The organism is Caballeronia sp. LZ065, from assembly GCF_031450975.1.
In the GTDB taxonomy this organism is placed as follows: domain Bacteria; phylum Pseudomonadota; class Gammaproteobacteria; order Burkholderiales; family Burkholderiaceae; genus Caballeronia.
Map to the genome: position 1 here is coordinate 1091193 of NZ_JARUXV010000003.1, position 57671 is coordinate 1148863.

Consider the following 57671-nt stretch of genomic DNA (forward strand, 5'->3'; position numbering starts at 1 on the left):
CCTGCGACGACTGGCTGAGCGTCGCGTGGTCCTGGCGAAGCGCATCGCGTTCCTGCGCGATGCGCGTCAATTCCTCGTCCTTGCCGGAGAGGAGCGCTTGCAGGTCGGCGTGATTCTGACCGATGCGCGCGAGTTCCTCGTCCTTGCCCGACATCAGCGCTTGCAGGCTCGCATGCTCCTGACCGATGCGCTCGAGTTCCTCGTCCTTGCCCGACATCAGCGCTTGAAGGCTCGCGTGCTCCTGACCGATGCGCGCGACTTCCTCATCCTTGCCCGACATCGACGCTTGCAAATCTGCATGCTCCCGACCGATGCGCGCGACTTCCTCATCCTTGCCCGACATCAGCGCTTGCAGGCTCGCATGCTCCTGGCCGATAAGCGCGAGTTCCTCATCCTTGCCCGACATCAGCGCTTGCAGACTCGCATGCTCCTGGCCGATACGCGCGATTTCCTCATCCTTGCCTGCAAGCATCCCGCTGAGTGTCTCGTTCGCGCGGCGCTGTTCTTCGAGCGATTCCTTCACGGCCTGCAATTGCGACTGCTCCATCGACGCACGCGCCTCGATCGCCTGCAAACGCGCGCTGGCCTGCGAGAACTCTTCCTTCAGCCGCGCCGCCGCTTCCTCCGCAGCACGCAGACGGCCGTTGGCTTCCTCGGCTTCCCGTCGATAGCTCGCGGCTTCGTCGCCGGATTTCTGAATTTCGGCGAGCGCCTCGTCGCGGTCCGAGAGCGCCGTCGCGAGCCGCTGGCTCACCACGCTCAGATGCTGCCCGGACAGGCGTTCGGTTTCGTCGCGCGAGACCGTCCACAGCCGCCGCGCCACGTTGACGAGCGTTTCGGCGAGGTCGTCGGGGAGGCCGCTCGGGGCCTGCTGCGGCGGCACTTCCGGCTGACGCGCCTCGCGCCAGCGTTGCAGGCCGGCCGCGACCGCGACGATCGACGTCCCGGGCAGCTCCGCCCGGACCGTCAGCGGGGAAACCTTGCGGCCTTCTTCGGTGAGTCGAGCGGCGATGGACGCGATCTGCTCGTCGGTGATGGTGTCTACGTCGTTGGGCATATGCGCCTCGAAAATCAGTGGCGTCGCACGCAAACAGTCTGCGATGCGTTGTTACATTTGGCGATTTCGCCGCCGGAGGACATGGATGATACCGATTTTCCGTGAAGCCCTTGCAGTGCGGAACCGGTTCGGCGGTGCGCGACGCTGCTTTTTACCGGTCCCGACATGCATCAAGCCCGAACGGCATAGGCCGTCCGGGCTTGATGAAAACCGCTGCGATAGCGCCCAGGCGCTTACGGTCTGGCGTACACCGAGCCGAGGCCGATGACGGCCGTGTCGCCCGAAGAGACGTTGGCGCGCGCGCCCGATACCGCGCCGGTATCCGCCACCGCGCCGTATGCCGAGTTGCCTTTCGCGGCGCGAAGACGGGCTTCGGCCGCCTGGATGTTCTGCGGATATTGCGTCTGGTCGCTCGCCGGATCGTAGCCGGCCTGTTGCAGTTCGACCAGTTGCGCGCGGACTTCGGCGCGCGTCAGCGGCTGGTTCGACTGTGCGAACGAAAGAGCGGGAAGCGCGACAGCGGCAGCGACGATCAGCGACGAGATGAGTTTCATGACTTACCTCCAAAAGATGTGTTGGAAAGAGCCTGGTTGTGATCCGCTGTGTGTTTCGGATCGCTTGGGCCTGGAGGTATTTGAACTGCGGGACGTATCTGGCGTGTTTCGCTGACAGGCGGTTGTGAATCGACGTGTATCGTCGCGTTGGACGGATACAGTGAGATACAAAAGGACGGCGGTCATTCAACCGCTCATTGCGTCGCCACCCACCAGGTCGTGCCGGCGGCGTCGCGGAAGCCGCCGCGGAAATCATCGTCGGCACGCTTGCGGGCGGGCGCCTGCACGCTTTCCGCGCCATGCCGCAGCGCGCGCTCGTAGACCGCCTGCGCATCGCGCACGTACACGTGAACATGCGTTCCCGCCGACACCTGCCCGGCCGCCCCGCCGCCGATCATCACGATGCTGTCGTCGATGCGCACTTCCGCGTGCATCAGCGAGCCATCGTCGCGGTCGAAGCGGCGCATCAGCGTTGCCTCGAAAACCTGTTCGAGAAAGCCGATGATGTTCTCCGCATGCTCGCACACCAGATACGGGCTTACGGACGGATACGCCGCCGGTTTCCATTCGCTCATGACCGCTCCTCGCTCGCGTGAAGAAGAGACCTCAGCGTAACGCAAAGGCCGCCCTCACAAGCCGAGAAAAGCCAGCGCGTTATTACAGCGCCAGTCCTCGCGCACTTCGTCGGCCATCTCCAGCGCATCGAACTCTTCGAGCGCGCGTTCGACCGGCATCATCGGGAAGGCGGAGCCAAAAATCATGCGCCGCTTCAGCACGGTTCTCCCGTATTGCAGCAAGGCTTCGTAGCCCGAATGCGCGGTGGCCAGCAGCTTCGGGCGCACCGCCACCGTGCCGATCCACACGTTCGGATGGCGCCACGCCACCGCCAGCAGTTCCTGCACCCATGGCCAGCCCGGCGGCGACGCGCACACGCGCAAGCCCGGATACGTCATCATCACCCGGTCGAGCGCGGCCGGATGACCGTACATCATCGACGTATGGGTGGAAAAGTTCGCGCCGCAGTGAATGTTCACCGGCACGTCGAGTTCCACGCACTTCGCGTACAGCGGAAACAGCAACGGGTCGTCGATAGCCAGCCGGTGTTCGAAGCCCTGCACGTTCAGACCGCGCAAGCCGAGTTCGCGCACGGCGGTCTCGAACTCCGCGACGGCCGTCGCGCCCGCATGCGGATCGACCCCCGCAAAGCCGATATAGCGCTCGCCATGCGTGCGGCAGAACGCGGCCACATCCTCGTTCGATATCTTCACGCCAAACGTGCTGCTCAGGTCGCGCGCCTTGAGCACGACATGCCGCGCCCGGAGCCGCTCGTAGATCGCGAGGTAATCGGCAAGCGGATCGTGACAGACCGTGCTCGCCGCCTGCGTCTCCGTGCCCTGATACACGCGCCGGTAGTTCGACAGGTGGTCCGCAGGCCCGTTGAACTGCAACACGGGCGGACGACTCGAAAAGTCCACGAACATGAGAGACTCCTGCACAAATCAGGTCACCGCCAGCGCGCTTCCTGGCGGTCGTAGGTGTTCACGAAAGGATCGGCCGTCTCGGCAATCAGCCGCTTCTTGGCGATCTTCCTCGAAGGCGTGCGCGGAAAATCGCCTTCCATGTACTGGAGATAACGCGGCACCTTGAACGGCGCGAGATGCCGCGCGCAATGCTCGAACACGGCGGCAGGCGTCACCTCCGCCCACGTAAGTCCCTCGCGCAGCTTCAGATACGCCTTCACTTCCTCGCGGCGCAGCGGATCGGGCACGGGCACGACTGCAGCTTCGTCGATGGCGTCCATGCTGCGCAGCACGGTCTCCACTTCCGTCGCCGAGACGTTCTCGCCCGCGCGCTTGATCATCTCCTTGATGCGGCCGACGATGTAATAGAAGCCGTCGGCATCGCGCCGGAACAGGTCGCCGGTGCGGAACCAGTCGCCGTCGAAACTTTCGGCGTTGGCCTCGGGCCGCTTGTAGTAGCCCCACAGGATGCCGCGCCCGCGTATCCACAACTCGCCGACTTCATCGACAGGGGCAGGGCTGCCGTCTTCACGGCGAACCTGCAACTCACGAAACGGCGCGGGCAGGCCACAGGTGCGTTCCAGCGCCTTTTCGCCGGCCCATGCCGGCACGAGCGCGCCCGTTCCCACTTCGGTCATGCCGAAGCCTTCACGCGCGATCACGCCGAAGCGCGCCTGCACTTCCTCGCGCGCCGGCCGGGTCCAGCCGTAGATGCTGATGTACTTCAGGCACACGCCGGCATCGCCCGGGCCGCGCGGATGCTGGCTCAACGCCGGCTCCGGAAAGATGCAGTAGTGAATGCGATAGTCGATCAGCCAGGACATGAAGCGCGTCAGGCTCATGCGCTCCGCAATATAAGCGGTGCCGCCGAGCTTCAATGTCATCAGGAACTGCCACAACGGGTCCATGTAGAAGAACGGCGCCCAGATCAGCACGTTCTCGATACCCGCGTCCGCCCCCCTGCGATGCCGCGCCGCGCCGTGGCAGTGGATCATCCAGTAGTCGTGGCTCAGCATGCAGCCCTTCGGGAACCCCGTGGTGCCGGAGGTGTACTGGAGGTTCAGCAGATCGTCGCGGGAAACATGCGTCGGCGCCGCGAAGTCCGCGCGACCCGAGGCCAGCAGCGTTTGCCATTGCAACAGATCGGCGCGCGCGTCGTATGCTCCGCTGACGATCACGCGTTCCCATGCCAGCAGTCCGGGCAGTGCATCGAAGCCTTCCAGGCGCGCGACGTATTCTTCATCGATCACGAGATACTGGACATCGGCGTCATCGAGCACGAAGCGCATTTCATCGCGCGTATAGGCGGTATTGACCGGCACCATCACCGCGCCGATGCGACCGAGCGCGATCCACGTCACCGGGAACTCGGGCGCGTTCTTCAACATCAGCGCCACGTGACAGCCCTTGCGCACGCCGCGCTTGACGAGCGCGTCGGCAAGCTGCGACGCCGCGCGATCGAGTTCGGCGTAGGTCATGCTGACCCCGCGTTCGAACCACACGGCCGCGGTCTTGCCGCCGTAGAGCGCGGCCTGCTCGCGCACGAACTGCCCGAGCGACTCGGGCAACGCGAGCTGTTCCTGCCGTTTTCGACGGACGAGTTCGTCCTCCACGGTCGGCGACTGTGTTGTCATCGTGTTCTCCTGAAACCCATCCTCGTAGCGCGGCGCACTGCACGCCGCGGGTCTGGCTCTGGCTGACGCTAGTCCTGCGCGATCACCTGGCAATCCTCCGGCGCCCAGTCGAGCATCACCGGCGCGCCCCGCGCATGGGCCGCGCCGTGCCTGCCGCCCTGCTGCTGCACGACGATCTGCATGTCGCCCGGCAGACGCACGTGATGGCGCACCACGCTGCCGAACGTGATCGAATCTTCGAGTGTGCCGGCGTGACGCGACTCCTGTTGCGGCTCCTCGCCGGATGCAACCGGCCGCATGTGCACGCTCTCCGGCCGCACCAGCACCTTGACGGCCGCGCCACGCGACACGCCGTTCACCCCGCGCGCCGCGCGCAGCATGCCGAGCGCGGTCGACACCACGATGTGCTCGCCGCCGCTCTCCTGCACCGTGCCCGCAATCAGGTTCGCCGTGCCGATGAAGCTCGCCGCGAACGCCGTGCGCGGCGCGCGATACAGCTCGTCGGGCGTCGCGATCTGCTCGACGCGTCCTTCGTTCATCAGCACGATGCGGTCGGACATCGAGAGCGCCTCGTCCTGATCGTGCGTGACGTTCAGCATCGTGATGCCGAGCCGCGCATGCAGCCGGCGAATCTCGAACTGCATCTGTTCGCGCAGCTTCTTGTCCAGTGCGCCGAGCGGTTCGTCGAGCAGGATCAGCGCCGGGTTATAGACAATGCAGCGCGCCAGCGACACGCGCTGCTGCTGTCCGCCCGATAGTTCCTTCGGCTTGCGCGCGGCCAGGTCCGGCAGGCGCACCATGTCGAGCACTTCGGTGACGCGGCGGCGGATCTCCTCCTTCGGCAGCTTGCGCACGCGCAGCGGAAACGCGATGTTGTCGAATACGGTCATATGCGGCATCAGCGCATAGTTCTGGAACACCATGCCGAGGCCGCGCGCACTCGGCGGCGCGTTCGTGATGTCCACGCCGCGCACGAAGATCTGTCCCGACGAAGGCTTCACCATGCCCGCGATCAGATTGAGCAGCGTTGTCTTGCCCGAGCCGCTCGGTCCGAGCAGCGTGACGAATTCGCCCTGCTTCACGCTGAAGTCCAGCGGCGCGAGCGCCTGCACGTCGCCGTAGCGCCGCGAGACCTGCTTCAGTTCGATCATGTTCATCGTCGGAATCCGCTGTTCGTTGCTTCGTTGCTCAATGCCGCTCGCAGCGCAGCACGACCTGCGCCGCGTTGTGCCCCGGCACGCCCGTCACGCCGCCGCCGGGATGCACCGACGCGCCGCACTGATAAAGCCCTTTGACAGGCGTCCGATAGTCCGCCGCGCCGCGCACCGGGCGGCGGAAGAAAATCTGGTCGGCGCTGAGTTCGCCGTGATGCACATGGCCGCCCGGCAGCGCGAAGATGCGTTCGAGATCGGCCGGCGACAGGACCTGCGCCGCGTCGATGCATTCGCGAATGTCAGGCGCGTACTGCGCCAGCGTATCCAGCACGATCTCATACAGCCGCTCGCGCTGCGTGTCCCACGAACCCTCACGCAAGGCGTAGGGCGCGTGCTGGCCGAAGATGCTCATCAGGTGCTTGCCCTCGGGTGCGACACTCGGATCCAGCGCGCTCGGACTCATCACCACGAGCGGCGGATGCGGCGAGATCTCGCCATACTTGGCGGCATCCCACGCGCGTTCCAGATACTCGACCGAAGGTCCGATGCGCACCTGCGCCGGATAATCGAAGCCGGCCGCGCGTGCGTCGAAGTCCTTGAACACGGGCAGGCGGTTCAGCGCGAGATTGACCTTGAACGCAGTGGAACGGTCGCGGATCTGCGCGACGCGTGTGCGAAACTCAGACGGCACATGCTCCGCGCCGACCAGTTGCTGAAACAGCACCTTGGTCGCGACGTTCGAGATCACGCAGCCGGCCTCGATCAGTTCGCCCGATGCAAGCCGCACGCCGGTCGCGCGCTCGCCCTTCACTTCCACCGCGGCCACCGGCGCGTCGCAGCGCACTTCCATGCCGTGCGCCCTGCCCGACGCGGCAATCGCCTCCGAGATCGACCCCATGCCGCCGCGCACGAAACCGGCAGGCCCGGCGGGCGTCGTGTGGTCGCGGATGAAGCCGCGCAGCAGCACATACGCCGATCCCGGCGAGCAGATGCCGGTAGCCGCGCCGCCGCAGGACGCGTAGAAGCCCATTGCCGTGATCATCTCGTCGGATTCGAACCAGCGCGCGAGGTAGTCGCGCGCGGAAAGCGTCAGCACGTCGTAGAGATCGTAGAAGCGCTCGCCCATGTCCCGGAAGCGCCACGCAAAGCCGAGCAGACGGCTTCGAGCGGAGAGTGCGCCATCGGCGGGATCGGGCGGGATTTCCCACAGCATGTCCGCCACCAGCTTGCCGAGCTTCGTCATGTGCGCGCGATACTTGCTGTAGGCGTCGGCGTCCTTCGCGCTGAAACGCGCGATATCCTCGAACAGAGATGGGCCTTCCGCACGCACGATCAGGCTGCGTCCGTTGCCATACAGATGCATCATCGGCGGCGGCACGATGATCTCGTAGCCATGCTTCGCCAGCTCCAGTTCCTCGATGATGCGCGGTTGCAGCAGCGCCATCGTGTACGACGCCACCGAGACGCGATACCCCGGCCACACGGCTTCGCTCACCGCCGCGCCGCCGGCAAGGCCACGGCGCTCCAGCAGGCACACCTTGAAGCCCTTGCGCGCGAGATACGCGCCGCACACCAGGCCGTTGTGGCCTGTACCGATGATCACCGCGTCGTACTGGTTCGCCATGATGGTTGTCAGAGAGATTATTCGGCGGGCGCGTCGCGCCGTTGCAGGGCCATGATGCCGAGGCACACGGCGAGCGAGACGAGTGTCAGCAGCGTCGATACGGCCGCCAGCACCGGCGACACCTCCCAGCGGAGCGCGCTGTACATCTTGACCGGCAAGGTGGTCGTCTGCGGGCCGGAGATGAAGTACGCGACCACGACTTCATCGAAGGACAGCAGGAACGCGAACAGCACGCTCACGGCCACCGACGCGCGGATCTGCGGCAGCACCACCTGGAAGAAGATGCGCACGCGGCTCGCGCCCATCAGCATGGCGACCGCTTCGAGCGCCGGGTCTGCGTGCTTCAGCCCCGAACCCACCGCGATCACGACGAACGGCACCACCAGCACCGCATGCGCGAGCGCGATGCCCCATACCGTATTGACCAGCGCCAGCATGGAAAACTGCTTGTAGATGCCGAGACCCAGGACCACGACGGGAATCAGCATCGGCGTGATCGCGAGGGTTTCCAGCACGCGGCGGCCCGGAAAACGGCCGCGCGCCAGTGCATACGCGCCCGGCACGCCTACCGCCACGGAGATCGCCGAGGCCAGCAGCGCGACCATCACGCTCGTGAGCGCCGAACCCCACCACGCGGGATCGGTCAGGAAGCGGTGGAACAGTTCAAGCGAGAAGGTCTTCGGCGGAAAGCTCAGTTCGCTGCCGCCGCCGAACGACACCGGCACGACCACGAGACTAGGCAGCAGCAGAAACAGATAGCCGCACCAGCCGCCGAGCGTGCCGAGCACGCGCCACACGCCGCGCCAGTCGCGGCGGCGCGCTTCCGGCACGGTGAAGTCCTTGCTGGCACGGGCAGCGGTGGACGTCATGCGAAGGCCTCCTGGCCGCGCTGCACGCGTCCGAGCAGCGCGATCAGCACGCCGGACAGCACGAGCAGCATCATCGCGATGGACGCGGCGAGCGTCCAGTCGAGCGTCTGGCGCGTGTAGAAGTCGATCAGATTGGCGAGCATCATGTCGCGCGGTCCGCCGAGCAGCGCGGGCGTGATGTACATGCCCATCGAGAGCGTCAGGCACATCAGCACGCCCGCGATCACGCCGGGCATCGAAAGCGGCAGCGTGATGCGCGCGAAGATCAGCCACTGGCCCGCGCCCATCATCTCCGCCGCGAACTTGAGGTTGCGATTCTGCGCGGTGAGGCTCGTCAGGATGGGCAGCACCATGAAGGGCAACAGATAGTTGCTCATGCCGATCACCACGCCCGTGCGGTTGAACATCAGGTCCGGATGCCACGCGTCGCCACTGATCCATCCCGCCAGCTTCGCGACGATCCCCGCGCTGCCCAGCACCACCGTGAACGCATAGCTCTTGACGAGTATGCTGGTCCAGAACGGCAGCATCACCATCACGAGATAGGGCGTGCGCTTCGACGCGGGCAGCCGCGCCAGATGCAGCGCGACGATATAGCCGAGCACGAGGCTCGCCACGGTCGCGGTCACGCTGATGACGAGCGTATTGACGAGCACGCGATGAATCAGCGGATTGCTCAGCACCTGCGCATAGCCGCGCGCGGTGAAGCCGTTCTCCCAGATGCTCGACCAGCCCACCAGGCCGAGCGGCCAGAGAAAGAACACCGCGAGCAGCCCGTAGAGCGGCAGCAACATGACGACCACGGACTTGAGGTTCAGCGAGTAGTTCATCGCGCGCGCCGGGGGCTCAGGTCAGCATCCAGGTGGTGAAGCGGTTCTGCAGCGCATCGTAGTGATCGCCCCACCATTGGTCGTTGATGACGATGCTGTTCGCATCGTGCATGTCCGGCATGCGCGCCTTCGCGGCGGCGGAGACGAGCGGCATCGCCGCGGCGGTGTTCGGCGCGAATTCGACCATCTCGCAGAACGCCGCCTGCCGGTCTGGTCGCAGACAGAACGCCACGTACTGCATCGCGGCCTGCGTGTTCTTGCCGTACTTGGGTACCGCGAGATATTCGAGGCTGTTGAGCGTCTGTTTCATCGACATCTGAATGGACGTGCCCGCGCGCTGCGCCGGCAGCACGCGGCTCAGATACGTGTAGGTAAAGTCCAGTTCATTGCTGGCGATGAGCGTCACGGTTTCCGGCGTGGTCTCGATCCACTTGCGCACCGCCGGCTTGATGCGGTCCATCGCCTTGAAGGCGCGTTCGACGTCGAGTGGATAGAGCTTGTCGGGCGCGACGCCATCGGCGAGCAAGGCCATCTCCAGATTCTCGCTGACGCGCGGACGCAAGCCGCGCCGCCCCGGATAGGTCTTCACGTCCCAGAACTCGGCATAGGTTGTCGGCGGCTTGCCGCTGCGCTTCGGATCGAAGCCGATGCCGCCCGCATACGAATATGTGCCGACGAAATCCGCCCCTGTCTTCGTGATGAGCCCGTCGGTCTTGACGATGGCCGGATCGAGCTTTTCCCACATGCCCTGGCGCGAACCGGTGACGATCTGCGGCCCGATGCTGTCGAACACGTCCCACGAGACGTTCTTCGACTCCACCTGCACCTTCATGCGCGCGAGGTCCGCACTGTTGACGAGCGTCACCGCGATGCCGGTTTCTTTCGTGAAGGGCTCGGCAAACGCGCCGCGTATCGCGGCTTCGTAGGCGCCGCCCCAGCAGGTCACGGCGATGCTCTTCGACTGCGCGCGCACGATGGCCGGCGCGCCGAGCAGCGCGGCCCCGGCGAGCGCACCCGCCTGTTGCAGGAAAACGCGGCGCGCGGGCGCGGGGGCGTCGGCTTCAGGTTGCTGCGGGACTTGCGCTTTCATGTCGGTCTCCCTGAGTGGTCGGGTCGGGGCGATGCTTTATCCGGCGATCCAGATGGCCTTCCAGTCCATGTACTTGTCGAAGGCGTGCATCGACTTGTCGCGGCCGAAGCCGGATTGCTTGAAGCCGCCGAACGGCGACGACATCGTGCCGCGGTCGAAGCAGTTGACCCACACGACGCCCGCCTTCAGCTGACGCGACACCTGCTGCGCGCGCGTGATGTTCGAGGTCCAGACGGCGGCGGCGAGGCCGTAGACGGTGTCGTTGGCAATGCGCACCGCTTCTTCGGGTGACTCGACGGTGATCGCCGCCAGCACCGGCCCGAAAATCTCCTCACGCGCGATGCGCATGGTGTTGCTGACCTGGTCGAAGACGGTCGGTTCGATGAAGAAGCCGCCCGATTCCGTCCGCGCCGCGCGGCCGCCCGCGATGACCTGCGCGCCATCGGCCCGGCCGGCGTCGATATACGACATCACCGACTCGTGCTGCACCTGGCTTACGATCGCGCCCATCTTCGTAGCCGGATCGAGCGGGTCGCCGGGCACGAGATCGCGCGCGATGGCCGTGACCTTCCCCAGCAGTTCATCGCGCACGGCGGCGTGGACGATCAAACGCGAGCCCGCGTTGCACACCTGCCCACTGTTGCCGAAGATGCCGGCCGCGACGGCGCGCGCGGCGGCGTCGAGGTCGGGGCAGTCGTCGAGCACGATGTGCGGGCTCTTGCCGCCGCATTCGAGCCCGACGCGCTTGATGTTCGACTGCCCGGAATACTGCATGAACAGCTTGCCGACCGCCGTGGAACCGGTGAAGCCGACGGCATCGACATCCATGTGCAGGCCGAGCGCGCGCCCCGCCGTCTCGCCGTAGCCCGGCAAGACGTTGAGCACACCGGGCGGCAGACCGGCTTCGGCCGCGAGCGCGGCGATGCGGATGGCGCTGAGCGGCGACTGCTCGGCGGGCTTCAGGATCACCGAATTACCCGCAGCCAGCGCCGGGCCGAGCTTCCAGCTCGCCATGGACAGCGGATAGTTCCACGGCACCACCGCCGCCACCACGCCGAGCGGCTCGCGCACGATCATCGTGGTCATGTCGGGCGCGGCGGGCGCGGTTTCGCCATAGAGCTTGTCGATGGCCTCGCCGTACCACTGGATGCAGGTCGCGGAACTGACGATGTCGCCGTTATAGGCATTCGCGATGGGCTTGCCGACATCGAGCGATTCGAGCAGCGCCAGTTCCTCGCGATGCTCCATCATCAACTGCGCGAAGCGCAGCATCACGGCCTTGCGCTCGGCGGGCGCGCGGCGCGACCAGACGCCGGATTCGAACGCGCGCCGCGCACTGGCGACCGCCACGTCCACGTCCTCGCTGCCGCACTCGGCAATCTCCGCGATGACCCGGCCCGTGGCGGGATTCACGGTGGCGAAGGTCTTGCCGGAGAGCGCGGACACGTATTGTCCGTCGATGAACGCCCGCCCCTCGGGCCGGAGTGCCTCGGCGCGTGCGCGCCACACCGTTGCGTCGGGAATGCTCACAGCAAGGCTCCTTGAATGTCAGTTCGATTGGCTCATGCGTTCATGCGACTGAAATCAGTGTACGGTTTCAAAAGTATGAAAACCAATACATTCTGCTAAGCTTGTTCCTGCCGAAAAGTTATACCCTTTCCTGGTGTCCGCCATGCTCAAAGTGCGTCATCTCGAGATCTTCCGTGCGGTCGTGAAGGCCGGCAGCGTGTCGGCGGCCGCGCGGCTGCTGTATGTGTCGCAGCCCGCCGTGACCAAGACGCTGCGCATGCTGGAGGAAGAAATCGGGCTCACGCTTTTTCTGCGCGTGAAAGGCCGGCTCGTCTGCACGCCCGAGGCCGAGGCTATCCTGCCGGAGATCGAACGGCTGTTCGGCAGCGTGCAGTCGATTGCGGAAACGGCGCGCGAGATCCAGCAAGGACAGCGCGGCTCCATTCGCGTGTCCACCGTGTCCATGCTCGCCACCACCATCGTGGCGCGGGCGGTCGGCGAGTTCCGGGAGACGCATCCGTCTGTCGAATTCGATATCCGCGCGCTGCCCACGCGGCATGTCGTCGAATACGTGAACAACAATCAGGCGGACTTCGGCATTCTCGACGTGGCCGCGCCGTCAGGCACGCTCGAAGTGGAAGAGTTCTGCAGCGCGGAGCTGCGTTGCGTGATGCGCGCCGGGCATCCGCTGGCGGACCGCAAGACCGTGACGCCGCGTCTGCTGGACGCCGAAATGCTCGCCACCTTCGGCGAGGACACGCTGACCGGCTGGCGGCTGCGCGAGGCGTTTCGCGCGCAGGGCAGGGTTTTTTCGAGCGCGTTCGTTTCGAACAGCACGCCGGTGCTATGCGCGCTGGTACGGGAAGCCAATGCGGTCGCGCTGGTCGATCCGTTCGCGCTGATGGGCCGCTCGTTCCCCGATCTCGTCTCGCGGCGCTTCTCGCCGGCGGTGCCCGTCGAGCCGCGTTTCCTGTTCGCGCCCGGCAGGCCGAGATCGGTGATCGTCAATCAGTTCGTCGCTCAGTTGAAGGAAACCGCCGCGCGGATGGCGGCGGGTTGAGGCGCGCGTTCCGGATGTTCAGGCGTCGGCCGGAACGTCGTCTTCCAGCGGCTTCGACACCGCTTTCAGCGGCTCGGCCACGGCTTGCGGCGCGGCCTCGAAGCGATGCACGTCGTGGGTGACGAAACCCAGGTCGTGACTCGGAATCTCGAACCATTCCGGGTACCCGAACGACCGGCGGATGTCTTCCAGGCCGCTCGCCCAGTGCTCGTCCATCGTGTCGTTGCTGAACTCGTAGTCCTTGTAGTGGCCTTCGAAGAACTTGTTCTTGTAGATCAGATGCACGACGTTCACCGCGCCGCCGTCCGCCACCTTCTGCGCCTCGCGCAGCAGCGGATGCGAACGCCGCACCTGCTCCGGCACGTGTTCGAGCAGTTCCTTGATGAGCCGCGCATGCTTCTGGTTGTGCGAGACGAAATCGGTAATGGCGCGGGTGCGGCTCGAATACTGAATGTCCTTGGTGCGCTCGCTCACGTCGAGGAAATCGCCCGGCAAGGTGCCGCGCGCGCTCCACAGATCCACCTGGAACACGAGCGTGTCCTTGTGCTGGCTCTCGCGGATGATCTCCGTCAACGGCGTGTTCGAGACCAGCCCGCCATCCCAGTAAAACTCGCCGTCTATCTCCACCGCCGGAAAGCCCGGCGGCAACGCACCCGACGCCATGAAGTGCTCGGGCGCGAGGCGCATCTTCGTGTTGTCGAAGTACACGAGATTGCCGGTGCGCACGTTCACCGCGCCGACAGACACGCGCATGTTGCCGTCGTTGATGCGGTCGAAGTCGGCGAATTGCAGCAACGTCGCGCGCAAGGCCGAGGTGTCGTAATAGCTGACATTGCTCGGAAGCTTCGCCTGCGCGTCCGGAACAAGCGCCGGCACCTGCACGCGCGGCGAGAAGAAACCGCGCTGACCTTCGGTCAGGGCGCGCGCCGCCGCCCACATGCTCGAAAACGTCCGGCCCATGTTGGCAAAGCCGAACGCGGCGGGCACGAACGCGCCCACGTGCCCGATCAGGTCCGCCGGCTGGCAGATCGTGTTCCAGAAACCGCGCAGCGCCGCCACGCGGTGTTCAGGCGCATTGCCCGCGACGATCGCCGTATTCAGCGCGCCGATGGAAATGCCCGACGTCCAGCTCGGCTCGACGCCCACTTCGGCCAGTCCCTCGAATACGCCCGCCTGGTAGGAACCCAGCGCGCCGCCGCCTTGCAGCACGAGACAGACCTCGTCGTAGTCCGGCAGCGCGACGTGGTTCGCCTGCGTGAGTGAATTGCGTTGACTGCGGCGCATGGATTCTCCTTGTCGTTGTGCTTGTTGTTACTGCATGAACCAGCCGTGACTCACGACCACTGACTGCCCCGTCAGCGCATTCGATTCGAAGCCCGCGAGGAAGGCGACCGTGTTCGCGACATCGGCGACGGTGGTGAACTCGCCATCGACGGTTTCCTTCAGCATGACGTTCTTCACGACTTCTTCCTCGGAGATGCCGAGCGCCTTCGCCTGTTCGGGAATCTGCTTCTCGACGAGCGGCGTGCGCACGAATCCAGGGCACACCACGTTGGCGCGCACGCCGCGCGGGCCGCCTTCCTTCGCGACGACGCGCGCCAGACCCAGCAGGCCGTGCTTCGCCGTGACATAGGCGGACTTCAGCTTCGACGCTTCATGCGAGTGCACCGAACCCATGTAGATGATCGAGCCGCCCTTGCCCGACGCGTACATGTGCTGGATGGCGGCCTTGGTCGTGAGGAATGCGCCGTCGAGGTGAATGGCGAGCATCTTCTTCCAGTCCGAATACGCGTACTCTTCGATGGGCGCGACGATCTGGATGCCCGCATTCGACACCAGCACGTCGATGCCGCCGAGCTTGGCCACCGTGTCCGCGATGCCCGCGTTCACCGCTTCCTCGCTGGTGACGTCCATGGCGACGGCGATCGCCTTGCCGCCCTCCGCGACGATGCTGTCCGCCACGTTCTGCGCGTTGGCCAGATTCAGGTCGGCGATGACGACGGCCGCGCCGTCGGCGGCGAGCTTGCGCGCCGTCTGTTCGCCGATGCCGCTCGCAGCGCCCGTGACGAGCGCGACTTTTCCTTGCAGTGCCATGTGCCTGCTCCTTGTCCGTTAAAAGTTATTGATTGACCGCGAGCTTCAGTTCGCCGGGGGCGAGATAGTCGTAAGCGACTTCACCGATATCCAGCGTCAGGTTGGCGATCACGTGCCGCGCGCCGACCACCTTGCGCACCGGCAGATCCGCGACCGGCGCGAGCGCGTGCGCGTGCAGTTCGAGCGCGGCCGGGCCTTCCCATGCGCCGAGCACGCTGACGTCGCGCAGGAAGAAACGTACCAGTTCGCACACGCGCGCCGTGCCGTCCACGTGCGGCAGCACTTTCAGCAGATAGTTGGGCGTGTCGGCGAGCTTTTTGCGTTCGGCTTCGAGATCGAGCGGACGATACTTGTAGCCCATCGTTCCGGTGGCAATGCGCTGCGTGCCGTAGTCGAGCGTGCCGAGCAGCGTGTCCTTGCCATCCACCGAAAGACGCGGCGACGCCAGCTTCTTCGGAAAGCCCCAGATTTCCCGACCGCCCGCGATCGGGCCTTCGTCGTCGAGATACATCGCGTGGGTGTAGCTGGCCGGGTTGCCGTCCGGATCGATCACCGAGATGACCTGGCCGCTCTCGGTGTAATCGCCGAAGCCGGATGAATCCGGCATGCGAATGAATTCGTAATGCACGAGGGCGCTGTCGACTTCGAGCGGCTCCGGCACCACGGCACGCAAGGCATCGAGGTCCGTCTCATACGAGATGATGAAGTACTCGCGATTGAGGAAGCGGAACGGCGGACGCGGATACGCCGGGTTGTGCACCGGCATGGCGAAGGCGTTTCTGCGGATGTCGTCTTCTTTCACTGGATCGTCCCTGAGTTGAGAGCAGGCACGATAGTAGATGCAGAAGATGACATTTGTCGCGGACCAAAGGCAGCTTGATGACACTCAGACCAGCAGTGCGAACAGACAAAAGCTTCGTTGCGTCAAGAGCTTATGGATACCTACTGGATAATTGCATTTTTTTGTGCAATATACTGTTGCCGGAGCGCGCTGCTTTCCACAGGCGCTGCTCGATCAAGAGCCGGATTTTGTGATTGCGGTATAGCTGTGGTCTTGTATTTTCGGAACGCAACGCGGCGGGCCATGCGTTGCTTGCAGGTTCAGGCCATCTCCTAAAAAGCGAGTCTCCGATGAAAACGTCTTTGAAGAAGTCCCTCGTGCTCCTGGTGCTGGCGGCTTTTGCGGCGCCTACTCTGACTTACGCTGCTGCGGATTACCCGGACAACAAGCCGCGTCCCGCGTATCACAAGAAGGGACAGAAGCATAAGCACCCCAAGAAGTCGACGCCGCCCGCCGCGCCGGCGCAGTAACGCTTCATTTTTCTACGCGAAGCACGCACGTCCGTATAGGGACGCGCGTGCTTTTTCGTTTCTGCCGGATTCAATCGTTCGACCCGAGCCGTGCGCGCATCGCGTCGAGCCGCGCGACGTCGATGCCACCGCGCGCCGCCATGACCTCCAGCGCCTGCAACGCCAGCGACGCGCCGTGGATCGAAGCCGCTTTCGCGTCGGCATCGAGTTCGAGCGCCGTGCAGCGTCTCGCGGCATGCGTGCGCCAGATTCTCCGCGCTGCGAACAAGGCCAGCACCACGCCGATGCCCGGCGCGCTCACGCGCCACCACTCTTCCTCGGGCGAGGCCGCGAACAGCAGGCACGGCACCGACATCAGCGCCGCCACCAGCAACATGGCCCGTGCGAGGTCGAAGAGCATGCTCCTGCGCTGCGTTGCATGCCCGACTTCATGCGCGATCACCACGTTCAGCAGCGGCTCGGGCAAGGCGAGCGTGGCGGCATCGATCTCGATGCGGTTGAACAGCGCCTCGTAGCACGGCCCGCCCGCGCGCGTCACGAAGCACACGCGCGGCGGCGCGACGTGCAGCACGGCGGCGTCGGCGGCGATCAGCGCGCGGACGTGGGCATGGGCTTCGGGCGGGTTCATCGGCGGGTTCATCGGCGGGTGCTTCAGCCCGGGTTGTCGGTCCAGGCGCTGCGGTCGTGCCATGTGTCGATCTCGGCGGCGAGACGCGCGAGCTTGGCGCGCACGAGTTCGAGACCCGGACCGCCGAGCACCAGATGTCCGGGCGGCTCGGGCGCGGTCACCGCCTCGATGATCACCTGCGCCGCGCGCGCCGGATCGCCCGGCTGGCTGCCGCTGCGTTCCGCGATCGCCGCGCGCCGCGTGCCCGCGCCGGCTGCGTAGTCGTCGATGGGCTGACGCGTCTGCCTGAGCGAGCGCCCCGCCCAGTCGGTGCGGAACGGGCCGGGCTCGACCGCCGTCACCTTGATGCCGAGGGTCTCTGTCTCGCGCGCCAGCGCCTCGCCGAGACCTTCGAGCGCGAACTTGGTCGCCGCGTAATAACCGCTGCCCGGATTGCCGACCAGCCCGCCCACCGATGTAATGTTGACGATGTGTCCCGAGCGGCGCTCGCGCATGTGCGGCAGCACGGCGCGGATCATCGCCGCCGCGCCGAAGAAGTTCGCTTCGAACATCGCGCGCACTTCGTCCTCCTCGCCTTCTTCCACCGCCGCGAGATAGCCGAAACCAGCGTTGTTGACGAGCACGTCGATCCGGCCGAACGCTTCATGAGCCTGCGCGACGGCGGACTGGATCTCGTCGGCGCGTGTGACGTCGAGGCGCACCGCGACGGCGCGCTCCTTCGCGCGCGCGACGAGATCGGCGACGCTGTCCGGATTGCGTGCCGCGATCACCGCGCGCCAGCCTTTCTCCATGACCGCGGCGGCCAGTTCGCGGCCGAAGCCGGTCGAGCAGCCGGTGATGAACCAGACAGGGGTATCGCTCGTCGATGCGGACATTGCGCGTTCTCCATTGAGGTGCGCTGCATATCGGTCAATCGGCCGATGCTTCGATCCCGCCGATACCGACGCGCACATGAGGTTGACCAGCGGAATCAGACAGGAAGCCGCCTGGACACTATGTTGAAGCAAATAGCGCAAGCGTGCTGCGCGTGGCTTCGTTGTCCGTTGGGCGCCGGCCTGTGATTACGTGACATTGGATTACCTCGAATGTCACGCTTTATCTAATTCGACAACGCATTTTTGCAAGCGTCGGCGTTATAATCAGCCTCCTTCCGATTCATTCTTCGCTGTTCCCGTTTCAATCTTCCGGGCAGGAGTTTCCCTTGAAGCAGCTGGGCTTTACTGCCGCTGTGGCGTTGCTGCGCTTCTTTTCCCTTCTTCCCTACGGCCTGGTTGCACGGCTTGGCAGCGCGCTCGGCGCGTTGTTGTACAGGTTGCCGAGTTCGCGCAAACATATCGTGCACGTGAACCTGCGTCTGTGCTTTCCGGGCCGGGAAGCGCGCGAATACGAACAGCTTGCGAGAGATCATTTTCGCCACGTCATTCGAAGTTATTTCGAACGCGGCATTCAATGGTTCGGCAGCGCGAAGTCGATACAGAAGCTCGTTCAAGTGGAAAGCCACATCGATCTGCACAGCCATCAGGCCGTGCCGACCATTTTTCTGGGCTTCCATTTCGTGAGCATCGAGGTCGGCTGCATTCTCTATTCAACGCGCTTTCCGGCGGCTTCTCTCTACACCCGCATGTCGGACGCGCGAATCTGCGCGCTCGCAAGACGGCAACGCGGCAGATTCGGCGCCGAGATGATCGAACGTTCAACCAGCGCGAAAGCCATCGTCAGGCTGCTTCGCGCGGGCACGCCGGTCATGCTCGCCGCGGACATGGATCACGGCCCGGACAACTCGGTCTTCGTGCCGTTCTTCGGCGTGCCCACGTGCACGCTGACCTCGGTGTCACGGCTCGCACGGCTTTGTGGCGCGCAGGTCGTGCCCTTCGTCACCGAAGTGCTGCCGGACTATCGCGGCTACAAGCTCACCATCTTCGAACCCTTCGACAACTTCCCTTCCGCAAGTGACACGCTCGATGCCGAACGCATCAACGCGTTTCTCGAAACCCAGGTGCGCAGGCTTCCGGAGCAATACTACTGGGTGCATCGGCGCTTCAAGACGCGTCCGCCGGGCGTGCCGGGCGTGTATTAAGGGTGTATTGAGCGCGGCGCTTCAGCCCGCATCGCCCGCGCTGATGACCGTCTGCATGCTCTTCAACAGCTTCGTCAGGTAGCGCAGCAAACCCACCGTATCGCCGAACTCGATGAAGCCGGGCCTCACGCCATCGCTGAACAGCAGCGTGCCGTCGAGCGTCGCATCGACGATCAGGCCGGCATAGGCGGCGTGCGGCATGTACGTGTCGGCGATGACGAAGGTGTTGCCGTTCACGGCCGCGTCGCGCACCCGCATCAGGAACTGCACCTCGGGCGCGCGCGACGCCGACAGCCGATGCACATCGAAATACTCGGCCACCGCGAGAAGCGCGTTCGTACACGGCACGATCATCGCGAACGCCATGCGCTGGTCCGGGGTATCGAATGACGGCCAAGCAAGGTCATCGTCGGGGGGCGGCGCTTTCATCGGCGTGCCGGCCTCGCTATGCGTATGCGCCTCGGGATCCGAGCGCCGGCGCGCCATCAGTGTGTCCGCTTTTCTGAAATCGGGTGGCGGCGCGCCACGCTCGATCCACTCCGACAACAACGCGGCGTAAGCTTGAAGCATCGTCACTTGCCCTTCGATGAACGCAACGCCGATCCGGCATGCGTCCGGGTGGCTGTGCTCTGACATATCGTCTCCTCCTGAAAGCGGCTGACACAAAGCAGGCTATTACTGTTGCAACAAGCGCGCCTGTTTAAAGGCGCAATAAAAATCGACAGTTAGTTGCCGGATGACTTCGGAATAAACCTATCTTGATGACAGCCATGTGGAAGAAAGACTACAAACTGCATAGGCGATATTTACCGAACGCTGACGATCCGCTATATTCCGTTCGCTACAGCGTCAGTCATCGGCGGCAAGGCGCCAGGGCAACGCAGTCCGCCCGCTTGTATTGAAAGCGGGACATCAACCCATTCGTTTGACGACCATCTTTTTCTCATAGCACTCGACCTTCGCATGCTTGTCTTGCGAAGCCGGGAAGATCGCGTTCGCGTGCCGAAAGCGCCGCGTCGTGCGCTGCCCACACCGTGTCGAGCGGACAACCTCAAGGAAAACAACAATGAAGAAGCACATCGTAGCGGCCGCCGCGCTCGGCATGTTCGCCCTGTTCAGCAACGTGGCGCAGGCGCAAAGCAGCGTCACGCTGTACGGCATCATCGATGCCGGCATCACCTACGCCAACAAGGTCGCGACCACGCGCGGTCATGACAGCGTGGTCAAGTACGGCGACGGCGTAGCGCAAGGCAGCCGTTGGGGCCTGCGCGGCGCGGAAGACCTGGGCGGCGGTCTGAAGGCGATCTTCGTGCTCGAAAGCGGCTTCAACAGCGGTGACGGCACGCTCGGCCAGGGCGGCGCGGAATTCGGCCGTCAGGCCTATGTCGGCATCTCGAAGAACGACATCGGTTCGGTGACGTTCGGCCGTCAGTACTCGTTCTCCACCGACTACCTCGGCGGCAACTACACGATGGGCAGCCAGACGCCCGCCGGCAACTACGCGTATCACATCAACGACCTGGACCAGCTGACTGCAAGCCGCATCAACAACGCGGTCAAGTTCAGCAGCGCCGATTTCCACGGCCTCACGTTCGGCGCGATGTACGGCTTCTCCAACTCGACCAACTTCGCCGGCTCGCCCACGACGGGCACCGGCGCAACCGCCGTGCAAGGTTCGTCGAGCGCCTATAGCTTCGGCCTGAACTACAAGCAGGGTCCGCTCGGCATCGGCGCGGCGTACACCAACATCCGCTTCCCGAACGGCGCGACGCCTGCGTTCAGCGTGAGCATCGCGAACGTCAACACGACCGGCCTGCGCGATCTGGAAACCTTTGGCGTCGGCGCGCGCTACACCATCGCGGACGCACTGATCTGGGCGAACTGGACGCACACGAAGTTCGAGCCGATCACGGCGGGTTCCTCGACGCTGAACAACTATGAAATCGGCGGCAAGTACGCGTTCACGCCGGCTTTGAGCGCGGGCCTCGGCTACACGTTCTCGGACCTCGACGGCAACTTCGACGGCCGCTGGCACCAGGTCAATGGCGTCGTGGACTACGTGCTGTCGAAGCGTACCGACGTCTATGTGACCGGCGCGTTCCAGAAGGCATCGGGCAGCAATCGCGGGGTTCCGGTGCAGGCGGAAATCGGTTCGGCGGCGTCGTTTGTCGGCAGTGCGGGCGCGAATACGCAGCTCGTGACGCGCGTGGGTCTGCGTCACCGCTTCTGATCGAAGTCCGGCTCACCAAGGCGCGATGCTCGCAAGGGCATCGCGCTTTTTTTATTTGTCGGACGCCGCGCGCGCATAACGCGCGAGGAACATGTCGGCGGCGGCTTCGGCGACCTTCTTCTGCTCGTGCTTCGTCAGCGTGGGCTGGCCCATCGCCACTTGCGGCCAGAAGGCAAAGCCCTTCACGATGCCATGCAATTGCTGCCCGGCGAAGACGGGGTCGGTGACGCTGAGACGGCCATCGGCGGCGGCTTTCCTGATCCATACGGTCAGGTCTTCTTCCCGTTCGCCAATTCGCGCGACGATATCGCGCGCCCGTTCCGGCGAGTGAATGCCCGCCGATATCGCCATGCGCGCCACCGACAGGAACGACTCGTCGTTCATCAGCCGCAGCTTGCGCGCGAGCAAGGCCAGCAACTGCGCGCGCAAAGGCTCGCTGCTGCTGTAGGCGGGAGCGTCGCCGGCATCGCTCTCATCCCAGAGACGCAGCAGAATGGCCGCGAACAAGGCTTCCTTGCTCGGGAAATGGTTGTACACCGTGCGCTTTGAAACGTCCGCGCGCGCGGCGATGCGGTCCATGCTGGTGGCGTCGTAGCCGGCCGCAATGAACTCCTCGACCGCCGCGTTCATGATGGCAGCGCGCTTGCGATCCGTCAGGCGCTGGGGAATGTCGTTCGAACTCATCCGTTTATTTTACACCGCACGGTTTACTTTTTTGATGAGATTAAACTACACTGTACAGTGTACATTTGCGTCGGATGCCATTCTCATGAGTTCTTTTGCTGATCGCATCAACCGTGCCCTCGGACTGGCCGCTGCCCGGCGCGGCCGGGGACTGTCGACCGCGTCGCCGCAGCATGACGGCACGCGCTTTCGCAATGTGAAGCCTCGTCCGTCGGAAGGATTCGGCAAGACCTTGCGGATCATGTGGAACATGCTGTTCAACAAGCCGCGTAACTCGGTGCCTGCGCAGGCGCCTGTCGTCGATACGCTCACGCGCGAGCAACTGGACGCCGCCCCGGATCGCAGCCTGTATCGGCTGGGTCATTCCACCTTGCTGTTCAAACTGCGCGGCGCGTACTGGCTGACGGATCCGGTTTTTGGCGAGCGCGCGTCGCCGTTCAAGCGCGTCGGTCCGAAGCGGTTTCATGCGCCGCCCATCGCGCTGGAAGAGTTGCCGCCTTTGCGCGGCGTGATCCTCTCGCACGATCACTACGATCACCTGGACCGCGACACCGTGCTCGCGCTTGCCGCGACCACCGAAGTGTTCCTGACACCGCTCGGCGTCGGCGATCGTCTGATCGAGTGGGGCATCGATGCCGCGAAAGTCCGCCAGCTCGACTGGTGGCAGAGCGCGCAGATCGATGGCCTGACCTTGACCGCCACGCCCGCACAGCATTTCTCGGGGCGCAGCCTCTTCGACAGCAACAGCACGCTGTGGGCTTCGTGGGTCATCGTCGATGACGCCCTGCGCGTGTTCTTCAGCGGCGACACGGGTTACTTCGAAGGGTTCCGCGCCATCGGCGAGAAGCTGGGTCCGTTCGATGTCACGTTCGTCGAGACCGGCGCCTACGATGCGCAATGGCCCTACGTGCACATGCAGCCGGAACACACGGTGCAGGCGCATATCGACTTGCGCGGACGCTGGCTCGTGCCGATCCACAACGGCACCTTCGACCTCGCGATGCACCCGTGGCAAGAGCCTTTCGAACGCGTGACCGGGCTCGCATTGGCGCGCGGCGTCGCGGTGTCTACGCCGCGCATGGGCGAGCGGCTCGATCTCGAAGCGCCGCATCGCGGCGAGCGTTGGTGGCGCGAAACAGCGGTCGATGAACACGGCGCACCTGCATGGCGGATGTGCGCGTCGCGCACGCAAGACGCCAAGTAAGTCAGTTCCTGCGGCGCGCGGCCGCCTCCACGCCGAGCAACGCCAGCACCGGCCGCAGCGCGCCTTCGAGCAGCTTGCGCTGCGGATTGACCCGCGCCAGCACGCGCAGCCCCATCAAAGCAGCGAGCAGGGTTTTCGCGATGTCGCCGGCGTCGAGATCGCGCGGAATCGATCCGTCTTTCTGACCCGCGAGCACACACCGCAGAAAGAACCCTTCCATGTCCTTCAGCACGCCGCTCAACGCGCGATGAAACAAATCGTCGTGCGGCGCGAGTTCCAGCGCCGAGTTGACGACCATGCAACCCCGGCGATGCGGATCGTTCACCGAGAGCCGGATGATCTCGTCGAAGAACATCGCGATGGCATCGCGCGGCGGCACGCGGTGTTCCAGACGCTGCACCCGCGCGCGAAAGCCGCGTTCCACATAGCGTTCGAGCACGCGTTCATAGAGCGTGCGCTTGTCGCCGAACGCGTTGTAGAGACTCGCCGACGTCAGGCCCATGGCCGTGGCGAGATCGCGCACCGAACTCGCTTCATAGCCGCGCGACCAGAATTGCGTCATGGCCGCATCGAGGGCGGCATCCTCATCGAACTCACGCGGACGCGGCATACGCTGGCTTCCTCTCAGGCCGTCTTCGGAAAGTTCGACGGAAACAGCGAGCGCTTCGTCTCGTCGTCGTTGACGCTCTTGAACGCGTGCGTCTTGTTGACGGCGCGCGCACGGGCCACGGCGGGACGCGCGTCGATGTGCGCGAACCAGCGCTTCAGTTCCGGATAGGGACCGAGCGGATCCTCGCTGTTCTTGAGCACACGCGACGCACGATCCAGCCAGCCCCACGCCGACATGTCGGCAATCGTATAAGCATTCCCGACGATGAACTCGCGCCCCTTCAAGTGATCTTCGAGCACCTGATAATGCCGGTCCACCTCGCGACGATAACGGTTCACCGCGTAGTCGAGGCCTTCGGGCGCGGCGTACTGGAAATGCACCGCTTGTCCCGAGAACGGGCCGAGGCCGCTGGCGATGAACATCAGCCATGAAAGCAGTTGCGGACGGTCTTGCGGCCCGCCGATGAACTGACCGCTCTTCTCGGCGAGATAGAGCAGGATGGCGGTGGAATCGAACACGACCGCGCGCGTGCCGCCCGGCCCTTCCGTGTCCACGATGGCCGGCACCTTGCCGTTCGGATTGATGGCGCGGAACGCGGGCAGATGCTGTTGGCCCTTGCTCGTATCGACCGGTTTCAGCGTGTAGGGAAGCCCCGACTCTTCGAGAAAGAGCGCGATTTTCGCGGGATTGGGCGTCGGGTGGAAGTAAAACTCGATCATGCCGGTCGTCTCCTGGATTGCATTTGATGAATGCAGCCGGCGTATTTTAGATCGACCGATATAAAACCTGCAATGTTCGTCTCGATGCTGCGCGAATTGTGGCGCGCGGGTAAGGTTGCGAGTTCCGCCTCAATCCTGCTTTCAAACGCAATGCAGCCTACCGATTCCAACTTCTTCACCCTGCTCAGCGAGAGCTACGCGCGCCTGCTGAACACGTCGCTGGTTCCCGACGCAAGCCTGACGCCCGCCGAGGCCGCGCGCTGGCTCTATGAAGACGCGCCTTTCGGCATCCTTGCACACGACACACAGGCGGACCCGGTCTTCGTGTACGGCAACCTGCGGGCGCAGCGTCTGTTCGGCTATACGTGGAACGAGTTGACCGCGCTGCCCTCGCGTCTTTCCGCTGAAGCGCCGGAGCGCAGCGAGCGCCAGGCGTTTCTCGAACAAGTGACGCGCGATGGTTATGTCGATGGTTATCGCGGCGTGCGCGTGAAGAAATCGGGCGCGCGTTTTTATATTGAGCGCGCGACGGTCTGGCAGTTGTTCGATCGCGACGGCGTCTATCGCGGACAAGCGGCGATGATTCCGCAAGTCAGCGATATCGTCTGAAGCTCGCTTAGACCTTGGTCAGCTTTCGAATCACATCGACGAGCGGCGTCGTTCCCTTGACGATGTCCTCGCGATGTCCTTCGAAGTCGATCCAGCCTTCGTTGAAACCATCGAGCATCTGCATGCGCGGCAGCGGGTAACGCATGCCCTGACTCGTAAACAGCGCTTCCCACGTGTCGCGCGGCACGATCTCAACGCGCACCGGCTTGCCGAGCACATGCGAGAACGCGGCGGCGATATCGACGGGACGCACGCGCGCCGGACCTTCCAGTTCCACGACGCGCACGCCCGGCCATGCCTCCTGCATGAGTCGCGCGGCGAGTTGCCCGATATCGTCAGTGGCGACCATCGGGATCGCACGATTGGCGGGTTGCAGGAACGAGCGCACGATGCCTTCGTCGCGCGCCGAGGCCACGTCCCACGCGCAGTTCTCCATGAACCACGCCGGACGCAGGAACGTAACCGGAACCGGGTGTTGACGCAGCGCCTCTTCCAGCAGCGTGCGCTGGGTCAGCAGATTGGACCGCGTGGCCTGCGCGCCGACAGTCGAAAGACAGACGATCCGGCGCGGCCGCGCACGCGCCACGGCGGCCATGATCGTATCGATCACCTCACGCGCCTCCGGAAAGCCCGGTTGCGGATCGAACTCCGAAGGCGGCAGCAAGAACACGGCTTCGGCGCCCTCGAAGACACGCGCAAGCGCGTCGGCGTCGGTCATCGTGGCGAGCGCGATCTCACAACCGCGCGCCGCCCACGCCGCGCCCTTCTGCTCGTCGCGCACCACCGCGCGCACCGCCTTGCCCTGCTGCAACAGTGCGTGGCCGAGCGCGCCGCCGACTTGTCCGGTAATCCCTGTGATGACGTACATGGTCCGACTCCCTGGTTCGTTTAACATCGATGAGTCGAATGCTAGGGAACGGGCTTACATGAATAAATGGCGCGATGGTTATGGGATTGATGACGCAGCGGCATTAACCGGCACGTCGCCGCGCCGAACGCGCCACACGCGCTTATCATCGAACTTCACACGCCCCGGAGGTCTCATGCCGCCGCTACGCGCAATCCATCTGTTGCAAACGAAGGAAGGCTCACGCCTGCACGGCGCGGAGCGCGAGTCGTGGCGGCGCTGGGGCCCTTATCTGAGCGAGCGTCAATGGGGCACCGTTCGCGAGGACTACAGCGAATACGGCACCGCGTGGGACTTTTTTCCGCACGACCATGCGCGCAGCCGCATGTACCGCTGGGGCGAAGACGGCATCGCGGGCTTCGGCAATGACCCGCTCGACTGGTGCATCTCGCTCGGACTGTGGAACGGGCGCGATCCGATCATCAAGGAACGCCTCTTCGGTCTGACGAACGAACAGGGCAATCACGGCGAGGACGTGAAGGAGCTGTACTTCTACGTGGACGGCACGCCCACGCATTCGTACATGAAGATGCTCTACAAGTATCCGCATGATGTGTTTCCCTATCAGGATCTCATCGACGAGAACCGTCGACGCGGCGCGGATCAGCCCGAATACGAAGTGCTCGACACCGGCGTGTTCGACGCCGACCGTTACTTCGACGTCTGGGTCGAATATGCGAAGCACACCGCCGACGACATCGTCATGCGCGTGACCATCGAGAATCGCGCGAACGAGGCCGCCACGCTGCACGTGCTGCCCCAGTTCTGGGCGCGCAATCGTTGGGCGTGGTCAGCGCGGCATGGAAAGCCGTCGCTGACAGTGCACGGCAAAGGCAGCCAGGACGAACACGTCATCGCGCATCATCCGGCGCACGGCACCCTGCATGTGAGCGCCACAGCCGACGTGCCGCTCGAATGGCTCTTCTGCGAGAACGAGACGAACGTTCGGCGCATCTTCGGCATCGAGGGCGAAGGGCCGTTCAAGGACGGTATCAACGACTATCTCGTCGATGGCGACACCGCCGCCATCCGCCGCGATCACGGCACGCGCGCGGCCGCGCATGCGTGTCTCGAACTCGGCCCGCATCAGCGCGCGGTGATGACCATGCGCTGGCGTCCCGCCGATCAGGACGCGCCGCTCGACACGGACGCGCTGGTCGCGCGCAGGCAAGCGGAAGCCGACGAGTTCTACGCGACGCTGCAACACGACATCGACGACGCCGATGCGCGCCTCGTGCAGCGCCAGGCGCTGGCCGGCATGTTGTGGACGAAGCAGTATTACCAGTTCGACGTCACGCGCTGGCACGACGGCGATCCGGGCCAGCCCGAGCCGCCCAAGCAGCGCCGTCACGGCCGCAATGCGGACTGGCGTCACATGTGCAATGGCGATGTCGTCTCGATGCCCGACAAATGGGAATATCCGTGGTACGCGTCGTGGGACCTTGCGTTTCATGCGGTTGCCTTCGCGATGATCGACCCGGACTTCGCGAAGAAGCAGTTGCTGCTGCTCGTGAAAGAACGCTACATGCATCCGAACGGGCAGCTGCCGGCCTATGAATGGGCGTTCGGCGACGCGAATCCGCCGGTGCATGCATGGGCCACGTGGCGCGTGTACGAGCTCGACCGCGAGATGACCGGCATCGGCGATCACGCGTTTCTCGAAGTGATGTTCCACAAGCTGCTGCTGAACTTCGCGTGGTGGGTGAACCGCAAGGACGCCGACGATCGCAACATCTTCCAGGGCGGCTTTCTCGGGCTGGACAACATCGGCATCTTCGACCGCTCGCAGCCGCTGCCGACCGGCGGACGCATCGATCAGGCCGACGGCACCGCGTGGATGGCCTCGTATGCGCTCGACCTGATGCAGATTGGCCTCGAACTCGCGCTGAAGAACGACGCGTACGTGGAGATCGCCGTCAAGTTCTTCGAGCATTTCCTGTATATCGCGGAGGCCGTCAGTTGCGGCGACGGCTGCATCACCGGCCTGTGGGACGGAGAAGACGAGTTCTTCTACGACGTACTGCATCTGCCCGACGGCACGCGCGTGCCGATGCGCATCCGTTCCATCGTCGGCTTGATTCCGCTGTTCGCGGTGCACGTGCTGGAAGAAAGCGTGTATGGCGAACTGCCCGGCCTGCGCGAACGGCTTGCCTGGTTCCCCGATCACCGGCCTAATCTGGCGAAGCTGGTTTCGCGCTGGATGGAGCCCGGCAAAGCCAACACAACGCTGCTGTCGCTGCTGCGCGGACATCGGATGAAGGCGCTGTTGCGGCGTACGCTCGACCCCGAAGAATTCCTCTCCGATTTCGGCGTGCGCGCCCTCAGCCGCGTGCATTGCGAGGCGCCCTATTTGTTCGATCACGACAACGTGCATCTGTGCGTGCGCTATCTTCCGGCGGAATCGGATTCGCGTGTGTTCGGCGGCAATTCGAACTGGCGCGGTCCGATCTGGATGCCCGTCAACTATCTGCTGATCGAATCGCTATACGAGTTTCATCGCTATTACGGCGACGCATTCCGCATCGAGGATCCGGCGCAGCCTGAGCGCACATGTTCACTGAGCGATATTGCCGACAATCTGTCGCGGCGCGTGACCACCCTGTTCCTGAAGAACGCCGAAGGCAAGCGGCCCGTGATGAGCGCCTATCCGCAACTTCAGGCGGACCCGCGCTCGCAGGACCTCGTGCTGTTCCACGAATACTTCCATGGCGATACCGGGCGCGGCGTGGGCGCATCGCATCAGACCGGCTGGAGCGGGCTGGTGGCGTTGCTGTTGCAGCCGCGTCTGATGAAGCTGGCGCATACGCGACCGGAGGCGCCGGTCATGTCGGTGCGCTTGCATGAAGATCCAACGGCCGCGATGGCGCGTTAGTACATCAACAGCGGCTTCAACGTTCCAGATTGCCGAAGCACACGTACTTCGCTTCGAGATATTCCTCGATGCCGGAGGAAGCGCCCTCGCGCCCCATCCCCGACTCCTTGATGCCGCCGAACGGCGCGACCTCGTTGAACACCAGGCTGTCATTCACGCCGACCACACCGCATTCCAGCGCCTCCATCACGCGGAATGCCCGGTTGATGTCGGCCGTGTAGAAGTATGCCGCGAGGCCGGTGCGCGTATCGTTGGCGAGCGTGATGACGTCGTCCTCGTCGCGGAACGGCAGCACGCTTGCCACTGGTCCGAGCACTTCGTCGCCGCATACGCGCATGTCCGGTTTGACGTCCGTGAGCACGGTCGGCCTGAAGAAACTTGAATCGGGACGCACGCGCACGCCGCCTGCCGCAACCGTCGCGCCCATGCCGACAGCCTCACCGATCAACGCCTCGATGCGCGCCACCGCGTCCTCGCTGATGAGCGGACCGATCTGCACGCCTTCATCGAGACCGTCGCCGACCTTCAGCACCGCGACCTTCGACACGAGCCGCGCCACGAACGTCTCAACCACGTCCTCATGCACGAAGAAACGGTTCGCGCACATCGCGGCCTGCCCGGTATGACGAAAGCGCGCATCGAGTGCGCCCTTCACGGCGAGATCGATATCCGCGTCATCGAACACGATGAACGGGCAATTGGCGCCCAGTTCCAGCGACATCTTCTTGACCGTCGATGCACACTGCGACATCAGTTGCTTGCCCGCTTCGATCGGACCGGTGAACGACACCTTGCGCACGTCGGGATGCGCGAGCAGCGTGCTGCGGATCGGATCGGCTTCGCCGGTCAACACGGACAGCACGCCGCGCGGCAGGCCGGCGTTTTCACCGAGCGCGCACAGCGCGAGCGCCGAGAACGGCGTGCGTGGATCGGGATGGAGAATCACCGTGCAGCCCGCCGCGAGCGCCGCGCCGACGCGCCGCGCGACCATCGAGGCCGGAAAGCTCCACGACGTGATGGCGCCGCACACGCCCACCGGCTGATGCAGCACGCGGATGCGTTGATTACGCCGCGGTGCGGGAATGTTGTCGCCGTAGATGCGGCGCGCTTCCTCGGCGAACCAGTCGAGATAATTGGCGGCCTGCGTGATCTCGGCGCGCGCCTCGTGCAGCGGCTTGCCCTGCTCGCTGCACAGGATGATGGCGAGGTCGTCGCGATGATGTTCGACGAGACGGCCCCACTCGCGCAACACCGATGCGCGCTCGCGGCTGCTCCAGTTGCGCCAGTCCTGCAAGGCCGCCCGCGCGCACTCGACGGCATGCGCCACCTGTTCCTCCGTCACCTGCGGCACCGAGCCGATGACGGCGCGCGTCGAAGGATTGGTGACCGCCACGCGGGGCAGCGCAGTCTCGTCCACCCATGCGCCGGCGATGTAGGCAGATTGCTCGAACAGACTTGGACACTGTAGTTCCATGGTGTGCTCCCATGCGTTGAGCGCTTCGTGCAAGCGTCACGAGCTTAACGCATTTTCCGGGAGCTTCCGCCCGCATCCGGCGATGACCGGTATACGGGCAAGTGGAACTCAGTGAGACGCACTCTCCACCGCGCCGATGCCGGTTTCCGAGCGCACGGTCTGCGCGTCGAAGCCGGCCTGATCGATACGCGCACGTGCCGACTTGTCCGTCACCGAGAACAGCCAGATGCCGGCAAAGCCGATCGCCATCGAGAACAACGCCGGCGATGCATACGGAAACGGCGCACTGGCGTAATGAAAGACATCGACCCAAACAGCTTTGGAGAGCACAGTCAGGACGACCGCCGACAACAGCCCCATGAAGCCGCCCAACGCCGCGCCGCGCGTGGTGCAGCCGCGCCACAACACCGAGAGGAACAGCACCGGAAAGTTAGCAGACGCCGCCACCGCGAAGGCAAGCGACACCATGAACGCAATGTTCTGCTTCTCGAACACGATGCCCAGCACGACCGCCACGATGCCGAGCACGATGGTCGTCACGCGCGATACCTTGAGTTCGCTCTTGCTCGACGCCTGGCCTTTCTTGAAGACGGTTGCATACAGATCATGCGACACGGCGGACGCACCCGCGAGCGTCAGGCCCGCCACCACGGCGAGGATGGTCGCGAAGGCCACCGCCGAGATGAAGCCGAGAAACACGTTGCCGCCCACGGCGCTCGCCAGATGCACGGCCGCCATGTTCGTGCCGCCGAGGAGCTTGCCGCCTGCGTCCTTGAAGACCGGGTTGGTGCTCACCAGCACGATCGCGCCGAAGCCGATGATGAAAGTGAGAATATAAAAGTAGCCGACCACGTCGTCGCCCAGAACACGGACTTGCGTGCTTCCTTGGCGTTCGGCACCGTGAAGAAGCGCATCAGGATGTGCGGCAGGCCTGCCGTGCCGAACATCAGCGCGATGCCGAAGGAGATCGCCGAGATGGGGTCCTTGATGAAGTTGCCCGGCCCCATGATGGACGCCTTCATCGCGTGCACGTCCACGGCTTTCGCGAACAGCGCTTCCGGGCTGAAGTGGAACTGCCACAGCACCATGAAGGCCATGAACGAAGCGCCCGCGAGCAGCAGGCAGGCCTTGATGATCTGCACCCAGGTGGTCGCCGTCATGCCGCCGAACAGCACGTAGACCATCATCAACGCCCCGACGATCACCACCGCAATCCAGTATTCGAGCCCGAACAGCAGCTTGATGAGCTGGCCCGCGCCGACCATCTGCGCAATCAGATAGAACGCGACGACGACGAGCGTACCCGACGCGGCGAACGCGCGAATCGGCGTTTGCCTGAAGCGGTACGCGGCGACATCGGCGAAGGTGAAGCGGCCCAGATTGCGCAGCCGCTCGGCCATCAGGAAGGTGATGATCGGCCAGCCGACCAGGAAGCCGATCGAATAGATCAGGCCGTCATAACCATTGGAATAGACCGCCGCCGAAATGCCCAGGAACGACGCCGCCGACATGAAGTCTCCGGCAATCGCGAGGCCGTTCTGGAAGCCCGTGATGCCGCCGCCGGCCGTATAGAACTCGGCGGCCGAGCGGGTTTTCTTCGCGGCCCATTTGGTGATGAAGAGCGTCGCGATCACGAACGCGATGAACATGCAGATCGCGGTCCAGTTGGTCGGCTGCTTCACGGCCTGGCCGAGATCGCCGCCGGCGGCGAACGCAGCGGCGGACGTAGCGAGCAACAGGCCCGCAAGCGCGAGCGATGAAAGTCGTGACGGCTTCATGCGGCCTCCCGCTTGATCTGGTCGGTGAGTTCGTCGTAGGTGCGGTTGGCGTGGCGCACATAGAGCCCTGTAATGACGACCGTGAAGACGATCACGAACAAGCCGATCGGCATGCCCCAGGTCATCACGCCCGCGCCCATCTTCGCGGACAGCAGTTCCTTGTTGAACGCGATCAGCAGCACATAGCCGTAGTACACGATCAGCACGAGCGCGGTCAGCGTCCAGCCGAGCTTCGAGCGCTTGCGCACCAGTTCGCGGTATGCGGCGCTCGCTCTGATTTGTTCGACGATCTTCAGGTCCATCGGTGTCTCCTGTTCGCGCGCACGAACGCCCGCGTCCTGCGCGGCGCGCGGACGGACGGCGATGCGGTCGAGGTTGTTGCGGCGGGATGCTCCCCGGTCGGGGTCGGCATGGGTCGCGCACGCGCATGCTTTTCAGGCGGGCGATGCGTGAGCTGCGCTGGAGACTAAGGTAAAAGGATCCGCTTACCTGTTTCTTACGGCATGCGGATTAATCGGCCGGGGTTTACGCGAAGCGTTGCGCTTCGTCATGCCGTGAAGGAGGGAGCACGGCGCGGATTGCAGTCCACGCCGTGAAGAAAGCGTATCAGGCGGCCAGCGGTTCTGCGCAGCGCTCATAAACCAGCGCGGCGGCGGCCAGGTCTTCCAGCGCAGTGCCTACCGCCTTGAACAGCGTGCGCTGCGTATCGCCGGTGCGGCCTGGCGCCTCGCCTCGGCACAGACGTTCAAGCGTTGGCCAGTGTTCCGGGCCGGTGACCACACCACGCTCGAGCGGCCCGAGCAGATCGCCGGACTTCTGGAACGCTTCAGCCGTATCGACGAACACCCGCGCGCCGGCGAAGCACGCGTCATCGGCTTCGCGCATGGCTGGCGTGAAGCTGCCGATCAGATCCAGATGCGAACCCGGCGCAAGCCATTCGCCCCGCACGACCGGCTGCGTCGCGAGCGTCGCGCAGGTCACGACATCGGCACATGCCACGCTCGCGGGCAGGTCCTGCACGACCCGCGCGCCGAAGCCCAGTTCGGAGAGCCGCGCCACCAGACGCTCCGATGCGGCCGGATTCGCATCCCATACATCCACTTCGCTGATCGGCAGCACGCAGCGGTAGGCCTCCGGCACCAGACTGCCGACACGCCCCGCGCCGAGCAGCGTCATCCGCGTCGCATTCTTGCGCGCCAGGAAGCTCGCGCCCAACGCCGATGCGGCAGCCGTGCGGCGCGACGTGATCTCGTTGCCGTCCATCTGCGCGAGCGGTGCGCCGGTGCGCGCGTCGTACAGCACATAGGTCGAATGCAGTCCGGGCAAGCCGAGTGCCGCATTGCCCGGATACACGTTCACGGTCTTGATGCCGAGATAACGCCCTTCCTGCCACGCGGGCATGATGAGCACGGTGCCCGCATCGCTTTCCGTTTCGATCCGGTGGTTATGCCGCAGCGGCACCGTGCAGCCTTCGACGAACATCTCCCGCAAGGCCGCGATCAATGCGGGGAACTCCAGCGCGCCGCCTGTCGTGGCGGCATCGAACATTTTCATGACATCACTCGCTTGTCGTTGCAACTACTCAGAGATTCAGAGACTCAAGGCATGACCGGTGCGTGATAGGTCAGCGTCGGCGCGAGCACCCACAGCATGAACACCACCAGCGGCGTGTGGATCACCAACTGCGTGAACGTGAAGCCCACCACGTCCTTCGCGCGCAGTCCGAGCACGCCGAGCAGCGGCAGCATCCAGAACGGATTGATCAGGTTCGGCAGCGCCTCGGCCGCGTTGTAGACCGTGACTGACCAGCCCAGATGCACCTGCAGCGCCTTGGCCGCCTCGATCACATACGGCGCCTCGATGATCCACTTGCCGCCGCCCGACGGCACGAAGAAGCCCAGCACCGCCGAATACACGCCCATCACGGCGGGGAAAGAAGCCTGCGACGAAATTGCGACGAAGAAATGCGCGAGATGCTCCGAGAGCGGCAAGCCGGCCGGCGCGGCCGCCTTGGTCAGGATGAACGCAATGCCGCCATACAGCGGGAACTGGATCAGCACGCCCGCCGTCGACGGCACCGACTTCGCCACCGCGTTCAGGAAGCGGCGCGGCCGCCAGTTGAGCAGCATGCCCAGCAGAATGAACACGAAGTTGTACGTGTTGAGGTTCGAGATCGCCAGCAGCGGGTTCTTGGTCGTGAACTCATGCCCGATCCAGACGAGCCCGAGCCCCACCAGCAACACGGTCACGACCGGGCTGTATTCGAGCCACTCGCCCGGACGCGTGGGCTTGTCCATCTTGAGATCGATGTCGTCGAGCGAGACGCCCAAATCCGCCGCCGTGCGCGCGCGCTCGCCGACCGGCGCCGAAAAGCCCGCGATCAGCAGCGAGGCGATCATCAGCACCGCGACCATCAGCATCGATTGCGGCAGGAAGATGGTTTCCGAGAACGGGATCACGCCGGTGATCGCGAGCAGCGTCTTCGGCAGGCTGTCCGGATTGGCCTGCAACTGCGCCGCCGCCGAACTCAGGCCGAGCGCCCAGGTCGCGCCCATGCCGAGATACGCGGCCGCGCCCGCCGCGCGATAGTCCATGCGCATGTCGGTGCGGCGTGCGAGCGCGCGCACCAGCAGGCCGCTGAACACGAGGCTGATCGCCCAGTTGAACAGCGAGGTCGCGATGCTGATGACCGCGACGAACATCACCGCGCCGCGCGCCGTCTTCGGCAGACGCGCCAGCGCCGCGATCATCTTCGAGGCCGGCGGCGAGACCGCAACCACATAGCCGGAAATCGCGACGATGGCCATTTGCATCGTGAACGGAATCAGGCTCCAGAAGCCGTCGCCGAACGCAATGCCCACGCGTTGCGCCGGCGCGCCGACGGCCAGTGCGCCGATCCCGACGACGATCACCGCGACCGCGGCGAAGATATAGGCATCCGGGAACCATGCTTCGGCCCAGCGCGTGACGTTGGCCGCCATGCGTTCCATCAGGTTGCCCGGCCCGCCTTCGGGCCGTAGCGCTTTCGTCTGTGTGACCTGTTCCATTTTTTCCTCTCCCCTGTTCGCGCGTTGGCGTGTTTAAGCAAAATCAGTTGATGACGCCGTCAAGCATCGACGACGAGGTCCGACAGCGGAATCGCCTGGCACGCGAAGCACATGTCGGGTTCGTCGGGCGCGTGGCCCGACAGGTGATCGGTCGAACCGCGCGCGATCCGCACCGCGCAACTCTCGCACTGGCCGACGCGGCAGCCGCTCGGCATCGCGACGCCCAGTCCCTCGGCGAAGGACAGAAGGCTGCCGTCCACCGGCGTCCATTGCGCGACCTTGTGCGAGCGCGTGAACTCGACGGTGAAGCGCTGCGCCGCGTCGACGCGCGGCGCGGACGGCGAGCGGAACGCTTCCTTGAAGATGTCGAACGCGGGCACGCCGCGCGCGATCAGGCCGTCGGTCAGCGCGGTCATCATCGGTTCAGGGCCGCAGAAGTAGAAACGCGCGCGACGGCAAATCAGGTCGTCGCTCACGGCCGACGCATCGAGATAACCCGCGCGGTCGTAGTCGCGGCCCGCCACATCCACGCCCTCGCGCGGATGCGCATAGCAGTCGAACACATGCAGGCCGGGCCACGCCGCGCGCAACGCATCGATGCGCTCGCGGAACGCATGCGCCGCGCCGTGCCGGTTCGCATAGAACAGCCAGACTTCGGGCCGCCGGCTCACCGGCTCGATCGCCGCCAGCGATTCGAGATACGAGAGGAACGGCGTAATGCCGATGCCGCCCGCAAACATCACGACCGGCTGACGCGAGCGCAGCGGCAGCACGAAGGTGCCGCCGGGCGCGCGCAGATCGACGCGATGCCCGATCTCCAGCGCCTCGTGAATGTGGCCGGACATCGCGCCCTGCGGCTGCTGCCGTACCGAAATGGTGTAGGTGCGCCGCGCCGTTTCGCTGGCGGCGCCGACGAGCGAATAGGCGCGTGTCGTGCCGCGCGCGCCGAGCGTCGGCACATGCACGGTGACGTGCTGGCCCGGCTGGTAATCCGGCAGCGCGCCTTCGTCCTGCGCCGTGAAGGTGACAGTGCGCACGCCTTCGGCTTCGTCGTGCAAATTCGTCACGACGAATTCGCGCCAGCCTTGCCATGCGCGCCGCGTGCGGTCGAATGACGGATCGGGTTCGATGTCGCAGGCGAGCGCGCGCATCGGCATGGAGCCGCTCAGCGGATCGTGCCGCGCCGACGACACCAGATTGCTGAAGTTGCTGTTGATCTCGCCGAGCGCCGGAAAGCCCGGCATGCCGAGTTCGTCGCAGGCCTGCCACCAGCCGTATTCGGCGATCAGCACGTCGTCCGCGAGCGCTTCCTCGACGCGCGCGACGAAGCGCGCCTTGCCCTGCGCCGTGCGCAGGATGACCCAGTCGTTCGATTCGACGCCTTTCTTCAGCGCCAGCGCACGGCTCATCTCGACCACCGGATACGGCGCGCGCTTGCGCAGACGCGTGACGCCGCGATGCTGGCTGTGACAGTAGTAGCCGTTCTTGGTCGAGGTCAGCACGTAGGGATAAGCGGCATCGCAAGCGGGTGCGGCCTGCGGCTCATGCACCGGCACGGGCGGATAACCATGGCGCAGCAGCTTTTCCGAATACAGCTCGACCTTCAGCGTTTCCGTGCGGAAGCCGCGCATGCCGTCGGGCGTCGGCTTCGCGTATTGCTGTTCGCGTTGTTCGAGCGGCGGGCGGATGCCTTCGGGATGCGCCCGCAGCGTGTCCACGTCGAGCCCGAGCGGCGCGAGCATATGATTCCAGCCCGCCTCGATGCTGCCGCCGAAGAACGCATCCTGCATGCCGAGCCGCTTCGCCAGTTCGAACACGATGTCGTAATCTGCGCGGCTTTCGCCACGCGGCGCCACCATGCGCTGACGCAGTTGCACGAGTTCCACCGCACGCTCATCGATCTCGAAGCCGATGCGCAAGCCCTCGCGTTCCCACGGCGTGTTCACCGGCAGGAAGATGTCCGCATAGCGCGACGACGGCGTCTCATACAGATCGCAATGCACGTGGAAATCCAGCGCGCTCAGCGCTGCGTGCGCCCGCGCAGTGTCCGGCTGCGACACCAGCGGATTGGTGCCGAACGCGAACAGCGCGCGCACCTTGTACGGCTCGCCTTCGATCATCGCGCGATACATGTCGCGCGCCGTGACCCAGCCTTGCGCGGGCGGTCCGAGCGGTCGCTCGGCCAGGCCCAGCGCCTTTTCGCGCTGTTGCGGCGACAGCAACGCATACGTGCTCACCGCATTGGCCGGCTGCTTGACGAATTCGCGGTTCGCGCCGCGCTTGTCGAAGGCGCCGGTGAGCGCGTAGAGCGTGGCGATGGCGCGTTCGGTCTGCGTCGCGTTGGCCTGCTGGCCGACGCCGGACCACGCGTGATAGGCAATCCGCCGCCCGGGCGCGAGCAGTGTGGCGGCGCGTTTCAGGTCGGCCGCCGCGACGCCGGTGAGCGTTTCGACATGTTCCGGCGTGTACGCATCGAGCGCGCGCACATAGCAGGCGAAGGCCGGTTCGCATTCGACCGATGCCGCCACATACCGTCCCGCCAGCGCGAAATCGTCGGGCGACGTCGCGCCTTCCTCGCCAAGCGCCTCGGCACGGTCGCGCGTGCCATTCCAGATCACATAGCGATTCTGCTGAGCGAGCGGATCGAGGTCGCGCTCGCGCAGGAACAGCCCGGTATCGCGCCGCACGAGCAGCGGCGCGTTGGTCCACGCGCGCACGAAACGCTCGTCGATGTTCTGCGTCGCGACCATCTCGCGCGCGATGCCCAGCGCCAGCGCCGCATCGGTGCCGGGACGCACGCGCAGCCAGACATCGGCTTCCCGCGCGAGCGCAGTCGGACGCGGATCGGCGACGATCAGCCGCGCGCCGTTGCGACGCGCCGCCGCAATCGCGTCCGCCTGCGCGAGCCACGTGTTCGCCGGGTTCGTGCCCCACAGCATGATGACTTCCGAGTTGCGGTAATCCGCCGTCGGCATTCCGCAGCCGAACGTGAAGATGTGCGCCACGTCCTTGTGCCAGTTGCAGATTTCCGTCGCGTAGCAGATGTTCGGGCTGCCGTAAGACCAGATGAAGCGCTCCACCCAGTCGATGCTGTCGCTCATCGGCGTGCCGCTCGGCGTCGTCACGCCGAACGCAACCGTTTCCGCGCCGTGCTCGCGGCGCAGCGCGTCGAGTTTCGCGGCGATCTCGTCGAGCGCCTCGTCCCAGCCGATGCGCACCCAGCCCGGATCGGCGGCGCCCTTCGGCGCGGTGCGGCGCATCGGATGCAGGACGCGGTGCGGGCTGTGGACGAGTTCAGGCGCGGACTTGCCCTTCAGGCACATGGCGTGGCCGGTCGGGTGCTCGCGGTCGGGGCGCACTTCCGCGAGCATGCCGCCGCGCACGACGTTGACCGTGCCGCAACGCGAGCGGCACAGCGTGCAATAGCCCTTTTTTTCCTGAACTTCCATCTCGTCTCCGGATTTCATAGTCGCGATCCTATGAAATCAAAATGCAATGAAGAATTCATATTTCCGATTCAGCGATATAGAATTTTTAGATATTGCTCGCTCGCCATCACCCGGATCGCCCTCTATGCCTCGCCAAATCACCCTGCGCCAGATCGAATATTTCGTGTCCGTCGCCGACACCGGGCAGATTTCGCGTTCCGCCAACCTGTGCAGCGTGTCGCAGTCGTCCATGACGATCGCGTTGCAGAACCTGGAGGACACCGTGGGCGTGGCGCTGCTCGCGCGCCACGCCAAGGGCGTGCGGCTGACCGAGGCGGGTGTGCGCTTCCTGCGGCATGTGCAGCAGGCCCGGCAATCCGTGGACCACGCGGTGCTCGCCGCGCAGGAAGAGCCGGGGCAGATCGCGGGGATGGTGCGCATTGGCGTGACCGAGACCATTTCCGCCTATCTGTTGCCCTCGATGATGGCCACGCTGACGCGTCGATTCCGCAACCTCCAGGTGGAGGTGATCGAGCGCGAGCGGGAAGTCATCGAGCAACAATTGCTCGCCGGCGATCTCGACATGGCGCTGCTGCTCGTCTCCAACACCGCGCTGCACGACGATCTCAAGGACGAGACCATCATGCGTTCGCCGCGCCGCCTGTGGACGCCACCGGACCATCCGCTGCTCGACGCACAGCGCGTCACGCTGGAAGACGTCGCGCGCGAGAACTACCTGCTGCTCGACATGGACGAGCACATCCAGACGGTTGCGCGTTACTGGGGCAAGTTCGGCGTGGAGCCGCGCGTGCGCATGCAGAGCAAGTCCATCGAGGCGGTGCGCAGCCTCGTGGCGTTCGGCGAGGGCGTGACCATCCTGTCGGACCTGGTCTACCGGCCGTGGTCGCTGGAAGGCAACCGCATCAGCAAGCGCGACCTGAGCGTGCCCGTGCCGACCATGGACGTCGGCGCGGTCTGGCGTCGCAACGATCCTCCCGGACGGCAGGTGCGCACGCTGCTCGATGTCTTCAGGGCATGGAAACGCGCGGACTGAGCGCGGACTGAGCGCGCTCACGCCTGCAAATTCGCGCGAACGCTATGGCGTTTTCATCCGTCTTCGACTATTAGTAATTGGGTCACGCACGCCGCGTCCGTTGATGAATGACGCGACGCGCTCGAGGCATGACGCACCATGCGCCGCTCTCTTACAAGCATTCGACCGACAAGACCGGAGGCAGCCACGACCCATCACTTCCATCAGGCTCGCGCGCGCTGACGTTGCAAGCTGGCCTGTCCAGCGCGTTCTCATCGCAAGGCGACACGGTCATGCACGCGCGCACGACCGGGAAGACGTTCGCCTCCGCTTGAAGCGAAGCGGGCCGCCGTGGCGCACGTGTCATGGCGCGCCGCGCCGCTCAATTGTCGGCCGTCCCAGAGAGGGAGGCGCCTATGGCGTTCGTGTCGGAACGGATACTGGACTGCGGCGGGTTCGCCCCACGGTCGCGCACCGGGCACGCCGTGCGGATGGCGTCGCTTGCCGCGTTCGTCCTGCTGGCGCTGGCCGCCTGCAAGAAGCCGCCCCCCGAAGCACAGAAACCTCCGGTCGATGTGACCGTCGTTACGGTCGCCGCCCAGTCCACGCCCGTCGAGTTCGAGTTCACCGCGCAGACGCAGAGTTCGCGCGAGGTCGAGATACGTGCACGCGTGGACGGCTTTCTCGAAAAGCGGCTGTACACCGAAGGCACGCTCGTCGCCGCGAACCAGATCATGTTCGTGATGGACAAGCGGCCGTTCGAGGCGGCGCTGCAAACCGCCAAGGGCGCGCTGTCGCAGCAGCAGGCGCGGCTCTACGTGACGCAACAGAACCTCGCGCGCGTGAAGCCGCTCGCCGCGATGAACGCGCTGAGCAAGAAGGATCTCGACGACGCCATCGGCAACGAAAAGCAGGCCGAGGCCGCCGTCATTTCGGCGAAAGGCGAAGTGCAGACCGCCGAGCTCAACCTGAGCTACACCACCATCCGCTCGCCGCTCAAGGGCCTCTCCAGCTTCGCGCGTGTGCAGGAAGGCAGCTACGTGACGCCGACGCAATCCGGCCTGCTCACCTACGTCTATCAACTGGATCCGATGTGGGTGAACTTCAGCATCTCGGAGAACGAGTTGCTGACGTATCGCGAGCAGATCCAGAAGGGCCTGCTGCGCTTTCCGCCCGAGAACAAGTTCGACGTGACCATCATCCAGGCGGACGGCTCCGTGTATCCGCAGACGGGTCGCATCGACTTCACGAATCCGGCCTTCAGCACCGATACCGGCACCTTCCTGGTTCGCGCGGTGTTCGCCAATCCGAAAGGGGTCCTGCGGCCCGGCCAGTTCGTCAAGGCGCGCGTGGCGGGCGCGGTGCGGCCCAATGCCATCCTGCTGCCGCAGCGCGCCGTGCTGCAGGGCGCGAAGAGTCATTTCGTCTGGGTGCTCGACGAGCAGTCGAAGCCGCGTCAGCGCGTGGTGGAAGTGGGCGAATGGCATGGCGACGACTGGTTCATCACGAGCGGTCTGCGCGCGGGCGAACGGGTGATCGTCGATGGCGCGATCCGCGTGTCCGCCGATTCGCAACTGCACGTGACGGGCGCGGCGCCCCCTTCAGGCGCGTCCGCGGCCGGCACGACGAACACCGCAGCCAGCGGGGCAGGCCAGTGATTTGATCAGACGACGCTTTAGAGCTCGCTTGGAAGTTCGTTCGGAAGCTCGTCGCGCGGAAGAGGCCAATGAACATTTCACATTACTGCATCGACCGCCCGATCTTCGCGTCGGTCATCTCGATCGTCATCACACTGGGCGGCGCGCTGTCCATGCTGGCGTTGCCGACCGCGCAGTATCCCGACATCACGCCGCCGCAGATCACCATCTCCGCGACCTATCCGGGCGCGAGCGCCGACGTCGTCGCGAACAACGTGGCCGCGCCGATCGAGCAGCAGGTCAACGGCGCGGACAACATGATCTACATGAGCTCGTCGAGCTCATCCACGGGCAACCTGACGATCAACGCGTACTTCCAGATCGGCACGAATCCGGAACTCGCGCAGGTGGACGTGCAGAACCGCGTGAACCTCGCGCTGCCGCAACTGCCGCAGTCGGTGACGTCGCAGGGCGTGCAGGTGCAGAAGAAGTCACAAGCGTTCATGATGGTGATCGCGATCTATTCGCCCGACGAACGCTACGACGCCACCTACATCGCGAACTACGCCAACGTCTATGTGCTCGACGCGCTCAAGCGCATTCCCGGCGCGAACCAGTCGAGCATCTTCGGCACCCCGGATTACGCAATGCGCATCTGGCTCAAGCCCGACCGCATGGCGCAACTCGGCATCACGGCCGCCGACGTGCAGCGCGCCGTCTCGAACCAGAACCAGCAGTTCGCGGTGGGCCGGCTGGGACAGTCGCCGACCGGCGCGCCCGTCGAACAGTCGTTCGCGGTGACGACCTCCGGACGCCTCACCGAGCCTTCCGAGTTCGAAAACATCATCATCCGCGCGCAGTCGGGCGGCGCGGCCATCGTGCGGCTGCGCGACGTGGGCCGCGCCGAACTCGGGCAGAAGGACTATTCGATCCGCAGCCGTTTCCAGGGCAAGCCGGCGACGGTGCTCGCCGTGTACCAGCAGCCGGGCGCCAATGCCCTCGACGTATCGAAGCTGGTGCGCGCGCAGCTTGCCGAGATGAAGAAGACCTTTCCGGAAGGCATCGACTATCAGATTGCGATGGACACCACGGAGTTCACGCGCGCGTCCATCACCGACGTCGTGCATACGTTCTTCGAGGCAGTCGTGCTGGTGGTGATCGTCGTGTTCGTGTTCCTGCAAAGCCTGCGCGCGACGCTCATTCCAGTGCTGGCGGTGCCGGTGTCGATTGTCGGCACCTTCATGGGCATGGCGGCGCTGGGCTTTTCCATCAACATGCTGACGCTGTTCGGCATGGTGCTCGCCATCGGCATCGTGGTGGACGATGCGATCGTCGTGATCGAGAACGTCGAGCGCAACATGACGGTGTTCAAGCTCGATCCCAAGACCGCCGCCAAGAAAGCCATGGACGAAGTGGCGGGACCGGTGGTCGCCATCGTGCTCGTGCTGTGCGCGGTGTTCGTGCCGGTGGCTTTCCTTGCCGGCATCACCGGCCAGATGTACAAGCAGTTCGCCATTACCATCGCGATTTCGGTGGTGATCTCGGGGCTCGTGGCGCTGACCTTGTCGCCGGCCCTCGCTGCGCTGCTCCTCAAGCCGGGGCATCACGAAAAGAAAGGCTTCTTCCGCTGGTTCGACCGTCAGTTCGAACGCATGACGCACGGCTATACGCGCGCGGTGCGGCTCGTGATCCGGCGCTTCGTGATCGGGTTGTGCATGTTCGCGGGCGTGATCGCGCTCGCCGTCGTGATGATGCGCGACATTCCCACCGCCTTCCTGCCGCCCGAGGACCAGGGTTATCTGCTGGGCGCGGTCATCATGCCGGACGCGGCCTCGCTCGACCGCACCGGCGCGGTGTCCGAGCGCGTCACCGACTACTTCATGAAACAGCCGGCGGTAGGCAGCATTACGACCGTCGATGGCTTCAGCATTCTCGACAGCCAGAACAAGAATAATTCGTCGACGTTCTTCGTCGGCCTCAAGAGCTTCGACGACCGCTATACGTCGGCCAATATCCGCACCGAGAACGCGCGCGCCGTGCTGATCGACGCTTACAAGCATCTCTCGCAGATACGCGAAGGGATTGTCGTGCCGCTGAATCCGCCGTCGATACCCGGTCTCGGCACGACCGGCGGCACCGAGATGTGGATCCAGAGCAAGGGCGATGCGCCGATCGCGCAATTCGCGGCGCTCGTGCAGGACTTCGTCGAGCGGGCGAAGCAGCGGCCGGAGCTGACGGGCGTGACGTCCACCTTCAACGCGTCGTCGCAGCAATTGCTGGCGGATGTGGACCGCGACAAGGCCGAAACGCTCGGCGTGCCGGTGGAGGACGTCTACAGCGCAATGCAGACCATGTTCGGCTCGCTCTATGTGTCGCAGTTCAACCGATCGAGCCGGCTGTGGCAGGTGATCCTGCAAGCGGAGCCGTCGTATCGCATCAAGCCCGACGATCTCACGCAGATCTTCGTGAAGAGCAAGACCGGCAACATGGTGCCGCTCAAGGCCGTGGTCACCACGCGCTATGTCACCGGTCCCGATCTCATCACGCGCTTCAACAACTTCCCGGCGGTGAAGATCACGGCGAACGCCGCGCCCGGTTATGCATCGGGACAGGTGATCCAGGCGCTCGAAGCCGTCGCGGCGACGCTGCCCACGGATTACGGCATCGCATGGAGCGGCGAGGCGTATGAGGCGAAGCAGTCGGGCAGCAGTTCGGCGCTGGTGTTTGTGTTCGGCCTCGTGATGGTGTTCCTGATCCTCGCGGCCCAATACGAGAAGTGGAGCCTGCCTGTCGGCGTGCTGATGGCGGTGCCCTTCGCGATCTTCGGCGCACTGCTCGCCATCCTGCTGCGCGGCCTCAACAACGACGTGTACTTCCAGATCGGCCTGACGATGCTGGTGGCGCTCGCGGCGAAGAACGCCATTCTCATCTTCGAGTTCGCCGTGCTGAACCGCGAGGCGGGCAAGTCCGTGCTCGACGCCACCATGGTCGCGGCAGAAGAACGCCTGCGCCCGATCGTGATGACTTCGCTCGCGTTCATTCTCGGTTGCGTGCCGCTTGCCATCGCGACGGGCGCTTCGGCGAACAGCCGGCATTCCATCGGCACCGGCGTGATTGGCGGGATGCTCGGCGCCACGGTGATCGCAGTGTTCTTCATCCCGATGTTCTTCTTCGTGCTTGAAACGATGTCCGAGCGCTCGAACAAGAAGAAAGCCGATGCGCCGCCCAAGGAACAGGGAGACTGACATGCGCCGGTTTCCCATCGCTCTGTCGGGTCTCGTCGTGACGCTGATGCTCGGCGGCTGTCTGCTCGGGCCGAACTATTCGCGCCAGCCCGTGGAAACGCCCGCCAACTGGCGCTTCGCTTCGGGCGAAGCCGCCGATACCGCCAACACCGAATGGTGGAAGCAATTCCAGGATCCCGTGCTCGACGAACTGATCGAAACGGCGCTGGCGAACAACAAGGACGTGAAGATCGCGGCGGCGCGCATCGACCAGTTCATGGGCCAGTTCGTGACGACGCGCGCGGCGCTGTTCCCGCAAGTGTCGGCGGGGGCGACGGCTTCGCGCCAGCGTGCCTCGCAAGCGGGCCCGCAGCCTTTGGCCGGCTTCGGGCCGGTCTTCAACGACTACGAGGTGTCGGTGTCCGCCGCCTGGGAACTCGACGTGTTCGGACGCAACCGGCGGCTGACCGAGTCGGCGCGCGCGAATTTGCTGTCGAGCGTCGAAGGGCGGCGGGCAACGATTCTCTCGCTGGTGGCGTCGGTGGCTTCGTCGTATCTGAATCTGCGCAGTCTGGACAAGCAACTGGAGATCGCCAAAGCGACCACCGACAGTCGCGCCGAATCCGTGCATGTTTTCACGCTGCGCTTCGAGGGCGGCGAAGTCTCGCAGATGGAACTCGCGCAAAGCCAGTCCGAATACGAAGCCTCGCTCGCAACCATTCCGCAGCTCGAAACGTCCATCGCACAGCAGGAGGACGCATTGTCGATTCTGCTCGGCGACAATCCCGGCCCGATCCTGCGCGGCCACACGCTCGGCGAGATGGCGACGCCGATGATTCCGGCGGGCCTGCCGTCCGATCTCCTGGAGCGGCGGCCCGATCTGTTGCAAGCCGAACAGGATCTGGTCGCGGCCAACGCGCTGATCGGTGCGGCGCGCGCGCTGTACTTTCCGCAGATATCGCTGACCGGCCTGCTCGGCACGGCGAGCGGCCAGTTCTCGTCGTTGTTCACGGGACCGTCGCGGGTCTGGTCGTTCGCGGGGCAGGTCACGCAACCCATCTTCACGGCGGGCAACATCTCGGGACAGGTGCAGTCGGCCGAGGCGCAACAGCGGGGCGCGCTGCTGACCTATCAGAAAGCGATCCAGGTCGCGTTCCAGGAAGTCGACGACGCGCTCATCGCCTCGACCAAACTGCACGAGCAACTCGAAATACAGGGCCGTCAGGTCACGGCGCTGTCCACCTATTCGCGTCTGGCACGGGCGCGTTATGAAGGCGGCTACACGAGCTATATCGAAGTGCTCGATGCCGAACGCAGCCTCTTCAACGCCCAGCTCTCGCTGACGCAGACGCAGGCGGCCGCGCTGGTGTCGTTCGTCACCTTGTACAAGGTGATGGGCGGCGGCTGGGTCGTCGCCGCCGACAAGCTCACGACGCAGCAAGGCGCTGCGCCGTCCACTTCATCCACTCCGCAGACGGTGCAATGAACACGCCCGCTTCCGGCCGCGCGCTGATCGCCTGCCACGAATGCGATCTGCTCCAGCATGAACACGCCGTGCCGCCGGGCGGCGTGTTGCGTTGCTGCCGCTGCCGTGCCGTGCTGTACCGCAGGCGCGCGCCGGGCTTCGACCGCGCCCTCGCCTTCGCGCTCGCGGCCTGTGTGCTGTGGATGATCTCGAACGCGTGTCCGATCGTCGGCTTGTCGGTGAACGGCGATCTCGTGGAGACGACGCTCATCGGCGCGGTGCGCGTGCTGTATCGCGACGGCATGTGGCCGCTCGCCGCGCTCATCTTCTTCACGACCATCCTGATGCCCGCGCTGCAGGCCATCGGCATGGTGTGGCTGCTGCTGCCGCTGTTCCTCGGGCGCGTGCCGTGGCGCGCGGACACCGTGTTCCGCCTGCTGCGCGTCGCGCGCGAGTGGGGCATGACCGAAGTGCTGATGCTCGGCCTGCTGGTCGCGCTGGTGAAGCTCGCCCATATTGCGTCGGTGGTCACGGGGCCCGCGCTGTGGTCGCTGGCGGCGTTGATGGCCTTGCTGGTCGCGGCGGCCTCGGCCTGTGACGAACGCGCCATGTGGATGCGCATCGACGGCGCGCCGCCCGGCCTGCCCGCCGGCACGCCGCTGCGCGGTCCCATCGCGGCGGCGAGCGGCATCTGCGTCTGTCACGACTGCGGCCTCTCTACCGCCGGCACGCGCAGGCGCGAACGGCTGGTTTGCCCGCGCTGCGGCGCGCATCTGCATCTGCGCAAGCCGGGAAGCTTGTCGCGAACGTGGGCGTTTCTCAGCGCTGCGGCGCTTCTCTACATCCCCGCCAACCTGCTGCCCGTGATGAACACCAGTTCGCTGTTCGGCGCGGAGAAAGACACGATCATGAGCGGCGTCGCATATCTGTGGCAATCGGGCTCGTGGCCGCTTGCCATTGTCGTGTTCATCGCAAGCGTTGCCGTGCCAATGCTCAAGATCCTCGCCATCGGCTATCTCGCCGCCAGCGTCAATCTGCATTCGACGCAGCGCAACCCGCTGCGGGCGCGACTCTACCGCATCGTCGAATTCGTCGGCCGCTGGTCGATGCTCGATATCTATGTGATCGCCGTGCTGGTCGCGCTCGTGCAGTTCAGCGCGCTCGCCACCATTGCCGCGGGGCCGGCCGCGATTGCGTTCGGCGCGGTCGTCGTGCTGACGATGTTCGCCGCCATGTCGTTCGACCCGCGCCTGATCTGGGATCCGTTGCCGGATGCCCGCCCGGAGGCTGCGCGATGAACACGCCGAACGACATGCCCGACGCCGAAGTCGTACCGAGGAAGCGCTGGCGCATTCCATGGGTCTGGGTGGTGCCCGCGGTCGCGCTGCTGATCGGCGTGTGGCTGGCGGCGCAGGCCGTGCTCGAAAAAGGTCCGACCGTCACCATCACCTTCAAGAGCGGCGAGGGACTCGAAGCAGGCAAGACCAAAATCAAGTTCAAGGACGTGGACATCGGCCAGGTGAAGTCCGTCACGCTCTCGAAGGACTACACGCACGTCGTCGCGACGGCCGATCTCACGCGCGACGCCGCCAACATGCTCGTCGAGGACACGCGCTTCTGGGTCGTGCGGCCGCGCGTGGCGGGCGGTTCGGTGTCGGGCATCGGCACGTTGCTGTCGGGCGCGTACATCGGCATGGATATCGGCAGGACCAAGCGCGACCGGCGCGATTATGTCGGAATGGAAACGCCGCCCGTCTTCGCCAGCGATGTACCGGGCCGCCAGTTCGTCCTGAAGGCCAGCGATCTCGGCTCCGTGGATGTCGGCACGCCGGTGTTCTTCCGGCGGCTGCAAGTGGGACAGGTGACGTCGTTCGAACTCGATCGCGACGGCAGCGGCGTCACGCTGCATGTGTTCGTCAATGCGCCCTACGACCGCTATGTGAACGCCGACTCGCGTTTCTGGCAGGCGGGCGGCATCGACGTCACGCTCGGCACCGACGGCCTCAAGGTCAACACGCAGTCGCTGGTCTCGATCCTGATCGGCGGCCTCGCGTTCGAAACGCCGGCCGTTTCGCTCAGCTGGGCCGAAGCGCCTGCCGATACCGTCTTCAATCTCTTCGCCACGCGCGCGGATGCGCTGCGCGTGCAGGAACGCATCGTCGAAACGTATGTGTTCAACTTCCAGGGCTCGGTGCGCGGGCTGGCAGTGGGCGCGCCGGTGGAGTTTCGCGGCATTCAGATCGGCGAGGTATCGGCCATCTATACGCGCTTCGATCCGGTCACGAAGCAGATCAGCATACCGGTCGAAGTGAAGCTTTATCCGGAGCGTTTCACGTCGCGCTTCGCGAACGCGCCCCCGAAAAGCGGCCGCATGGTCAGCGACCCGAAGGCGCTTGCGGACTTTCTCGTCGAACGCGGGCTGCGCGGGCAATTGCGCACGGGCAGTCTGCTGACCGGGCAGCTGTATGTGGCGATGGACTTCTTCCCCGCCGCGAAGCAAGCGAGCGTCGACTGGAACCGCACGCCGCCCGAGCTGCCGACCACGCCGAGCGGCCTCGATTCATTGCAGGACTCGATCAACCGCATCATGACGCGCATCGACAAGCTGCCGATCGAGCAGCTGACCGCGAGCGCGCAGAAGACCCTCAACGCGACGAGCCTGCTGATGCAGGGCCTCAATACCGATGTGCTGCCTCAAGCCGCAGCGACGCTCAATGCCGCCCGCAGCGCGCTCGATGCGGCGCATGCCACGCTCAGCCCGGATTCGGGCTTGCAGCAGGACACGGCTGAAGCGGTCCGCGAACTGACGCGCACGGCGGCCTCGTTCCGCAATCTCGCCGATTATCTTCAGCAGCATCCTGAAGCGCTGCTGCGCGGCAAGCCGGAGGAGAAAAAATGACGCCGCGCGTTCTCATGCTGCTTGCGGTCGCGGTGGTCTGCGCAGGATGCGCGTCGCCACGTGCGAGCTTCTATCGATTGAGTCCGGATGCGGCTTCGGATACGGCGGGCGCGAGTGCGATCCAGCAGGCGGTGATCGTCGGTCCGGTGACGGTGCCCGAACTCGTCGACCGCCCGCAAATCGTCACGCGCAGCACGAACAACGAAATTGCGATCAACGAATACGCGCGTTGGGGTGAACCCCTGAAGAGCGGCATTGCGGATGCCATTGCCGGCAATCTCGGCCTGATGCTCGGCTCGGACCGTGTCGCCGTGGCGTCGCGCGCGCCGGCCGATGCACGGGCGTGGCGCGTGCGCATCGATATCCAGCAGTTTGAATCCGTGCCCGGCGAGGCGGTCGTGATCGACGCGCGCTGGTCAGTGCGTCGCGACAACGACGGCAGCACCGCAAGCAATGCCAGTGGCCGCACATTCGTGCGCGAACCGGTGAACGGCGGCGACACCGCTGCGCTGATCGCCGCGCATGATCGTGCGCTTGCAAAAGTGAGCCGCGACATTGCAGCGGCCATTCGCAACAATCACTGAATGGTGTAGCCGCGTCCCTGCATGCACGCCGACCACGCGCGGTAATACGTCGACATCGCGCCCTGGCTTTGCGATTGCGCGTTCGCCTGCTCGGCGCGTTTTGCCTGCCGCGCACGCGCGCCGCCCGCCATCGTGCCCGCCACAGCGCCGGCGGCTGCGCCCTTGCCCGCATCGCCCGCGATGGCGCCAATGGCCGCACCGCCGGCCGCCCCGCGCGCCGCGCCGCCCAGACGCTGGCCGCCATGCCCGGCTTGCGCGCTCTGCGCGCTTTGCGCGCCGGTCGTGGCGGGATTGGCGGGATCCACGCCCGTGTTGCTCTTTGCCCAGCTATAGCAGGCGCCGTCGTCGCTCTGCTGTTTCTGCGCGCTCTGCCCCTTGGCGGGATAGGCAATCGGCTTGCTCTGCGCGATGACATCGAGCGCGATCATGACCAGCACGATCGCGCAGCACGTCCGTACGTTCCTTGCTCTCATGGCGACTCCTTGCGTGAGTGGCGGAGGCTCGATGGTCTGTCACGGCCGTGCGCGCCTGTGTGTGCTTGAAGTGATAGTGCGGTGCGTCGCCCATGTCAATGGGCGACGCAGGAGGTCAGCGCGCCATGCCGCGCAGTATGTGCACCGCCGCATGCGCGGCCACCTCGCAGCCCAGCACGAGATCCGCTTCGGACGTGTCTTCGATGAAGTCGTGACTGACTCCGCCGATGCTCGGTACGAACAGCATGCACGCAGGAAGATGCGGCGCGATCACCTGCGCATCGTGCGATGCACCGCTCGGCATCGTTTCCCAACGCCCGGGCGCAAGCGCTTCGGCGGCATCGGCGAGTTGCGCTTGAAGTGCTGCATCCATCGTGACGGGATCTTCGGGCGGTTCGTTATCGAGGAACTCGACTTTTGTTTTTTCCTTCGCGTTGAAGTCGCTTATTAACGCAGCGAGTGCAGCTTCCATCGCGTGCAAACGAGCCAGGTTTGCGTCGCGGAATTGCAAAGACAGGTCGGCGCTGCCGGGCACGATGCTGAACGATCCCGGATCGAGTTCGATGCGGCCGACGGTCCACACGGTATCGGCATCCGCGAGTTGCCGGAACGCCTCGTCCATGCGCCCGATGAACGCCACCAGCGCGGCGCCCGCGTCGCGGCGGATCGACATCGGCGTGGTGCCCGCGTGATTGCGCTGCCCGGTGAAGCGCAGCCTGAGTTCGCGAATGCCGACGATCGTCGTCACCACGCCAATCGACTTGCCATGCGCTTCCAGTCGACCGCCCTGCTCGATATGCGGCTCCAGACAGGCTCTGTGACGCGTCGTATCCAGTTGCACGCGCGGCCGGCCTGCCAGGCCCGCCTGAGCGATTGCATCGCGCAGCAGCAGGCCATCGCGATTGCACGCGTGATCGAGTGCATCGTCGATGGAAGCGCCCACGAAACTCCGGCTGCCGAGAAAGCCCGAGAAGCTGCCTTCCTCATCCATCCACGACGCGACATCCAGCGCGAGATGACGCGTGCTGTCGCACTCAGCCAGCGCCCGCGCAATTTCCAGCCCGTAGATCACGCCAAGCGCGCCGTCGAGCCAGCCGCCGGTGGGCTGCGTGTCCGTGTGCGAACCGATCAGCAGCGCCGGGCCGGGATTCCGCGACTGGCCGAAGACGTTGCCGACGCCGTCGATGGTCGCCGACAGCCCCGCTTCCTGCATGCGTTGCGCGAGCCAGCGCCGTGCGTCCATATCCACTGGCGAGAGCGCCAGACGCACGACGCCGGTTCCCGTCGCGCCGAAACTGCGCAAGCGTTCGAGATCGGCTATCAACCGCTTGCCGTCGATCTTCGGCATCAGCTCTGCCATGCGGCGCCGTCCGGATAGTGATGACGCGCGAGCGACTCCGCCTTCATCTCGATGCTGTAGCCCGGACGCTGCGGCGGCATGTAGCGGCCGTTACGGATCACGACGGGATCGAGGAAATGCTCGTGCAGATGATCGACGTATTCGAGCACACGGTTGTCCAGCGATCCAGACACACAGATGTAATCGAACAGCGAAATGTGCTGCACGTATTCGCACAGTCCCACGCCGCCTGCATGCGGACAGACGGGCACGCCGAACTTCGCCGCCATCAGCAGCACGACGATCACTTCGTTCAGTCCGCCGAGACGGCAACTGTCCACCTGACAGAAATCGATGGCCTGCGCCTGCAACAACTGCTTGAACATCACGCGGTTCTGGCAGTGTTCGCCCGTTGCCACGCCGATCGAACCCAGCCGGCGACGAATGGACGCATGGCCGAGGACGTCGTCGGGACTCGTCGGCTCTTCGATCCACCATGGGTCGAACTCCGCGAGACGGCGCATGTTCGCTACTGCCTCATCCACTTCCCAGACCTGGTTGGCATCCATCATCAGCTTCGAACCGGGACCGATCTCTTCACGCAGGATGCGTGCGCGCCGCACGTCCTCTTCGAGATTGCCGCCGACCTTCTGCTTGAAGTGCGTCCAGCCCTGCGCGACGCCTTCACGCGCGAGACGGCGGATCTTCTCATCGTCATAGCCGAGCCAGCCCGCCGACGTGGTGTACGCGGGATAGCCCTGTTCGAGCATTTCCTTTTCACGCTGGCCGCGCGTCTTTTCATGGCGGCGCAGCAACGCAATGGCTTCGTAAGGCGTGATGGCGTCCGTCACGTAACGGAAGTCGAGACAGCGCACGAGCTGTTCGGGTGTCATGTCCACCAGCAGCTTCCACACGGGCTTGCCTTCCGCCTTCGCCCACAGGTCCCATGCGGCGTTCACGACTGCCGCGGTGGCCAGATGGATTGCGCCCTTGTCCGGACCGATCCAGCGCAACTGACTGTCCGATGTGAACGCGCGCCAGAACGCACCCATGTCCGACGTGATGTCCTCGAGCGTCTTGCCGACGATCAACGGTGCAAGCGCCTGCACCGCCGCCACGCAGATCTCGTTGCCGCGGCCGATGGTGAACGTGAGACCGTGACCCGTGAGGCCTTGGGGCGCATCCGTGGCGAGCGTGACATAGGTGGCCGAGTAGTCCGGCGCGGCGTTCATGGCGTCGGAGCCATCGAGCGAACGCGATGTGGGGAAGCGAATGTCCTGAACGGACAGGCCGGTGATCGTAGTCATCTGAATGCGCTCCTGAGCGAAGACCTGAACGAAGACGAAGCGGAGGAACCGGATTGAGTCTGCGGGAAAACACCATGTAACGTGCGCCGAATCACCTGCTTTCCCAAACTGAGAGATGCGCCATAACTTTGAGCTTGTCTTAGCGGGTTTATACGCATCCGGCACGCGTTGACAAGGCTGCTCCGGCTTCCTAGCATGCTAGCATCTTCATCGCAAAGCAAGCATACCGTGAGTACTTCCTCCGATACCGCGAGCGTCATCAGCAATCCCTACGATGCCTTGCACAAGATCAAGAGCGGCGACCGGGGCAGCCTCACCGACGCCGTGGAGGGCGCCTTGCGCGAAGCCATCGTGACGCTTGCGCTGGAGCCCGGGCTCATGATCGACAAGCTCGCGGTCTGCGACCGCATGGGCGTGTCGCGCTTTCCGGTATCCGCCGCGTTGGCGCGCCTCGAACATGCGGGGCTCGTTGAGGTCTTGCCGCAGCGCGGCACGCGGGTCAAACCCATCGCGCTGGAAGATATCCGTCAGCATCTGTTCATTCGCAGCGCGCTCGAAGTCGAGACCGTGCGCGGTGTGGCGAAGCTGCGCGACAGCGCCGTGCTCGATGCCCTCGCACTCAATCTCGATCAGCAGCGCAGCACGATTGGAAACGGCGAACGTCTCGCGTTTCATGAACTGGATCTCGCCTTCCACGAGATCCTCCTCGACGCCATCAAGCTGCCGCGCGTGAAGGAGATCGTCGCGGTGTCGCGCAGTGCGCTGGATCGCGCGCGGCAGTTGCTGGCGAGTCCCGAGCGTGTCGCGCATACGTTCGCCGAACACGAACGCATCTTCGAAGCCGTTCGCAGCGGCAAGGCCGAAGCCGCCGGGCGGGCCATGCATGACCATCTGGATCAGGTGGTGGCCGAACTGCGGCGCTCGGCGGCGGAGCGGCCGGACCTGTTCGCGCCGTGAGGCTGCGTGGGCGCCACCATCGAAGATGCCAACCGGAACAGGACCCGAAGCCACTTTCATGACACCCCCGCTCATATCGGTCAGCAAGCTCTGCAAGCGCTTTCCCGGCGTGCGCGCGCTGCATGAGATCCAGTTCGACCTCAAGCCAGGCGAAGTCCATGCGTTGATGGGCGAGAACGGCGCAGGCAAGTCGACGCTCATGAAGATTCTCGCGGGCGTCTACACGCGGGACTCTGGCGACATGCTCCTCGACGGCCAGCCGGTCGAGTTCACGAGTCCGCGCGAGGCGCAGGCGCTGGGCATCGGCATCATTCATCAGGAACTGCAACTGATGAATCACTTGAGCGTCGCGCAGAACATCTTCATCGGGCGGGAGCCGCGCAAGTGTCTCGGCCTGTTGCTCGATGAAGACACGCTCAATGCCGCCGCCCGCGACATCCTCGCGCGCATGCATGTGAAGCTCGATCCGCGCACCATCGTGGGCACGCTCACCGTCGCGAGTCAGCAGATGGTTGAGATTGCCAAGGCGCTGTCGTTCGATTCGCGCGTGCTCATCATGGACGAGCCCACCTCCGCGCTCAACGATGCCGAGATCGCCGAACTGTTCCGCATCATTCGCGAGCTCAAGGCACATGGCGTCGGCATCGTCTATATCTCGCACAAGATGGACGAACTCAAGCAGATCTCCGACCGCGTCACCGTGATGCGCGACGGCGAATACGTGGCCACCGTGCACACCGCTGAGACGAGTGTGGATACGATCATCGGCATGATGGTCGGGCGCACGCTCACGGATTTGACCTCGTTCCTCGGCGGCTCGGATCAGGGCGAAGTCGCGCTGGAAGTGAAGCATCTGAACGCGGGCCCGCTGGTGCGCGACGTGAGCTTCACGCTGCGCCGCGGCGAGATACTTGGCTTCGCGGGCCTGATGGGCGCGGGACGCACGGAGGTCGCGCGGGCGGTGTTCGGCGCGGATCCCATCCAGTCCGGCGAGATTGTCGTGAAGGGCGTGCCGGCGGCCATCAAGAAGCCCAGCGATGCAGTGCGGCGCGGCATCGGCTATCTCTCGGAAGACCGCAAGCGCTTCGGCCTCGCGACGGGCATGGACGTGGAATCGAACATCGTCATGTCCAATCTCGGCAAGTTTCTTAGCGGGCGCATGTTCCTGCGCCGCTCGAAGATCCGCAAGACCGCCGCGCATTTCATTCGCCTGCTCGCGATCCGCACGCCCTCGCCCACGCAACCGGTGCGGCTCCTCTCGGGCGGCAACCAGCAGAAGATTGTCATCGCGAAGTGGCTCGAACGCGATTGCGACGTGCTGTTTTTTGACGAGCCGACACGCGGCATCGATGTCGGCGCGAAGAGCGAAATCTACAAGCTGCTGCGGTCGCTGGCGCAACAGGGCAAGGCGATCGTGATGATCTCGTCGGAACTGCCGGAAATTCTTCGCATGAGCGACCGCATCGTCGTGATGTGCGAGGGGCGCATCACCGGCGAGCTGTCTTCGGGCGACGCGACGCAGGAACGCATCATGGAACTCGCGACGCGACGCGAATCTTTGCAAGCGGCATAAGCCGCAAAGGGTCGATTACATGACACAACCAACGGATACCGCCGCGCTCGCCGGCGAGGGGCGCGCAAGCGGCCTGCGCGCGCGGGTCTTCACGCCCACGGCCCTGCAGAAGATGCTGGCGTTCGCAAGCCTGATCCTGCTGCTGGTGTTCTTCAGCTTCGCGTCGCCCGCCTTCATGCAGATGGACAACATCCTCGGCATTCTTCAGGCGACGGCAGTGAACGGCGTGCTCGCCATCGCCGCCACCTTTGTCATCATTACGGGCGGCATCGATCTGTCGGTGGGCACGCTGATGACCTTCACCGCCGTGATCTGCGGCGTGTTCCTCACTTACTGGCACATGCCGATGACCATCGGCGTGATTGCGGCCATCATCACCGGCGCGATCTGCGGCACGGTGTCCGGCACGCTGACCGCGAAGATGAAGATTCCGCCGTTCATCGCGACGCTCGGCATGATGATGTTGCTGAAGGGGCTTTCGCTGGTGGTGTCGTCGGACAAGCCGATCTACTTCACCGACACCGAGAACTTCTACATGATCTCGCAGGACTCGCTGATCGGCTATTTCCTGCCGAGCGTGCCGATTCCCAATGCGGTGTTGATCCTGTTCTTTCTCGCCATCGTCAGTTCGATCACGTTGAATCGCACCGCGCTCGGACGCTATACGTTTGCGCTCGGCAGCAACGAGGAAGCCGTGCGCTTGTCCGGCGTGAACGTCGACCGCTGGAAGATCGCGATCTATGGGCTGGGCGGCGCCATTTGCGGCATTGCGGGGCTGCTCATCGCGTCGCGGCTGAATTCGGCGCAACCGGCGTTGGGTCAAGGCTATGAACTCGATGCCATCGCCGCTGTCGTGATCGGCGGAACCTCGCTTTCCGGCGGCTCGGGGACGATTCTGGGAACCATCATCGGCGCGTTCATCATGAGCGTGCTGACCAATGGCTTGCGCATCATGTCCGTCGCGCAGGAATGGCAGATCGTCGTGACGGGCCTCATCATCATTCTCGCGGTGTACGCGGATATCTTGCGGCGCAGGAAAAGCAGCTGAACTTTAACTGCCTGTCAGACCAACAAAGGGCAGCATCGAACCCAAGGAGGAGACTTACCATGCTGAAAAGAACCATCACCGGAATGCTCGCGGGCGTGTTTGCCTTGGCCGGAACGGTTGGCGTCGCGCAGGCGGACGAGCCGTACATTCCGCTTATTTCCAAAGGCTTCCAGCATCAGTTCTGGCAAGCCGTGAAGGCGGGTGCGGAGCAGTCGGCGAAGGAACAGAAAGTCAGGATCACGTTCGAAGGACCGGAAACCGAGGCTATGGTCGACAAGCAGATCGATATGCTTTCGGCGGCGCTTGCCAAGAAGCCGCAGGCTATCGGGATTGCGGCACTCGATAGCAAGGCCGCACTTCCCTTGCTCAAGCGTGCGCAGAACAACAAGATCCCGATCATCGCGTTCGACTCGGGTGTGGATGGGGATATTCCGTTGACCACGTGCTCGACGGATAACCTGGCGGCTGCCGCGCTTGCAGCGGACAAGATGGCCGAGGCAATCGGGAATGCGGGGGAAGTCGGCGTGATCGTGCACGATCAGACAAGCCGCACGGGGATTGATCGGCGGGATGGGTTTCTGAATCAGATGAAGGCCAAGCATCCTGGGATCAAGATCGTTTCCGTTCAATATGGTGGAGGCGATCATTTGAAATCCGCCGAAATTGCTAAAGCGATGATTCAGGCTAATCCGAACATCAAAGGCTTGTTCGGGGCGAATGAAGGGTCCGCAGAAGGCGCGGCAATCGGCGTGAAGGAGTCCGGCAAGAAGCTCGTGCTGATCGGCTATGACTCGGGCAAGGAACAGAAGGAAGACATCATGTCCGGGTTGATGTATGGCGCGATCACGCAGAATCCTATCGGCATCGGCAAGTGCGTCGTGGATTCAGCAGTCAAGGCGATGAAGGGAGAGAAGCTGCCCAAGACCGTCGATACCGGGTTTTATTGGTACGACAAGGGGAATATGAACGATCCGAAGATCAAGGCGGTTTTGTATGATTGAGTTGGGTTGATCGTAGTCGGTGATGCGGAGGGAAAGCCCCGGCTTTGAGCGGGGCTTTGTTGTTTCTGATGGAAGTTCCGCTGAGGTCAGGCAGACGTTTTCGATGCGTTCGCTCCGCGAATTCGCACTCAAGACCTACAACGGACAGTCATCCTTCCTCAAAGAAACGGTTCAGCCGAAAACACCGCCGTTGTCCAGCATTTCAACCAGCCCCTCGGGAAAGAGGGTCTCGTGGGTACTGCACAACTCCTCCCGGCTCCACCATCGATGATCTGCCATGACGTCTCTCTCTTCGGTGGTCCAGCCGTCGCGCGAGATGGATTCCGTGTCGGTGCCGACAACGAAATAGTGCTCGACGGCGAACACGTGCTCGCCGTCCGGCAATTGCAAAAGCATTTCGCGTTGCCCAATGGAACGTGATATCTGCGCGATGCGAATCCCTGTCTCCTCACGAAGCTCCCGAATCGCGGCGTCCGCGAACGTCTCCCCCTGTTCGACACCGCCGCCTGGCGTTGCCCAATAGGCCTGGCCAGCGAGCACGCCAGACCGGTGAACGAA

General features: G+C 64.6%; 48 protein-coding genes and 1 pseudogene (2 of these 49 cut by a window edge). 18 read left to right on the top strand and 31 right to left on the bottom strand.

Annotated features, from left to right (window positions below):
- From QCE63_RS24990 to QCE63_RS25040, 11 genes are all read right to left on the bottom strand, one after another.
- A protein-coding gene (locus tag QCE63_RS24990) for a chromosome partitioning protein ParA (RefSeq protein WP_309836752.1) crosses the window boundary here: on the bottom strand, positions 1–1057 show its 5' portion. The gene continues 719 nt to the left of window position 1, outside the view; the window shows 1057 of its 1776 coding nt (coding positions 1–1057); the start codon lies at positions 1055–1057; its stop codon lies beyond the left edge, outside the window.
- A 233-nt stretch (positions 1058–1290) separates the two neighbouring features.
- Positions 1291–1611, bottom strand: a complete 321-nt coding sequence (locus QCE63_RS24995; protein ID WP_309836755.1) for a DUF4148 domain-containing protein — start codon at positions 1609–1611, stop codon at positions 1291–1293.
- A 194-nt stretch (positions 1612–1805) separates the two neighbouring features.
- Positions 1806–2186, bottom strand: coding sequence for a VOC family protein (locus QCE63_RS25000; RefSeq protein ID WP_309836756.1), 381 nt, complete (start codon positions 2184–2186; stop codon positions 1806–1808).
- Positions 2187–2240: 54 nt separating this feature from the next.
- Positions 2241–3092, bottom strand: a complete 852-nt coding sequence (locus QCE63_RS25005) for an amidohydrolase family protein (protein WP_309836758.1) — start codon at positions 3090–3092, stop codon at positions 2241–2243.
- A gap of 23 nt (positions 3093–3115) precedes the next feature.
- Positions 3116–4765, bottom strand: a complete 1650-nt coding sequence (locus tag QCE63_RS25010) for a class I adenylate-forming enzyme family protein (RefSeq protein ID WP_309836760.1) — start codon at positions 4763–4765, stop codon at positions 3116–3118.
- Positions 4766–4833: 68 nt separating this feature from the next.
- On the bottom strand, positions 4834–5922 hold the full coding sequence (locus QCE63_RS25015) for an ABC transporter ATP-binding protein (RefSeq protein WP_309836762.1): 1089 nt from the start codon (positions 5920–5922) through the stop codon (positions 4834–4836).
- 31 nt (positions 5923–5953) lie between these two features.
- Complete coding sequence (locus tag QCE63_RS25020; protein WP_309836763.1) at positions 5954–7543, bottom strand: NAD(P)/FAD-dependent oxidoreductase; 1590 nt, start codon at positions 7541–7543, stop codon at positions 5954–5956.
- A gap of 17 nt (positions 7544–7560) precedes the next feature.
- Positions 7561–8412 (bottom strand): ABC transporter permease, encoded by an 852-nt coding sequence (locus QCE63_RS25025; RefSeq protein ID WP_309836764.1) that lies wholly within the window; start codon positions 8410–8412, stop codon positions 7561–7563.
- Positions 8409–9242: an ABC transporter permease gene (locus QCE63_RS25030; RefSeq protein WP_309836766.1), complete on the bottom strand. Its 834-nt coding sequence runs from the start codon at positions 9240–9242 to the stop codon at positions 8409–8411. The genes QCE63_RS25025 and QCE63_RS25030 overlap by 4 nt, the downstream gene beginning before the upstream one ends.
- Positions 9243–9258: 16 nt before the next feature.
- Complete coding sequence (locus QCE63_RS25035; RefSeq protein ID WP_309836768.1) at positions 9259–10332, bottom strand: ABC transporter substrate-binding protein; 1074 nt, start codon at positions 10330–10332, stop codon at positions 9259–9261.
- 36 nt (positions 10333–10368) lie between these two features.
- Positions 10369–11862 (bottom strand): aldehyde dehydrogenase, encoded by a 1494-nt coding sequence (locus QCE63_RS25040; RefSeq protein ID WP_309836769.1) that lies wholly within the window; start codon positions 11860–11862, stop codon positions 10369–10371.
- Between the two features lie 142 nt (positions 11863–12004).
- Here QCE63_RS25040 and QCE63_RS25045 point away from each other — a divergent pair, with 142 nt between their 5' ends.
- Entirely contained in the window at positions 12005–12901 is an 897-nt protein-coding gene (locus QCE63_RS25045; protein WP_309836770.1) for a LysR family transcriptional regulator, read from the top strand.
- A gap of 18 nt (positions 12902–12919) precedes the next feature.
- Here the strand turns inward: QCE63_RS25045 and QCE63_RS25050 are convergent, their stop codons facing one another.
- The 3 genes from QCE63_RS25050 to QCE63_RS25060 are packed head-to-tail and all read right to left on the bottom strand — an operon-like array spanning position 12920 to position 15797.
- The gene (locus tag QCE63_RS25050; protein ID WP_309836771.1) at positions 12920–14185 is read right to left on the bottom strand and encodes a patatin-like phospholipase family protein; all 1266 of its coding nucleotides are present in this window, start codon (positions 14183–14185) and stop codon (positions 12920–12922) included.
- Between the two features lie 27 nt (positions 14186–14212).
- Positions 14213–14995 (bottom strand): 3-hydroxybutyrate dehydrogenase, encoded by a 783-nt coding sequence (locus QCE63_RS25055; RefSeq protein WP_309836772.1) that lies wholly within the window; start codon positions 14993–14995, stop codon positions 14213–14215.
- 25 nt (positions 14996–15020) lie between these two features.
- On the bottom strand, positions 15021–15797 hold the full coding sequence (locus QCE63_RS25060; protein ID WP_309836773.1) for an acetoacetate decarboxylase: 777 nt from the start codon (positions 15795–15797) through the stop codon (positions 15021–15023).
- 329 nt (positions 15798–16126) lie between these two features.
- Here QCE63_RS25060 and QCE63_RS25065 point away from each other — a divergent pair, with 329 nt between their 5' ends.
- Entirely contained in the window at positions 16127–16306 is a 180-nt protein-coding gene (locus QCE63_RS25065; RefSeq protein ID WP_309836775.1) for a hypothetical protein, read from the top strand.
- Positions 16307–16376: 70 nt separating this feature from the next.
- Here QCE63_RS25065 and QCE63_RS25070 read toward each other — a convergent pair whose 3' ends face one another.
- Together QCE63_RS25070 and QCE63_RS25075 are read right to left on the bottom strand one after the other, a co-directional pair.
- Positions 16377–16997: a hypothetical protein gene (locus QCE63_RS25070; protein ID WP_309836776.1), complete on the bottom strand. Its 621-nt coding sequence runs from the start codon at positions 16995–16997 to the stop codon at positions 16377–16379.
- On the bottom strand, positions 16958–17809 hold the full coding sequence (locus QCE63_RS25075; RefSeq protein ID WP_309836777.1) for an oxidoreductase: 852 nt from the start codon (positions 17807–17809) through the stop codon (positions 16958–16960). The genes QCE63_RS25070 and QCE63_RS25075 overlap by 40 nt, the downstream gene beginning before the upstream one ends.
- Before the next feature lie 326 nt (positions 17810–18135).
- On the opposite strand from QCE63_RS25075, the gene QCE63_RS25080 reads away from it, so the two are divergent.
- On the top strand, positions 18136–19011 hold the full coding sequence (locus tag QCE63_RS25080; RefSeq protein WP_309836778.1) for a lipid A biosynthesis lauroyl acyltransferase: 876 nt from the start codon (positions 18136–18138) through the stop codon (positions 19009–19011).
- Positions 19012–19032: 21 nt separating this feature from the next.
- On the opposite strand, the gene QCE63_RS25085 is transcribed toward QCE63_RS25080, so the two are convergent.
- Positions 19033–19647, bottom strand: coding sequence for a hypothetical protein (locus QCE63_RS25085; protein WP_309836779.1), 615 nt, complete (start codon positions 19645–19647; stop codon positions 19033–19035).
- 430 nt (positions 19648–20077) lie between these two features.
- Here QCE63_RS25085 and QCE63_RS25090 point away from each other — a divergent pair, with 430 nt between their 5' ends.
- Positions 20078–21241 (top strand): porin, encoded by a 1164-nt coding sequence (locus tag QCE63_RS25090; RefSeq protein ID WP_309836781.1) that lies wholly within the window; start codon positions 20078–20080, stop codon positions 21239–21241.
- 51 nt (positions 21242–21292) lie between these two features.
- Here the strand turns inward: QCE63_RS25090 and QCE63_RS25095 are convergent, their stop codons facing one another.
- Complete coding sequence (locus QCE63_RS25095; protein ID WP_309836782.1) at positions 21293–21925, bottom strand: TetR/AcrR family transcriptional regulator; 633 nt, start codon at positions 21923–21925, stop codon at positions 21293–21295.
- An 85-nt stretch (positions 21926–22010) separates the two neighbouring features.
- On the opposite strand from QCE63_RS25095, the gene QCE63_RS25100 reads away from it, so the two are divergent.
- Positions 22011–23129 (top strand): MBL fold metallo-hydrolase, encoded by a 1119-nt coding sequence (locus tag QCE63_RS25100; protein ID WP_309836783.1) that lies wholly within the window; start codon positions 22011–22013, stop codon positions 23127–23129.
- A 1-nt stretch (position 23130) separates the two neighbouring features.
- Here QCE63_RS25100 and QCE63_RS25105 read toward each other — a convergent pair whose 3' ends face one another.
- Both QCE63_RS25105 and QCE63_RS25110 read right to left on the bottom strand, forming a co-directional pair.
- Positions 23131–23739 carry a TetR/AcrR family transcriptional regulator gene (locus QCE63_RS25105; RefSeq protein WP_309836784.1) on the bottom strand — a complete coding sequence of 203 codons (609 nt, stop codon included), beginning with the start codon at positions 23737–23739 and terminating at the stop codon, positions 23131–23133.
- 14 nt (positions 23740–23753) lie between these two features.
- The gene (locus QCE63_RS25110) at positions 23754–24458 is read right to left on the bottom strand and encodes a glutathione S-transferase family protein (protein WP_309836785.1); all 705 of its coding nucleotides are present in this window, start codon (positions 24456–24458) and stop codon (positions 23754–23756) included.
- A 150-nt stretch (positions 24459–24608) separates the two neighbouring features.
- Between QCE63_RS25110 and QCE63_RS25115 the strand changes: the two genes are divergently transcribed.
- Complete coding sequence (locus QCE63_RS25115; protein ID WP_309836786.1) at positions 24609–25067, top strand: MEKHLA domain-containing protein; 459 nt, start codon at positions 24609–24611, stop codon at positions 25065–25067.
- 7 nt (positions 25068–25074) lie between these two features.
- Here the strand turns inward: QCE63_RS25115 and QCE63_RS25120 are convergent, their stop codons facing one another.
- Positions 25075–25935: an NmrA family NAD(P)-binding protein gene (locus QCE63_RS25120; RefSeq protein ID WP_309836787.1), complete on the bottom strand. Its 861-nt coding sequence runs from the start codon at positions 25933–25935 to the stop codon at positions 25075–25077.
- Positions 25936–26110: 175 nt separating this feature from the next.
- Between QCE63_RS25120 and QCE63_RS25125 the strand changes: the two genes are divergently transcribed.
- Positions 26111–28846 carry an MGH1-like glycoside hydrolase domain-containing protein gene (locus QCE63_RS25125; RefSeq protein WP_309836788.1) on the top strand — a complete coding sequence of 912 codons (2736 nt, stop codon included), beginning with the start codon at positions 26111–26113 and terminating at the stop codon, positions 28844–28846.
- A gap of 16 nt (positions 28847–28862) precedes the next feature.
- Here QCE63_RS25125 and QCE63_RS25130 read toward each other — a convergent pair whose 3' ends face one another.
- From QCE63_RS25130 to QCE63_RS25155, 6 genes and pseudogenes are all read right to left on the bottom strand, one after another.
- On the bottom strand, positions 28863–30320 hold the full coding sequence (locus QCE63_RS25130; protein WP_309836790.1) for an NAD-dependent succinate-semialdehyde dehydrogenase: 1458 nt from the start codon (positions 30318–30320) through the stop codon (positions 28863–28865).
- Between the two features lie 108 nt (positions 30321–30428).
- Positions 30429–31969: pseudogene (locus QCE63_RS25135) on the bottom strand (cation acetate symporter).
- Positions 31970–32094: 125 nt separating this feature from the next.
- Positions 32095–32400, bottom strand: coding sequence for a DUF485 domain-containing protein (locus QCE63_RS25140; RefSeq protein WP_309836792.1), 306 nt, complete (start codon positions 32398–32400; stop codon positions 32095–32097).
- A 304-nt stretch (positions 32401–32704) separates the two neighbouring features.
- Positions 32705–33652, bottom strand: coding sequence for an ornithine cyclodeaminase family protein (locus QCE63_RS25145; RefSeq protein WP_309836794.1), 948 nt, complete (start codon positions 33650–33652; stop codon positions 32705–32707).
- Positions 33653–33696: 44 nt separating this feature from the next.
- Positions 33697–35145, bottom strand: a complete 1449-nt coding sequence (locus QCE63_RS25150) for a TIGR00366 family protein (protein ID WP_309836796.1) — start codon at positions 35143–35145, stop codon at positions 33697–33699.
- Positions 35146–35204: 59 nt separating this feature from the next.
- The gene (locus tag QCE63_RS25155; protein WP_309836799.1) at positions 35205–38594 is read right to left on the bottom strand and encodes a molybdopterin-dependent oxidoreductase; all 3390 of its coding nucleotides are present in this window, start codon (positions 38592–38594) and stop codon (positions 35205–35207) included.
- A gap of 124 nt (positions 38595–38718) precedes the next feature.
- Between QCE63_RS25155 and QCE63_RS25160 the strand changes: the two genes are divergently transcribed.
- The 7 genes from QCE63_RS25160 to QCE63_RS25190 all read left to right on the top strand — a co-directional run bounded on the left by QCE63_RS25160 (position 38719) and on the right by QCE63_RS25190 (position 49415).
- Entirely contained in the window at positions 38719–39627 is a 909-nt protein-coding gene (locus QCE63_RS25160) for a LysR family transcriptional regulator (protein ID WP_309836801.1), read from the top strand.
- Between the two features lie 395 nt (positions 39628–40022).
- Complete coding sequence (locus QCE63_RS25165) at positions 40023–41264, top strand: efflux RND transporter periplasmic adaptor subunit (protein ID WP_309836803.1); 1242 nt, start codon at positions 40023–40025, stop codon at positions 41262–41264.
- Positions 41265–41332: 68 nt separating this feature from the next.
- The gene (locus QCE63_RS25170; protein WP_309836806.1) at positions 41333–44488 is read left to right on the top strand and encodes a multidrug efflux RND transporter permease subunit; all 3156 of its coding nucleotides are present in this window, start codon (positions 41333–41335) and stop codon (positions 44486–44488) included.
- Between the two features lies 1 nt (position 44489).
- Entirely contained in the window at positions 44490–45953 is a 1464-nt protein-coding gene (locus QCE63_RS25175) for an efflux transporter outer membrane subunit (RefSeq protein ID WP_309836808.1), read from the top strand.
- Positions 45950–47230, top strand: a complete 1281-nt coding sequence (locus QCE63_RS25180) for a paraquat-inducible protein A (RefSeq protein WP_309836810.1) — start codon at positions 45950–45952, stop codon at positions 47228–47230. The genes QCE63_RS25175 and QCE63_RS25180 overlap by 4 nt, the downstream gene beginning before the upstream one ends.
- On the top strand, positions 47227–48831 hold the full coding sequence (locus QCE63_RS25185; RefSeq protein WP_309836812.1) for an MlaD family protein: 1605 nt from the start codon (positions 47227–47229) through the stop codon (positions 48829–48831). The genes QCE63_RS25180 and QCE63_RS25185 overlap by 4 nt, the downstream gene beginning before the upstream one ends.
- On the top strand, positions 48828–49415 hold the full coding sequence (locus QCE63_RS25190) for a PqiC family protein (RefSeq protein ID WP_309836815.1): 588 nt from the start codon (positions 48828–48830) through the stop codon (positions 49413–49415). The genes QCE63_RS25185 and QCE63_RS25190 overlap by 4 nt, the downstream gene beginning before the upstream one ends.
- Here the strand turns inward: QCE63_RS25190 and QCE63_RS25195 are convergent.
- The 3 genes from QCE63_RS25195 to QCE63_RS25205 all read right to left on the bottom strand — a co-directional run bounded on the left by QCE63_RS25195 (position 49409) and on the right by QCE63_RS25205 (position 52534).
- Positions 49409–49888, bottom strand: a complete 480-nt coding sequence (locus QCE63_RS25195; RefSeq protein WP_309836817.1) for a hypothetical protein — start codon at positions 49886–49888, stop codon at positions 49409–49411. The two genes, QCE63_RS25190 and QCE63_RS25195, sit on opposite strands and share 7 nt — an antisense overlap.
- A 115-nt stretch (positions 49889–50003) precedes the next feature.
- The gene (locus QCE63_RS25200) at positions 50004–51236 is read right to left on the bottom strand and encodes a Zn-dependent hydrolase (protein WP_309837331.1); all 1233 of its coding nucleotides are present in this window, start codon (positions 51234–51236) and stop codon (positions 50004–50006) included.
- Complete coding sequence (locus QCE63_RS25205; RefSeq protein ID WP_309836819.1) at positions 51236–52534, bottom strand: L-fuconate dehydratase; 1299 nt, start codon at positions 52532–52534, stop codon at positions 51236–51238. The genes QCE63_RS25200 and QCE63_RS25205 overlap by 1 nt, the downstream gene beginning before the upstream one ends.
- A 195-nt stretch (positions 52535–52729) precedes the next feature.
- On the opposite strand from QCE63_RS25205, the gene QCE63_RS25210 reads away from it, so the two are divergent.
- From QCE63_RS25210 to QCE63_RS25225, 4 genes are read left to right on the top strand one after another with little or no spacing between them, the layout of a single operon-like run.
- The gene (locus QCE63_RS25210; RefSeq protein ID WP_309836821.1) at positions 52730–53491 is read left to right on the top strand and encodes a GntR family transcriptional regulator; all 762 of its coding nucleotides are present in this window, start codon (positions 52730–52732) and stop codon (positions 53489–53491) included.
- A 58-nt stretch (positions 53492–53549) separates the two neighbouring features.
- Positions 53550–55064 carry a sugar ABC transporter ATP-binding protein gene (locus QCE63_RS25215; protein ID WP_309836823.1) on the top strand — a complete coding sequence of 505 codons (1515 nt, stop codon included), beginning with the start codon at positions 53550–53552 and terminating at the stop codon, positions 55062–55064.
- A gap of 19 nt (positions 55065–55083) precedes the next feature.
- The gene (locus QCE63_RS25220) at positions 55084–56112 is read left to right on the top strand and encodes an ABC transporter permease (RefSeq protein ID WP_309836825.1); all 1029 of its coding nucleotides are present in this window, start codon (positions 55084–55086) and stop codon (positions 56110–56112) included.
- Positions 56113–56171: 59 nt separating this feature from the next.
- Positions 56172–57113, top strand: a complete 942-nt coding sequence (locus QCE63_RS25225) for an ABC transporter substrate-binding protein (protein WP_309836827.1) — start codon at positions 56172–56174, stop codon at positions 57111–57113.
- 171 nt (positions 57114–57284) lie between these two features.
- On the opposite strand, the gene QCE63_RS36900 is transcribed toward QCE63_RS25225, so the two are convergent.
- A protein-coding gene (locus QCE63_RS36900) for a GNAT family N-acetyltransferase (protein WP_404990175.1) crosses the window boundary here: on the bottom strand, positions 57285–57671 show its 3' end. The gene runs 528 nt beyond the window's last position; the window shows 387 of its 915 coding nt (coding positions 529–915); its start codon lies beyond the right edge, outside the window; it ends in the stop codon at positions 57285–57287.

Bases quoted from the DNA above. Each gene is read 5' to 3' on its own strand.
- QCE63_RS25045 (WP_309836770.1), top strand. From the start codon at position 12,005: ATGCTCAAAGTGCGTCATCTCGAGATCTTCCGTGCGGTCGTGAAGGCC.
- QCE63_RS25030 (WP_309836766.1), bottom strand. From the start codon at position 9,242: ATGAACTACTCGCTGAACCTCAAGTCCGTGGTCGTCATGTTGCTGCCG.
- QCE63_RS25085 (WP_309836779.1), bottom strand. From the start codon at position 19,647: ATGTCAGAGCACAGCCACCCGGACGCATGCCGGATCGGCGTTGCGTTC.
- QCE63_RS25185 (WP_309836812.1), top strand. From the start codon at position 47,227: ATGAACACGCCGAACGACATGCCCGACGCCGAAGTCGTACCGAGGAAG.
- QCE63_RS25200 (WP_309837331.1), bottom strand. From the start codon at position 51,236: ATGCCGAAGATCGACGGCAAGCGGTTGATAGCCGATCTCGAACGCTTG.
- QCE63_RS25100 (WP_309836783.1), top strand. From the start codon at position 22,011: ATGAGTTCTTTTGCTGATCGCATCAACCGTGCCCTCGGACTGGCCGCT.
- QCE63_RS25120 (WP_309836787.1), bottom strand. From the start codon at position 25,935: ATGTACGTCATCACAGGGATTACCGGACAAGTCGGCGGCGCGCTCGGC.
- QCE63_RS25180 (WP_309836810.1), top strand. From the start codon at position 45,950: ATGAACACGCCCGCTTCCGGCCGCGCGCTGATCGCCTGCCACGAATGC.
- QCE63_RS25005 (WP_309836758.1), bottom strand. From the start codon at position 3,092: ATGTTCGTGGACTTTTCGAGTCGTCCGCCCGTGTTGCAGTTCAACGGG.
- QCE63_RS25020 (WP_309836763.1), bottom strand. From the start codon at position 7,543: ATGGCGAACCAGTACGACGCGGTGATCATCGGTACAGGCCACAACGGC.
- QCE63_RS24995 (WP_309836755.1), bottom strand. From the start codon at position 1,611: ATGAAACTCATCTCGTCGCTGATCGTCGCTGCCGCTGTCGCGCTTCCC.
- QCE63_RS25160 (WP_309836801.1), top strand. From the start codon at position 38,719: ATGCCTCGCCAAATCACCCTGCGCCAGATCGAATATTTCGTGTCCGTC.
- QCE63_RS25140 (WP_309836792.1), bottom strand. From the start codon at position 32,400: ATGGACCTGAAGATCGTCGAACAAATCAGAGCGAGCGCCGCATACCGC.
- QCE63_RS25225 (WP_309836827.1), top strand. From the start codon at position 56,172: ATGCTGAAAAGAACCATCACCGGAATGCTCGCGGGCGTGTTTGCCTTG.
- QCE63_RS25050 (WP_309836771.1), bottom strand. From the start codon at position 14,185: ATGCGCCGCAGTCAACGCAATTCACTCACGCAGGCGAACCACGTCGCG.
- QCE63_RS25065 (WP_309836775.1), top strand. From the start codon at position 16,127: ATGAAAACGTCTTTGAAGAAGTCCCTCGTGCTCCTGGTGCTGGCGGCT.
- QCE63_RS25110 (WP_309836785.1), bottom strand. From the start codon at position 24,458: ATGATCGAGTTTTACTTCCACCCGACGCCCAATCCCGCGAAAATCGCG.
- QCE63_RS25195 (WP_309836817.1), bottom strand. From the start codon at position 49,888: ATGAGAGCAAGGAACGTACGGACGTGCTGCGCGATCGTGCTGGTCATG.
- QCE63_RS25105 (WP_309836784.1), bottom strand. From the start codon at position 23,739: ATGCCGCGTCCGCGTGAGTTCGATGAGGATGCCGCCCTCGATGCGGCC.
- QCE63_RS25190 (WP_309836815.1), top strand. From the start codon at position 48,828: ATGACGCCGCGCGTTCTCATGCTGCTTGCGGTCGCGGTGGTCTGCGCA.
- QCE63_RS25125 (WP_309836788.1), top strand. From the start codon at position 26,111: ATGCCGCCGCTACGCGCAATCCATCTGTTGCAAACGAAGGAAGGCTCA.
- QCE63_RS25155 (WP_309836799.1), bottom strand. From the start codon at position 38,594: ATGGAAGTTCAGGAAAAAAAGGGCTATTGCACGCTGTGCCGCTCGCGT.
- QCE63_RS25130 (WP_309836790.1), bottom strand. From the start codon at position 30,320: ATGGAACTACAGTGTCCAAGTCTGTTCGAGCAATCTGCCTACATCGCC.
- QCE63_RS25220 (WP_309836825.1), top strand. From the start codon at position 55,084: ATGACACAACCAACGGATACCGCCGCGCTCGCCGGCGAGGGGCGCGCA.
- QCE63_RS25175 (WP_309836808.1), top strand. From the start codon at position 44,490: ATGCGCCGGTTTCCCATCGCTCTGTCGGGTCTCGTCGTGACGCTGATG.
- QCE63_RS25075 (WP_309836777.1), bottom strand. From the start codon at position 17,809: ATGTCCGCATCGACGAGCGATACCCCTGTCTGGTTCATCACCGGCTGC.
- QCE63_RS25000 (WP_309836756.1), bottom strand. From the start codon at position 2,186: ATGAGCGAATGGAAACCGGCGGCGTATCCGTCCGTAAGCCCGTATCTG.
- QCE63_RS25215 (WP_309836823.1), top strand. From the start codon at position 53,550: ATGACACCCCCGCTCATATCGGTCAGCAAGCTCTGCAAGCGCTTTCCC.
- QCE63_RS25210 (WP_309836821.1), top strand. From the start codon at position 52,730: ATGCTAGCATCTTCATCGCAAAGCAAGCATACCGTGAGTACTTCCTCC.
- QCE63_RS25145 (WP_309836794.1), bottom strand. From the start codon at position 33,652: ATGAAAATGTTCGATGCCGCCACGACAGGCGGCGCGCTGGAGTTCCCC.
- QCE63_RS25015 (WP_309836762.1), bottom strand. From the start codon at position 5,922: ATGAACATGATCGAACTGAAGCAGGTCTCGCGGCGCTACGGCGACGTG.
- QCE63_RS25165 (WP_309836803.1), top strand. From the start codon at position 40,023: ATGGCGTTCGTGTCGGAACGGATACTGGACTGCGGCGGGTTCGCCCCA.
- QCE63_RS25010 (WP_309836760.1), bottom strand. From the start codon at position 4,765: ATGACAACACAGTCGCCGACCGTGGAGGACGAACTCGTCCGTCGAAAA.
- QCE63_RS25205 (WP_309836819.1), bottom strand. From the start codon at position 52,534: ATGACTACGATCACCGGCCTGTCCGTTCAGGACATTCGCTTCCCCACA.
- QCE63_RS25055 (WP_309836772.1), bottom strand. From the start codon at position 14,995: ATGGCACTGCAAGGAAAAGTCGCGCTCGTCACGGGCGCTGCGAGCGGC.
- QCE63_RS25035 (WP_309836768.1), bottom strand. From the start codon at position 10,332: ATGAAAGCGCAAGTCCCGCAGCAACCTGAAGCCGACGCCCCCGCGCCC.
- QCE63_RS25150 (WP_309836796.1), bottom strand. From the start codon at position 35,145: ATGGAACAGGTCACACAGACGAAAGCGCTACGGCCCGAAGGCGGGCCG.
- QCE63_RS25025 (WP_309836764.1), bottom strand. From the start codon at position 8,412: ATGACGTCCACCGCTGCCCGTGCCAGCAAGGACTTCACCGTGCCGGAA.
- QCE63_RS25115 (WP_309836786.1), top strand. From the start codon at position 24,609: ATGCAGCCTACCGATTCCAACTTCTTCACCCTGCTCAGCGAGAGCTAC.
- QCE63_RS25170 (WP_309836806.1), top strand. From the start codon at position 41,333: ATGAACATTTCACATTACTGCATCGACCGCCCGATCTTCGCGTCGGTC.
- QCE63_RS25070 (WP_309836776.1), bottom strand. From the start codon at position 16,997: ATGGCACGACCGCAGCGCCTGGACCGACAACCCGGGCTGAAGCACCCG.
- QCE63_RS25090 (WP_309836781.1), top strand. From the start codon at position 20,078: ATGAAGAAGCACATCGTAGCGGCCGCCGCGCTCGGCATGTTCGCCCTG.
- QCE63_RS25095 (WP_309836782.1), bottom strand. From the start codon at position 21,925: ATGAGTTCGAACGACATTCCCCAGCGCCTGACGGATCGCAAGCGCGCT.